The sequence below is a fragment of the Pseudonocardia kujensis genome, from assembly GCF_021283305.1.
Lineage (GTDB): Bacteria > Actinomycetota > Actinomycetes > Mycobacteriales > Pseudonocardiaceae > Pseudonocardia > Pseudonocardia kujensis.
The window spans coordinates 1-55,976 of sequence record NZ_JAJSOK010000026.1 but is presented as its reverse complement, the minus strand read 5'-3'; the positions used below and the strand labels follow the sequence as shown (position 1 = coordinate 55,976).

The window sequence follows — 55,976 nt, the reverse complement described above, 5'->3', positions numbered from 1 at the left end:
AGGGTGTCCATCAGGTCGCCGTAGACCCCGCGCGGGTCCTCCCACGCGTCAGGCGCCATCCCTGTGTCGAACAGAACGAGCCCGCGCGAGTGCTCGATGAGGAAGACCGGGCACGGAGCGGTGATCTCCTCCTTCCCACCCATCACGAGGAAGCCGGAGTCGAGGGTGATGCTCCCGCCCGCCAGGGGGATGAGGCGTTTCGCTGTCGTCATCGTCAGCATCCTTCCGAGAAGAGGTCAGTCCGTGAGTACCTGCTGGATCTCCACGACGTTGCCTGCGGGGTCGGTCAGGAAGATCTGGTCCCAGCCCTTCACGACCCACTCGCCGTAGTCGGAGAAGGGGATGCCGGCCTCGTTGAGCGCCTTGCGGACGGCGTCGAGGTCGTCGGTGCGAAAAGCGAAGTGCCCCTTCAGGACCGGGTTGACGGTGTGGCCCAGCCGGTGCGCGAGGTAGGCCTGCCGACGGCCGATGTGGATCTGCAGCTCGTCCTTTCCGCTGACGTCGAAGAATGCGGCGTTGGAGGGGTTGAACATGGCCGCGTTGGATCGGCGCTGTGCGTCCTCCTCCGACTCCCCCTCGACGGCGGTCCGACCCTGCACGTCCTCGATGATCATCGGGATCTGGTCGAGGCCGAGCACGTCCTTGTAGAAGCCGTTCAGCTCCTCCATGTCGTCCGAGACGACGTTCACGTGGTGCAGGCGCATCTTCATCCGTGGTTCTCCGTTCAGCGTTCGGCGGGGGCGTCGGCGGGTCGCCAGGCCCCCTTGGCGTAGGCGGGTGGGTAGGGGGCCTCGAACCGGGACAGCCCGAGCTCGTGCGCGGCACGTAGCGGCCAGGCCGGTTCGCGGAGGGCGGCCCGGCCGATCGAGACGACGTCCGCCCGGCCTGTGACGATCACGTCCTCGGCCTGGGCGGGATCGGTCAGCAGCCCGACCGCGCCGGTCGGTACCCCGGACTTGGCACGGATCTCCTGGGCGAAGTCCACCTGGTAGCCAGGTCCGACGGGGATCTGCTGCCGCTCGTCGAGGCCTCCCGAGCTGGCGTCGACGAGGTCCACGCCGTGGTCACGGAGCAGGGCGGCGAGCTCGACGGTCTCCGCCACGTCCCAGCCGCCGTCGATCCAGTCCGTCGCCGACAGCCGCACGACCAGGGCCTTCTCGTCGGGAAGCGCCGCCCGGGTGGCGTCGACGACCTCGACGAGGAACCGGATGCGGTTCGCGAAGGAGCCGCCGTACCCGTCGGTCCGCAGGTTGGACAGCGGCGAGAGGAACTCGTGCAGCAGATAGCCGTGCGCCCCGTGCAACTCGACGACGTCGAACCCGGCCTGGTCGGCACGGCGGGCGGACTCGGCGAAGGCCCGCACCACCGCCTCGATGTCCGCGACATCCATGGCGCGCGGCGCCGGGAACCCGTTCCACACTACCGCCGAGGGGGCGATCGTCTCCCAGGCCGGGACACGCGAGCCGAACCACCACGAGCCGTTCGACGAGCCGCCCTTGCGGCCGGCGTGCGCGAGCTGCACGCCCGCCGCCGCACCCTGCTCGTGGACGAAGCCGACGATACGGGCCCAGGCCGCGGTCTGCCGGTCGTTCCACAGCCCGGTGTCCCGCGGGCTGATCCGGCCCTCCGGGGTCACCCCGGTGGCCTCGGTCATGACCAGGCCGAACCCGCCCGCGGCACGGGTACCCAGGTGGGCGAGGTGCCAGTCGGTGGGGACCCCGTCCTCGGCGGTGACCGAGTACTGGCACATCGGCGCCAGCCAGATCCGGTTGCGGCTGGTGACCCCGCGGAGCGTGAAGGGGGTGAACAAGGCGGACACGACTGGTACCTCCGAGTGGTCAGGCGGGCACGGGCACGCGGGCGGCCAGCCCGCCGGTGACCCGGTCCGTCCAGCGGCTCACGAAGAACATGAGGACCGCGGCGGCGACGAAGAACCCGGACATGATCAGCAGGCCGGTGTGGGTGGAGCCGGTCGCGTCCTTGATCACGCCCATGACAGAGGGCCCGAGCAGGCCGCTGAGGCTCGTGAACCCTGTGATCATGCCCAGCGCGACCGCGGCCTGGTCCCCGGCGAAGACCTGTGCTTGCATCGACTGCCAGGTCGACAAGGTGCCGAAGAAGCTCGCGCCGCCGAGGCTGAGGCCGATCAGGGCGAGGACAGGAGTGCCGGTCGAGGCCGCGACGAACACTCCCACGGCTCCGACGAGCTGCAGGATCGTCAGGTGCCAGGTCCGGTCGCCGGTCCTGGTCACGCTGCGCATCACCGCCAGCATGACGAGCACGGAGAAGGCCCAGGGGATGGCCGAGACGAAGCCTGCCGCGGCGGCATCGAGGCCGAACTGCTCGCGGACGATGGTGGGGAGGAAGTAGATGGTCGTCCAGTAGCCGAGTCCCATGCAGAAGTAGGTGAGGGTGAACATCCATGCGGCGGGCCGCCGGAGCACGGCCCCGAGCTGCTCGAACCGGTGTGCGCGGGTGTTGTCAGTCTGTACGCCGGCCTCGGCGAGGTAGGCCTTCTCGTCGGCGTCGAGCCAGCCCGCGTCGGCCGGGGTGTTGGGGAAGCGGAACCAGATGTAGACGCCGAGGAGGACCGCGGGTATTCCCTCCAGCAGGAACGCCCAGCGCCAGCCCGCGAGTCCGAGCAGCCCGTGCAGGCCGAGCAGGGTGGAGGTCAGCACGGAGCCGAGCGCGAGCGCGACGGGGACGGCGAGGTTCATCATCGAGTACGTCTTCGGCAGCATCCGCGGCGGGCACCAGATCGCCATGTAGAGCAGCACTCCCGGGACGAACCCGGCCTCGGCGACCCCGAGCAGGGCGCGCAGGATGTGGAGGGAGAGCTCGTTCTGCACGGTGCCCAGGAGCATCGTGACCGCACCCCAGGAGACCATGATGCGGGCGATCCAACGGCGGGCGCCGAACTTGGCCAGCGCCATGTTCGACGGGATCTCGAAGAGGCTGTAACCGACGGCGAACAGGCCAGCCGCCAGGCCGAACGCGGCCGCGGTCAGGCCGAGGTCCAGTGACATCGGACCCGCGAGGACGCCAATGTTGATCCGGTCGACGTTGGAGATGAACAGGCCGAGCATGACTATGGGGATGAGTCGACGGCGCATCTTGCGGTAGATGCGGTCCTCGATGTCCGGCACAGCCGCTGCCAGTCCGGCGGGATTCGTCATCGAACCTGCTCCTTCGGGAGGACGGGAGTGTCTAGTTGACGTACGTGCAGACGAGCCGGCTGCCCTCGTCGTCGGCAGCCCCGCGGTCGGCTAACCCGCGGTAATGGATCAGCGGGCCGAGCATGACGATCGAGTGGGTCCGAACTACCTGTCCCCATAGAGATGCGGAGGTCAATGTCGAGCTAGCCCTGGCGAGTTCATCAGCAAATCGACTCTCTAGTCCGGGCGCGGATCGCTGAGCGCTCAACCCAGGGCACACCCTCCGTCGACGACCAGGGCGTGGCCCGTGACCCAGCGGGACTCGTCGCAGGCCAGGTAGACAATCGCGCCCGTGATGTCGCCCGAAGATCCGAAGCCCAGAGGGTGCCGGGCTCCGATGGCCTCCAGTGTGGACTGGGACATGGCTTCGTGGCGCGAGGACAGGAACGTGCCAGGGCACACTGCGTTCACTCGGATCCCGTCCTCGGCGTACTCGCGCGCCGCGACCCGGCTCAGCTGGATGACCCCGGCCTTGGCGGCGGAGTAGGGGGCGGCGTTGGGCCACACCGTCATTCCGGCCACCGAGGCGATGGCGACGATCGACGCCGGCGCCGCGCCGCGCTGTGCCCGGGCCACGGCCCGGATCGTGTGGAACGTTCCCGTCAGGTGGGCGCGCAGGGACTTCTCGAAGTCCTCGGTCGAGAGTTCGTGGATGGGTGCGTATGGAGACACGTTCCCGGCGGCGTTGACGACAACGTCGACCGATCCGTGCTCCGCGACAATCCGGGCGACGAGAGCGTCGTAGGCATCACCGTCGGTGACATCAAGCCCGTCGGCGATCACGTCGACCCCGGCGGCCCAGTCCTCACCGGCGAGCTTCTCCGCCCTGACCGGATCGAGGTCGACGAGAACCAGGCGCTCCACCCCCTCGTCGGCGAAGGAGCGCGCCACCGCGCCGCCCAGCGCGCCAGCTGCGCCTGTGACCAGCGCCGTCTTGGACCCGAGCCGAGTTCCCACGTCCCACCGCCGTCCAGTTCGTCAGTTCCGGTCTTTCCGGCGTCCTCCGCCGCGTTCATGTGTTCCGGTTCAGCTGCGCGGTCTGCACCGCGGCGGCGGAGTCGCCCTCGATGAGTTCGCGGCGGGCGGCGCGCTCAGCGCCGCGCCCCGCGGTCAGCATCACGACCACGCCCAAAGCCACAATGGCCGCCACAACCAGCAGTGCGAGGGTGAAGCTACCCGTGGCGGTCTGGATGCTCCCGGTCATGTAGGGACCCACGAAGCCGCTGATATTGGCCACCGAGTTGATCAAGGCGATCCCAGCAGCCGCACCGGCTCCGGTCATGGTGAGCGCCGGGAGCCGCCAGAACTGTGGGATCGCTGTGTAGATGCCGGAGACGCTGACACAGACGGCGACCACGAACAGGAGCCCGTTCTGAGTGAGCGCCGCGACGACCAGACCGAGCACGCCGCCGATCATGGGGATGGCCGTGGCCCAGGCCACGGTACGCCGAGCGCCGACTCGGGCCCAGATCACCATGGCGACCATGGCTGCGACGGAGGGGATCGCGGCGAGCAGCACGCTCGACACGTTGCCGTCCGCGCCGATCGTGCGGTTCAGGGTGTCGATCATGGTGGGGAGGAAGAACGCGAGGGGGTAGACGCCGAAGACGATCGTGAAAAACACGAAGCTCTGCACCCACACCCGCTTGTCCAGGAGCGTCGAGCGCGCGTGGGACTTCGCCCCGTGGGCGACGTTCGTCGCGGCCTCACGCTCGAGTGCGGCGGTAACGAACCGCTTCTCCGGCTCGGTCAGCCACTTGGCCTTCGCCGGCCGCGAGGGCAGGAGCCAGAGGACCACGAACCCGATGGCAATCGTCAGCGCCCCCTCCACGACGAAAAGCGAGCGCCATCCCGAGATATGCAGCACTCTCGGGCCCCAACTGAGCAACGCCGCGGCGATCGGCGAGCCGATGATGCCCGACAGCGGAATCGTCAACAGGTAGAGCGACATGGCCCACCGCCGCTGCCGCTCGGGGAACCACAGAGTGATGTAGAGGACGATTCCGGCCGCGAGACCGGCTTCGGCTAGGCCCAGCAGGACCCTCGCGATGTAGAGATGGCCTGCCGAATGGACCGTGCCGGTGAGTCCTGTGATGATGCCCCAGGTGATGAGGATCCGGCTGATCCAGAGCCGGGCCCCGATCCGATGGAGCATCATGTTGCTGGGGATCTCGACGAGAATGTAGCCGATGAAGAACAGGCCCGCGGCGAGGCCCACCTGGGCGGTGGTCATGCCGAGGTCCGCGCTCATAGGGGCGGCCACGTAGCCGAGGTTGGCCCGGTCGATGTAGCTGATGATGTAGGCCACGCCGATGAGCGGCAGGATACGGAAGCCCACTTTCCGCCACATTCGCCGCTGGGCCTCCTCGTCCGGTTCAGTGACCGAATCAGGATCGTTCATATCAACCCCTTTGTTGATGATGACTCTCGAACGACGGCGGAATCAGTTGAGGTAGGTGCGGATGATCTGACTGTCGTCGCATTCGAGCAGATCGAGCTCGGATGCTCGGAGATACTGGCTCTTTGCAGCCTTCAGCAGCGGCACGTGCGCCCCGCAGGCGTCCGCTTCCTGTTCCACTAGGCCGTTGTCCTTCGCCAGGATCGCGAGCCTGGTGAGGACGGCAGGGGCGACGTCGAGCTGCGCCATTCGTGGTCCCCGGTCGCTGAAGAATGGGGAGACTCCCAGGCCCCGGCTGAGCACCTCGACGGTGGAGGCAGGGTCGAGCCCGAGCCGCGCGGCCAGGGCGATCGCTTCGGCCGCCGCGGCCAGGTGCACCGAGCTGCACAGCTGGTTCACGATCTTGGTCGACTGTCCGTCACCGCACCGGCGTCCGACGGGGGTGACGGTGCCGAGCGCGGAGAGCACCTCGTCGACGTTCCGGATCGCGCTCGGGTCGCCGGCGACCAGGAAGTTCAGGGCGCCGTTCGACGCCCCGGCGATGCCTCCGGTCACGGGTGCGTCGAGCACCGCAGCTCCGGCGTCGGTCAACGCCGCCGTCGCCTCGCGGCAACTCTGGGGCCCAACGGTCGAGCAGATCACCCAGACCTCGCCGCGGACACCGCGGCGGATCCCCGCCCGCACCGTCTCGCGCAGTTGGTCCCCGGTCGCCACCATGACGAGCACGACGTCGCAGCGCGGCACTGCCGCCAGGTCCTCGACACCGTCAACCCCCAGTCCCTCGGCCTGCGCCCGGGCCTGCGGGCTGGGATCGACGCCGTGAACCGCGCAACCATGGGCGATGAGCCGGCCTGCCATGCGGGCGCCCATCGCCCCTAATCCGACGACCGCGGTAAGCCTCTGGCCCTCGCTCGCCGTTCGACCTGACAACGTAGCTCCTTCGCTACCCGGCCACCGAGAGGTGGCGTTGATGCCGCTGAGGGGGCTCAGGCGCGGAGGTCCTGCTGGATCTCGACCACGTTGCCCGCCGGATCGGTCAGGAAGATCTGGTCCCAGTCCTTGATGACCCACTCGCCGTAGTCGGAGAATGGGATGCCCGCCTCGTTCAACGCCTTGCGGCACGCGTTGAGGTCGTCCGTCCGGAAGGCGATGTGGCCATGGAGGACCGGGTTGACTGCGTGCCCCAGGCGCGCGCCGAGGTAGGCCTGGCGCCGACCGATGTGGACCTGGAGCTGGTCACGACCGCTGACGTCGAAGAACGCGGCGTTCGACTGGTCGAAGAGGGCGGCGTTGGCCCTCCGTCGGGCGTCTGCGTCGTCCTCGTCGCCGGTAGGCAGGGCCTGACCGCTAACGTCCTCGATGATCATGGGGAGCTCAGCCAGGCCGAGCACGTCACGGTAGAACGCGTGCAGTTCCTCCATGTCGTCCGAGACGACGTTCACGTGATGGAGACGCAGCTTCATCGGGTGTCCTCCCAAGGTGGCTTGATCAAAGCGATTCTCCTGAGAGATTCTCACTGGGGAATCGCGAGGAGACAAATACCGATCGAGTCGAGACCGATATCGTGCAGTGAAGAATCGTCAGGGTCGCCCCGGGCCGGAAGGCCGTCACTGCTGGTGATTGACTCGGAACTCCGACTCGTCGGCCACGTGCGGGTGCAGGTCGGGGGTCGGAAGTGCGGACCTGCTGACCTCGAGGACGCGGGCGAGCGCGGGCGCGGTGTCCTCGGTGCGCCAGGCTAGGGCTTTAAACATGTGGGTCGGCGAAGTGCCCTCGAGCGGCAAGTAGACGACGCCCGAAGCCTGCACCGAACACATCGAGCTCAGTGTGATGGTCACCCCGGCGCCCGCGGCGACGAGCGCCAGTTGCGTCGCCGTGTCCGGCGCGACCTGCGCGATCCGCGGTGAGAAGCCCGCATCCAGACACATACTGTGCAGCGTGGCGCGTAACATGGACGGGCTGATCTCGGGCAGGCTGACAAAGCCGTCCTGAACGAGGTCGCGCAAGCGGACCCGGTCCATCGTGCCCAGGCGGTGACCGACGGGGAGCGCGCACAGAACCTGCTCGATCTCAACCACGCGAAAGCTGAGCTCGGGACGGCTGATCGGCGCGCGAACGAAAGCCAGGTCTAGGTCCCCCGCAGCCAGCAGGTCGAAGGCGGTGTCCACGTACGTCTGCGACGTCATGATCAGCTCGATGCCCGGATGGGCGCTCCGGACCGCGTTCGTGAGCAGCGACAGACAGTGTTGGGTCGACGCCCCGAGGAACCCGATCCGGACGAGGCCTTCTTCTCCAGACGCGATCGAAGCCGCGGCACCGCGCATCGCGGTCATCTGGCTGAGCACCCGGCGTGCAGGCGTCAGCAGTCGGTGCCCTGCATCGGTGAGGGTGACGCTGCGCGTGCTGCGCTGGAAGAGCTGCAGCCGCAGCTCTTTCTCCAGCTGGCTGATCCGGGTGCTCAACGGTGGCTGGGCCATGTGCAGCCGAGTCGCCGCCCGCCCGAAGTGCAGTTCCTCCGCCACCGCGACGAACGCCTCTAGGTCGCGGATGTCCACCGCCGCTTCCTCCCTGGTTCACCGGTCGGTCCAGACCGGCTTCCGCTTCTCGTTGAACGCTCGGATCCCCTCCGCCCCATCGGGGGAGCTGAGGGCGGGTGCCGCGGCCGCGTCCTGGGCGTCGAAGGCGTGCCGCTCGGGCAGGCTGTCGAACCCGGCTTGAATGATCTCCTTCGTCGCCCGCACGGCGCTCGGTCCATTCGTGGCGATCTTCTCGGCCAGGGCCACCGCGACCTCGAGAGCCCCGCCGGTCGGGACAACCCGGTTGACCACGCCCCACCTCGCGAGGTCTGCAGCCGTCCACGGCTCGCCGATCAAGGCGAGCTCCATCGCCAGGTGGTACGGCATCCGCCGGGGCAGGCGCAGCAGTCCGCCGCCGATGGCGACCAGGTTGCGGGCGACCTCGGGTATGCCGAACCGGGCGCCCTCCCCCGCCACGATGAGGTCGCAGGACAGGGCCAGCTCGAATCCGCCCGCCAGGGCCCAACCCTCGACCGCGGCGATCACGGGCTTCGCAATCGTGGTGCGGTTGAACGACTCGAGCGCCGCGCGCCTGCTCGGGTACATGGGCTCGCCCGCTTGGGCGGCCTTGAGGTCCCGGCCTGAGCAGAACGTCCCCCCAGCCCCCGTGAGGACGACGACGAGGACGTCGGGGTCGACGTCGAAGGCGTCGAGCGCGGCGCGCATCGCGGTGCGGACCTCGATGTTCAACGCGTTGCGCACCTCGGGACGGTTCAGGGTGATGATCCCGACGTCGCCCCGCTTCTCGGTGAGGATAACAGGCATCTCCCGCTCCGCCTCAGAGCGCGAACGAGTAGCCGCCGTTGACCGGGACGGTCTGCCCGGTCATCCACGACGCAGCGTCCGACACCAGGAACAGGACGGTGTTCGCGGCGTCGGTCGGCTGTCCGGTCCGGCGGATGATGTAGTGCGACAACAACTTCTTCGCCGCGACCTCGTCCGTCAGCTGCTTCTCGGTGCGCGGGGTAAGGGTCGCGGCGAGCGAGACGCAGTTCGCCGTGATCGTGTAGCGTCCGAGGCTGGCCGCCAGCGAGCGGGTGAAGCCCGCCGAACCGGCCTTCGCCGCGGAGTAGCCTTCGCGGCCCTTCTCCCCGTAGCGCGCGGCGTCCGAGATCATGTTCACGATCCGCCCGTACTTGCGCTCGATCATCGACGGGACCACGAACCGCGTGGTGTTCAGAACGCCGTAGAGGTTGGTCCGCAGGTAGCCGTCCCACTCCTCGGGGCCCTGCTCCCAGAACGGCCGGGTCATCGCCTCGGTCGGGTTCGGACCCGCGTTCCCCGCGTTGTTCACGAGGATGTCGATGCCGCCGAACTCCGCGAGCGCCGCCCCGACCTGCTGCCCGACCGCCACGTGGTCACCGACGTCGCCCGCCAGGGGCAGCGCGCGCACACCGAGCGCCTCGACCTCCTTCGCCACCGCCTCCGCACGCTCGAGTCGGAAGTCGTTGACGACGACGGCACCGGCGCCGTGCTCGGCCAGGTGCAGCGCGATCTGGCGCCCGACACCCTGCCCCGCGCCAGTGATGAAGGCCGTCCGGCCTTTGAGATCCAGAAGATCCGACACGTGCTCCCCTTTCCTTGCTGGACGTATAGGAAGTATGTTGCACTGGAGCGACAACGACGACAAGGGGGTACGCCGATGAACTTCGCACTGGACGCCGAGCAGGCCGAGCTGCGCACCGCGATCCGCAAGTACCTGTCCACGGAGGTCGCTCCGCTCGTGGAGCGGCACGAACGCGCCGGAACGTTCCCCTTCGAGGTGCTCCGTGGCCTAGTCCCGTTCGGCTACCTCGGCGGGTACCTCCCCGAGGAGCAGGGCGGTCTGGGGATCAGCCGGGTGACCTGGGCGATGATGATGGAGGAGGCCGGCTATTGCTGGCCCTCGCTCCGCACGATGCTCAACATCACCAACGGTCCGATCGAGCGGCTGGCCCAGGTGGGCACGCCCGCCCAGAAGGAGCGGTACCTCGCTCCGCTGCTGCAGGGCGACGGCAAGGTGTTCAACGGGTTCACCGAGCCGGACGCCGGTTCGGACGTCTCCTCGATCACCACCAAGGCCGTCCTCGACGGGGACGAGTGGGTGCTGACCGGGCGCAAGCTCTGGATCACCGGCGGAGTCTTCGCCGACTGGGGCACCGTGCTGGCCCGCACCTACAGCCCCACCTCCGACGGCGCCATGTCCACCTTCCTGGTCGACCGCCGGGAGACACCGTTCGAGGTGTCCAAGGTGGAGACCATGGTGCTGCGCTCGTCCGGCACCGCCGAGCTGGCCTTCGACGGCGTCCGCCTGCCCAAGGAGAACCTGATCGGCACCGAGGGCTCCGCCTTCAAGGACACCCTCGCCTTCATCGGGGCCGCCCGGATCAACGTGGCGATGGGTGCCGTGGGGGCGGCGCAGCGCGCGTACGAGCTGTCGCTCGAGTACGCCAAGACCCGCCACCAGTTCGGCAAGCCCATCGGCTCCTTCCAACTCGTCCAGCAGAAGATCGTACGGATGCGCATGAAGATCGACGCCGCTCGCGCGCTCTGCTACAACGCCGCGGCGGCCCTGGACCGTGGTGAGTCCGCCCGGCTCGAGACCTCGCTGGCCAAGCTGTACGCCACCGAGGTCGCCCACGAGGTGGCGGACGACGCCGTCGCCGTGCACGGCGCCATCGGCTACGCGACCGAGTACCCGGTCGAGCGACTGTTCCGGGACACCCGTGGGCGAGCATCCCCGAGGGCACGCCCGAGGTCCAGACCCTCATCGCCGGGCGCGAGCTGCTCGGCATCTCCGCCCTCCGTTAGCGCCTAGGGAGTACCCGTGCCCGATCTCACCCGTCTACTCACCCCGACCTCGGTGGCCGTCGTCGGTGCCTCGGAGCGGCCCGGGAGCCTCGCCCGCCGCGTGGTGGAGAATCTCGCCGACCACTCCGTGCTGGCCGGCGGGCTCCACCTGGTCAACCCAACCCGCGCGGAGGTTCTCGGCAGGCCGTGCGTGTCGCGCGTCGCGGACCTGCCCCCGGTCGACGTCGCCGTCGTCGTCATCCCGGCGGCGGGGGTGGTCGGTGCGGTCGAGGAGTGCGCCGCCGCGGGCATCCCGTTCGCCGTCGTCCTCACCTCCGGCTTCGGTGAGGTGGGTGAGGAGGGTGCGAAGTGGCAGCGCGCCCTCACCCGGATCGCCGCGGAAACCGGCATCCGGATCGTCGGCCCCAACTGCCCCGGGCTCACGAACGTGCGGGACCGCGTCGGCATGACCTTCTCCCCCGCCTTCCCGGTGGACCTCGCCCCCGGCACGATCGGACTGGCCACCCAGGGCGGCGGCCTGGGGCGCAACATCCTGCAGGCCGGGGTGCGCGGGCTCGGTACCAGCGTGTGGGCGTCGTTGGGCAACGCCGCGGACCTCGACGTCCCGGACCTCGTCGCCCACTTCGCCGACGACCCGCAGATCTCGACGATCGTCACCCTCCTCGAAGGGATCCCCGACGGTCGCAGTTTCCTCGCCGCTGTCCGCAAGGCCACCGCGGCGGGCAAGCCGGTCGTGACGCTCAAGGTCGGCCGTTCCGAGTACGGACGGCGCGCCATCGAGTCGCACACCGCAGCGATGGCGGGCGAGGCCGACGTCAATTCGGCGGTGTTCGCGCAGTTCGGCGTCGTCGAGGTCGATGACATCGATGAGCTCTCCGACGTGGCCTCACTGCTCAGCCGCGCCGTTCCGCCCGCGGACGCGGGGATCGCGATCTGGGGCCTCTCCGGCGGCGCGCTCTCACTCTGCGCCGACGCCGTCGGACAGGCGGGACTGCGGCTGGCCGAGCTCACCGACGACACGAAGAAGCGCCTGGCCGAGATCCTGCCGAGCTACGCGGCGATCGAGAACCCGGTCGACACCACAGCGACGGCGCTGGCGGAGCCCGAGCTCGTCGCGGCGAGCCTGCGTGTGCTCGCCGCCGACCCCGGTGTGGACATCGTGCTCTACCCGAACCCGCTCGACTACGGCACCGACACCGTGCCTGTGGCCACGGCGATGGTGGAGGTGCAGGCCGAGACGACCGCACCGCTCGTCCCGATCTGGATGAGCGACCGGCGCGGTCCCGCCTACACGGCGATGACCGAGGGAGGCCTGGTCCCCATCCACAGCATCTCCAAGGCCGTGCAGGCCGTGGCCCGCTGGGCGTCGTACGGCGCGTGGCGCGCAGCGCCGCCCGGTCCGCTCCCCCTGCTGCTGCGCACCGACTCCGGCTCGCCCACCCCGGCTGTGCGGACCGAGGTCGAGGCCAAGGCCTGGCTCGCCGAGAGCGGAATCGCCGTGCCTGCGGGCCGGCTGACCACGACCGCCGACGAGGCCGCCGCCGCGGCGGCCGAGCTCCCCGGTCCGGCGGTGCTCAAGATCGTCAGCCCGGACGTCGCCCACAAGTCGGATGTCGGAGGCGTGCAGGTCGGCATCCATGGCGACGACGCCGTCCGGGCGGCGTACACCGCCGTCCTGGAGTCAGTCGGGCGGCTGGCCCCGCACGCCCGGGTCGACGGAGTTCTCGTCGAGGAGATGGTGGGCGACGTCGCCCTGGAGATGCTGGTCGGGGTGCACGTGGATCCGGTGTTCGGACACCTGCTCACCGTCGGCGCGGGCGGCGTGCTCGTCGAGCTGCTCGACGACGTGCAGCGCAGGCTCCTCCCCCTCGACGCCGACGGCGCCCGGGAGATGGTCCAGCAGCTGCGGGTCGCCCCACTGCTGCAGGGTCACCGTGGCGGCCCGCGGCTCGACATCAACGCGCTCGTCGACCTGCTTGTCCGGGTGTCCGACCTGGTCACCGCCCACCCCGACCTGACGCAGCTCGAACTCAACCCAGTCGTGCTCCGGCCCGCCGACGTTGAGGGACAAACGGTGCTCGCGGTCGACGCCGTGGTCGAGGTAGAGGCCCGATGAAGTCCGCTCTAGAAGGGCTGCGGGTCGTCGACCTGTCCGAGCTGCTACCCGGCCCGTTCCTCACCTCTGTGCTCGCGGACCTCGGCGCGGACGTCCTTAAGCTCGAACGGCCCGCCGGGGACACCGCCCGCAAGACCGCGCCCGGCATCTACGAGATGCTGCGTCGCGGCAAGCGCGGCGGAATGGTTGACCTCAAGACCGAGGACGGACGCCAGGCCCTGCACGAGGAGCTTGCGGCGGCGGATGTGCTGGTCGAGGGATTCCGGCCCGGGGTGCTTGACCGGCTGGGTGTGGGGCCCGCGGAGTGCTGCGCGCGGCACCCGCGGCTGGTGGTCGTGTCGATCTCCGGCTTCGGCCAGACCGGCCCGCTGCGCGACGCCCCCGGGCACGACAACGCCTACGCTGCGGCGAACGGTGCGCTCTCGCTGGCCGGCGACGGGGACCAGCCCGCCTGGAACCCCGGGCTGCCGGTCGCCGACCTATCGTCGTCGCTCTACGGTGCCGTTGCGGTGCTGGCCGCGCTCCGCGAGCGCGACCGGAGCGGCCGCGGCGGCCACCTCGACGTCTCGATCACCGCCTGCCTCGCGCACTGGCTCAACCCGCGGCTCGCCGACTTCCACGCCTACGGGCTCGACGACCGCGCCGCGCAGCGCGCCTACCTGCACGACCGCGCCGGCTACGGCACCTTCACGAGCGCGGACGGTGTACCGATCGCCGTCGCGGCGATGGAGGACCACTTCTTCACCGGGATCGTCGAGGCGCTGGACCTGGCCAACTGGCGCGACCCCCGCTGGCACGAGGCGGCAGCCCGCCGCACGGTCGCCGCGGACATCAACGCCGCCCTCCGCGCGGCGATCGGCGCGCTCGACGGCGAGGACTGCCTGGCCCGTCTCGAGAGGCACGGGGTGCCCGCCCACCGGGTCCTCGACGTCCACGAGGCCCTCGCCCTGGCCGAGCCCGAGCGGGTGGACACCTCGACCGTCCCGCACCGCTACGCCTTCCCCGTGGTCCGCCGGTGACCACCGAACACGGAGACGACATGCCCACCCCGCTCTTGCCGCTCCGCGGCATCCACTGTGAACGCTGCGGTCACGTCGCGACGCCCGTGCAGCACTTCGGCTGCGAGAGCTGCGGCGCGCACGGCGCCGACGTGGCCGACAGGCCCCTGACCGGCGAAGGCACCGTGCTGGGCGCCGTGACCGTGCACCGACCCGGCGGCGAGACCGTCCGGATCGGCTCGGTCCACCTGCAGGAGGGCCCCATGGTGCGGGCCCTGCTCGCGGCCGACGTCGTGGCCGAGGACCGGGTCCGGGCGACCGAGACCGACGCCGGGCTGCTCTTCGTGCGAGGGGACCACTGATGGCCGTGCTGCTGAGCGACCTGCGACCTGTCTACGTCGTCGGGATCGGGCTGCACCGCTTCCAGCGGGCGACCGACACCAGCTTCGTCGACCTCGGGCTGACCGCGGTCCGCGCCGCGCTCGACGACGCGGGTGTCCCCTGGCCGGAGGTCGAGACCGCCTATACCGGCTCGACCCGCCTCGGCATGGCGGTGTCCCGCCCGCTGCTGCGCCATCTCGGCGTCACCGGCATCGCGATGACCCAGGTGGAGAACGCCTCCGCCTCCGGCTCGTCGGCCTTCCGGCTGGCGGTGCGCGACGTCGCTGCCGGGTTCGCCGACGTGGCCATGGCGATCGGCGTCGACAAGGCCGCGCCGGGCCTGCGGGCCGAGACCCTGACCGGGATCTCCCCGCTCGACGAGGGCCTGACCACGCCCCCGGTGCACTTCGCGCTTCTGGCGGAGGAGTACCTCCGCTCCCGCGGCGCCGGTGCCGAGGACATGGCCCGGGTCGCGCTGAAGAACCACAACAACGCTGCCGACAACCCGTTCGCGCACCGGCAGCAGCGCCGCACGCTGGAGGAGATCCTCGCGGACCGGCCCATTGCCGGCGCCCTCACCCGCCTGGAGTGCTGCCCCGTCGGGGAGGGGGCCGCCGCCGTCGTCGTGGTGTCCGAGGAGGGCATGCGGCGGCTGGGCATCGACCCCGCGCGCGCGGTGCGAGTGCTCTCCAGCGCCCAGCAGTCGGAACAGCTCTACGGCACCCGCAGCTACGACGCGGAGCTCACCGGCGCCACCACCCAGCAGGCCCTGACCGAGGCCGGGGTCTCGGTGACCGACGTCGACATCGTCGAACTGCACGACGCCTTCGCCATCGAGGAGCTCCAATACCTCGAGACGATGGGCATCTGCGCGGAGGGCGCCGCACCGTCCTGCCTACGCGACGGCGAGTTCGCCATCGGTGGCCGCGTGGCCGTCAGCCCATCCGGAGGACTGCTTGCCATGGGGCACCCGATCGGCCCGACCGGTGTCGGGCAGATCGCGGAGATCACCCGACAGCTCCGGGGGGAGGCAGGTGTCCGCCAGCAGCCCGACGCCCGGCTCGGACTCGCACACCTGGTAGGGCTGGGCGCGGTCTGTGTCGTCCACGTCCTCGCGGCTCCGGCCTGACCCGGTGCGGCCGGATACCCTTCGACCAGGAGGTGGCAGAACCACGTGGGAGAGCAGCCGACGATGTCCACCCAGGACGAGCGCAGCGATGCCGCTCGCCGAACGCTCATCAGCGCGGCGATCGAGATCCTCGCCGACGAGGGCTACCGGCGCCTGACCTTCAACCGGATCCAGGACGTCGCCGGGCTGAGCCGGGGGTTGGTCAACTACCACTTCGGCACGAAGGCGACGCTCGTCGAGGCGGTGGTGCGCAGCATCCGCGAGCGTTACCAGGATTCCACCCGCACCGACACTCCGCAGAACGGGCACGAGGCGCTCCGTGGGCAGGCCGAGGCCTACCTCACGCGCTTCGAGGTCGACCCGCGGCCCGCCAAGGTGATGCTCGTCCTCGGCACCGACTCGATCGGCGAGCAGGGCGCCATCACGGCCGCGGTCCGCGAGGTCTACCAAGGCTTCCGTGACGACCTACGAGGGTGCATCGAGCGGGGAGTCGCGGACGGGAGCATCCGCGCGGACATCGACCCCGGTGCCCACGCCACGGTCGTCGAAGCCGTCATCCGGGGCATCGTGCTCCAATACCTCGTCGACCCGGCACACGTCGACCTACCCACGGTGACAGCAGCCGCGCTGAAGACGATCGACTCACTCGCGGCTGTTCGCGCCGACGCGTCGTGATCTGGCTCCACTCCCGTCGGCTGGCTGGCACCCCGCTACTTTCGGCGGGTGTAGCCAGCATCCGGACGACCGCCATTCGGTCACCGTTTGGTCACCGCGAACGACCGATCACGACCTCTGCGGGTGACCATCAAACAAGATCGCCAGCCCCGGAACGTCACTCTCACCTGCACGAACGCATATCGCAGACGGTGGTCGAGCACCCGCCAGGAGTTCCGCTGAGCACGGATTCTGTCAGTACTCGTCTCGCGCCCGCCGGCAATGGCCAGCCCGCCCCCGGGTCGTCTGGGTGAGCTGACCCGGGTCGTACCGGTCGAGATGGTCGACGCGGCCCTCGCCGAGAACGGCGCGGCGCAGCCTTGGGTAAGGCTGCTGCCCTCGCGGGTGGTGGTATATCTGATGCTCGCGGCCGGGTTGGTCGCTGAGATCCGGTTGTGTCAGGCGTGGACGCGGCTGTGCGCGGGGCTCCTTGGGCGGGCACGGTCCGCGCCCGCGCCGAGCGCAGTCACCGCCGCGCGAGCCTGGATCGGCGTGGCCCGCTGCGGGCGTTTGTTCGATCTGCAGCGCGGCCCGGAGACCGGCACCGCCCGGTATGCGGGCCGGGCGGGGGTGTTCTCGCGCGCCCGGCAAGAGCCGGGCCGCCAAGGCCGGGATCGGGTAACTGCCAAAGCCCTAGCCGGTAGATCTTCTCCTCGCACCGAACCCACAGGTAGAAGCAAAAAGCAGCCCTCGCGGCGAGCGGGCCGTCCGGACTTTCGCCGCCGCCGCTTGCCTCGCAGCACTCGTCTCGACCGGCGCCGATGTGCTGGCCCGGGTGAGTGGCCCCACCCGGGCCGAGTCACGGCGGTGACCCGGCCCACCGCTCCAGCACGAGCTGCTCCAGCAGCGTGGCGACCGCATACAGGGTGATCGCCACCAAGGTGACCAGGACCACGATCGCCCAGATGAGGTCGTACTGGGACAGCGTCTTCGCCATCGTGATCGCGGCTCCGAGCCCCTCGAAGGTGAACAGCCACTCATAGAGCATGGCCGCGGTGACCGCCCCGGGCACGGCGATGCGCAGGGCGGCCAGGAAGTAGGGCACCGTCGTCGGTACGGCCACCGCGGCTAGCACCGTGAACCGGGAACCACCGTAGGCCCGGATCATGTCGACCGTCTCGGGCGAGCACGAGCGCAGCCCGAGCGACACGTTCGCCAGCACCGGGAAGAACACCACGATCCCGCCGATCACGGAGGCGGTGAGCAGCCCGTTGCCGAACAGCAGCTGCACGAGCGGCGCCATCGCCAGTAAGGGAACAGTCCGGGCCAGCATGGCGATCGGGAGGAACATGAACTCGAGGGGACGGGCGAGGACGAACGCGAGGGCGAACAGCACCGACCCGCCCACTCCCACCGCGAACCCGATCGCGGCGTGTCCGAGGGTCACGCCCAGCAGGGCCACGATCGTCGCCCGGTGCGCCGAGGCCGTGCCCTGCGCGGTGTCGATGGTGAGATATCGCCACACGTCGAGCGGGGTGCGGGCGACGAAGCCGTTCGCCGCACCGGAGGCGACGACCTGCCAGATGATCGTCAGCACCACGGCCGAGGCCAGCACGGTCACCGCGGCGACACCGAGGCTGCGCAGCAGGACCGCGGCGGTCCGGGCCGTGGTCGGAGCCGCCCGGGTGGTGCGGGTGCTCGTCATGGGCGTCCCTTCCCGCCGGCGCCACCGCTCCACGGGGCGACCGCCCTCGCCAGGAGGCCGACCAGCCAGTACGCGGCGCCGGGAACCGCGCCGCAGATCAGTGCGACGGCCCACAGCTTCACCGAGGACGACGTGGCCTGGGCGGCCAGTAGGAGGATGCCGAGCCCGGAGTCGACGCCGACCAGGAAGTACTCGCCTAGCACAGCACCCAGGAACGCAGCGGGGGCGCCGATCCGCAGGGCGGCGAGCAGGGCCGGCAGGGCCGCGCGGGCCCGTACCTTGACCAGCTCGGTAAACCGGCTGCCGCCGTAGGCCCGGATGACGTCGAGCTGCGTGGCGTGGGCCGCCCGCAGGCCGAGCAGGGTCCCGATCACCGTCGGGAACGTCACGCTCAGCGCCGCGAGGAAGACCGATGTCGAGCGGCTGCCGGCCACCGACATCAACGTCACGAGCGGCGCCACCGCGGTGAGCGGTACGCACGAACACACGACCGCGATCTGGGTGACGAGCGCGTCCGTCTGCGGCAACAGCAGTACCAGCACCGCCAGCGACAGCGCGACGGCGCTCCCGATCCCATACCCGGTCAGGGCGGACAGGCCGGTCATCGCGACGGCGTTCCAGTACACGGAGTCACTCAGGTCCCGGATCAGCTGAGTGAGCACTTCCGGTGGCGACGGGACGGAGTCGGTCCCCGCCGTGAGCGTGGCCGACAGCAGCCACCAGAGCCCGACCGTCACGATCACCCCGGCGGCCGGGCCGACCCGCCCGACGGGATCCGGGATACGACGGTCGCGCCGCACCCGGTGGGAGGGCGGAGGCGTTCCGACGTCCGGTCGGGTCAGCAGCTCAGTCATCGGAGGCCGCGCGGTTCGCGCCGAACAGGATGGCCGAGAGCCGGTCGACGTAGGCGTGGAACTCAGGAGTGCGGGTCAGCTCGGGGCTGCGCGGCCGGGGAAGGTCGATCTGCACCATTTCCGCGATGCGGCCCGGTCGCGCGCTCATCACCGCGACCACGTCGGACAGGTAGACCGCCTCGGCGATGCCGTGCGTCACCATTAGCGTGGTGGTCTGGTGCTGCCCCCAGATCCGCAGCAGCTCGTCGTTCATGCGTTGGCGGGTCATGTCGTCGAGCGCCCCGAAGGGCTCGTCGAGCAGCATGACGGTCGGGCGCACAGCCAGCGCGCGGGCTATCGAGACGCGCTGGCGCATGCCGCCCGAGAGCTGGGCGGGTTTGGCGTCCTCGAAGCCCCGGAGCCCGACGAGCTCGATCAGCTCGTCGATGTGTGCGCGGTCCGGCCGCAGGCCCGCCACCTCCAGGGGCAGCCGGATGTTGCGGGCGACCGAGCGCCACGGCAGCAGCGCCGAGTCCTGGAACGCGATTCCGAGTCGGTGCTCGCCCTGCACCTCGCCGCTCGCGGCGCCGTTGATGCGGACGTCGCCGGAGGTCGGCTGTTCGAGCCCCGCGAGGATCCGCAGGATCGTGGACTTGCCGCACCCCGACGGGCCGAGCAGCGACAGGAATGCGCCCTGCTCGGTGTGCAGGTCGATCGTGTCCAGCGCCCGGACCACCTTGCGGCCGAGACGGAACTCCTTGGTCAGACCGTGGATCTCGATGCCCCGCTGGCCGGGACCGTCGGCGGCGCGGTGCGACGTCGTCGGCGAGCCGTGGGGAACCGTTCCGGGTTGGGGCCGGGGTGTGCTGTGCGGTGTGGTCTGCACGGTCATCTCTCACCTGCTCAGGTCCGGGGGATGTCGAACTGCTGGACGAGTGACGGGTTCTCGGCGTACACCTCCTTAAGCAGGCTGAGGTCGAACAGCTGCTCGGGTCGGATGTCGACACCGGCAGCTGCCAGGGCCTTGATGTTCTCGTCGACCAGTTCGTCGGTCATCGTGAACAGCCCGTTCTCGTTGACGTCCGGGCTCAGCACCAGGCCGTTCTGGGCATTCGCCTCCTCGGTCTGCTCGGCGACGTCGAGATCCTGGTCCTTGCCGTACACCTCGGCGGCATAGCGGGCCGACTGCGCCGGGTCGCGTACGGCGTCGGTCCAACCCTTGATCTCCGCGGTCAGGAATGCCTTGAGCATGTCCCGCTTGGTGGCGATGGTCTGGTCCGTGGTGATGAGTGCCTCACCGACCAGGGGCAGACCGTTGTCGGCCAGGCGCAGCACGACCGGCTGGTGTCCCTCGTGCGCGGCGAGGATCGGCTCGTTGGTGACGTAGGAGACGTGCGCGTCGTAGTCACCACGGATCAGCGGGGCGATGTCGTACTGCGTGGGGACGATCGTGACGTCCGAGGTCGACACTCCGTTGGCCCGCAGGAACGCCTCGAGGGCCTGCTGGTTGGCACCGGCCTGCACACCGATCCGCTTGCCCCGCAGGTCGGCGACCGTGCGGATCGGGGTGCGGTCCTCGAGCGAGAGCAGGCACAGCGGGTTCTTCTGGTAGGTGGCACCGATGATCTTGAGTGGAGCGCCCTGCGTGATCGAGAGGGCAGTGGCCGGTGACTGGGAGAGGCCGACGGTCGCCTGCCCGGAGACGACCGCCTCGACCGACCCCGTCTGGCCGCCGCCGGCGAGCAGCTTGACGTCCGAGAACCCGGCAGCGGAGTAGTAGCCCTTCTCCGTGGCGAAGTACTCGCCGGCGAACTCGACGTTCTTGATCCAGGACAGCTGCAGCGCGATGCTGCCGTATCCGGACGAGCCGAAGCTGCCGGAGCCCCCACTCCCGCATGCGGCGAGCAGGACGGCGCAGAGGACGGCTGCGATCGCCACAGTGAGCCCGTGGGCGCGGGACCGCCGTCGTGACGCGGGCGCGCTCGTTCTGATGGTGTCGGACATCGTGCTCCTCGGGAGCGCATCTGGAGGGGGAGGCAGTGCAGGCCCGGCGACGTCGGCGGAAGAGACTTACCGAAAAAAGTGAACTGCTCGGACAAGATTCCAGTCAGAACATTGCCGTCGCGTTTCCAACTCGTCGCATTTGGTTACGGCGCCGCGAGACGCCGGCCACCTTGACGCCGTCCGAGCGATCGGTATCGTCCGCATAAGTGAATCAGTCAGTTCAAATCGACGAGGGCCTGCTGGCTCGGACAGGACACGCGATATGAAGCCCCTGACCCTGGGCGTCTTCGAGCACCTCAATCCCAACGGGATGTCAGGGGCCACATGGCGCCATCCCGACAACGTCGCGACCCGGTATCTGGACCTCGACCACTGGACCCGGCTCGCCAGGCGAGTCGAGGCGGCCGACCTGGACTTCCTCTTCCTCGCCGACTCCTACGGAATGCCGATCGTCGACGGCGCGGTGCCCGACGCCGCGGTGCGCTCGGCCGTGCACTTCCCCTCAGCCGACCCGTTCGCCGTCGTCGGTGTGTGTGCGGCCGCGACCAGCACGCTCGGCATCGTCGTCACCTCGTCCACGGTCTTCGAGGAGCCCTACGCCAACGCACGGCGCTACGCCACCCTTGACCACCTGACCCGGGGCAGGATCGGGTGGAACGTGGTGACCAGCGCGTCCGCCGCTTCCGCCGCGGCAATGTTCGGCCGTCCGCTCACCCCGCACGACACCCGGTACGACATGGCCGAGGACTACATGGAGCTGAGCTATCGCCTGCTCGAGGGGTCCTGGGAGGACGGGGCCGTGCTCGCCGACAAGGAGGCGGGCGTGTATGCCGACCCTGCCAGGGTGCACGACGTCGACCACAAGGGGCCCTACTTCTCCGCCAGGGGCGTGTTCCCGGTGGAGGCCTCGCCCCAGCGGGTTCCCGTCCTGTTCCAGGCCGGGTCCTCGGGCCGCGGCCGTGAGTTCGCCGCCCGCCACGCCGAATGCGTCTTCCTGCAGGGCACCACCGTGCCCCGGGTCGCAGAGGCGGCTGCGGACATCCGGTCGCGCGCCGAGGCTTTCGGTCGCGACGGGGACGCGATCCGCCTGCTCGTGGGCCTGACGATCATCGTCGCGCCCACCACGGCGGAGGCGGAGACGCGGTACGCCACGTTCCGCAGCTTCTCTACCGACGAGACGGCGGCTGCCCAGTTCGCCTTCAACACCGGTATCGACCTGCTGTCACTCGACCCGGGCGCGCCGCTACCTGCCGACATCGACGCGCAGCAGGGCCAGTCGAACGTCGACCGCTTCCGGCCGACCGACGGCTCCCCCGCCCCGACGGTCCGCGCGATCCTTGACGAGCTCAAGGCCCGAGGGCTGCGGGGGCTGGTGCTGCACGGAACGCCGGACGTGGTGGCACAGCAGATGCAGGACTACGCCGAGGCGACGGGCATCGACGGCTTCCTGCTGGAGTCGTACCTGAACCCCGGAACCTACGACGAGCTGATCGACCTGCTCCTTCCCGAGCTCCGCCGTCGTGGCATCGCGCCCGGGCCGCACCGCCGGCAGACCCTGCGCGAGCGGCTCGGCGGGGCCGGCCGCCACCTCCCCGACTCCCATCCCGCTGCGGCCCACCGGGTCGGCGCTGGGCGCTAGGACGGCTGAGAGGACCTCCCCCATGTCGTTCATCGACACGCTCCCCAAGGCCGAGCTGCACGTGCACCTCGAGGGCACGCTGGAGCCGGAGCAGATGTTCCAGCTCGCCGCGCGCAACGGCGTCGGCCTGCCCTGGGATTCGGCCGAAGCCCTCCGCGCCGAGTTCACCTTCACCGGCCTGGAGCATTTCCTGCGGCTCTACACCGAGGGCTGCCGCGTTCTCTGCACCCGGCAGGACTTCTACGACCTCGCCGCCGCGTACCTGCGTCGGTCCGCCGCGGAGGGGGTGCTGCGCGCCGAGGTGTTCTTCGCCCCGCAGAACTTCCTCGACCGCGACATCCCGGTGACGGAGCAGTTCGGAGGTGTGCTCGACGCCATCGACGACGCCCGGGCGGACACCGGTATCGACGGCGCCATGCTCGTGATCGCCCAACGCCACCGCACCGAGGCAGCGGCTCTCGAGCTGCTCGAGGCCGTGCGCCCGTTCCGCGACCGGATCCTCGGCGTCGGGCTCGGCAGCGCGGAGCGGGGCAACCCGCCGTCCAAGTTCGCGCGCTTCTTCACCGCCGCGAGGGCCGAGGGCTACCGACTGACCTGTCACGCCGGCGAGGAGGGACCGCCCTCCTACATCCGCGAGGCGCTCGACGTCTGCGGAGTCGAGCGCATCGACCACGGTTACGCCGCCACCCAGGACCCGGACCTGGTCACCCGCCTGGCCGACGACGGCGTGCCGCTGACCATGTGTCCGCTGTCCAACCTGCGCCTGCAGGTCACCTCCGATCTCTCGACGTACCCGCTCGCCGATCTGATGAAGGCCGGCGTGCTCGTCACGGTCAACTCGGACGACCCGCCCTACTTCGGGGGTTATGTCAACGACAACTACGCCGCTCTCGAGCGGCATCTCGGGCTGGGCAACGCCGAGCTGGCAGCGCTGGCGCGCAACAGCTTCGCGGGGTCGTTCGGAGACCGGTCGGCCGTCGACCGGGGCCTCACCGCCGTCGACGACCACGAGCCGCCGGCCGAGGTGACCGCCGGAGCGGGATGGCGGTGACCGCCCTCGTCTACGATCGTCGCCATGGCTAGCGGTCCGGCCGAGCGGGCGCGGCTCCTGGGCCTGGTTCGCGAGTACGTCCTCGAGCACGGCATCGTCGATCTCTCCCTCAGCGAGCTGGCCCGGAGCATCGGGTCCAACAACCGGATGCTGCTGTACCACTTCGGCTCGCTGGACCGGATCCTGACCACCGTCATCGACGAGCTCCTCGACCGCAGGCACCTCCTCGGCGCGCTGTCCGACCTCATGGTTGCCGAGAAGACACCCGGAGCGCGGGTGACCGCGGCATGGCGCCACATCTCGCACCCGGACCGACTGCCCTACCTGCGGATCTTCTTCGGCCGATTCGGGATGGCCTCGGACAGCCCTCCGCGCTACCAGAAGTTCCTCGAGCAGACCCGCGGGGAGTGGACGGACGCGGTGGCCGCCGCACTCACCGACGACGACCGGATCGAGGACCCGCAGCACGTCGCCATGGCGATCGTCGCCCTCTGGCGTGGCCTACAGGTCCTGCTCATCGCGGGCGAGCCGCGCGAGGCCGTCGACCTCGCGCACACCCTGGCCGTGCGGGCACTCCTGCCGCCGACCAAGGAGTGACCGGCCCTGAGCCTTCACCGACAGGGCACATCCCACCGCGGGGGAATCGCGTCTGCACGGCCTGGCGGAGTTCCTCGCGTCCCCGGACTCCGCGTTCCTGCGGTTCACGCCGCGCGGGGCCGAACCCGATGCTGTGATCGACGTCCGCGCGGTCCTGCAGCAGGGCCCCGCCATGCTCCTGCCCGCCAGGGTCCGCACGGCCTCACCGACTATGGGAAGGTCTTCTGCCCGGACCCGCGGCGCGAGGACGTCTTCGACCTTGACGAGCTGGACCGGCAGCAGGGCTGCCTGGTCGTGATCCGGCGGCCCGGTACGTGGCGAAGGTCCCCGCGCTCGATGCCTACCGGGAGCTCCTGGACTTCCTTGCCGGTGCGCTGGTCGAGCAGTCGCCGGCGCGACCCATCGGCACCGACTCAAGAGTCGGACACCCGCTCCCCAGGCCTCGTGACGCCGGCCTCGAAACGGTGGAGCCGGTCGCGCAGGCGAGCAGCTCCTCGATGGTCCACTCGCCCAGCTCCGCCGCGACCTCTTTGCCGGTGGCGCGGCGCAGCCCGTCGAGGACCGCCGCGCCCGCGGGCGGCAGCGTGACGAGCTGGGCGCGGCCGTCCTCCGGGTCGGGCGGGGTGCTGATCCATCCCGGCGGCGCAGCGTGGTGACCCTGCAGCTCACCACCGACAGGTCGAGCGAGAGCTGCTCGGCGAGGTGGCTGATCCGCGCTGGCCACGAGAGCCGTACCGCCTCCAGCGTGGCGACGAGCATGGCGCGGTCCCCGTACTCGATGTCGGCGGCGCGACGCCGAGATGCTGTGCACAGACCTCAGGATCTCGGCGCACAGCTCGGCCCTACTGGTCATCCGGCGACCCTCTCGCACGGGCGTGTGCCGCGACCGGTCAGCGCCGAGGCGCGTCTCACGGCTCGCCCCGGGGGCCAGCACCGGGCAGAGGCGCTCCGCCTCCCGGACGTTCTCGTACGCACCCTCCGGCGGCGCGGTGGTGAGGAGCTCGACGATGCCGTCGTCCTCCCGCTGGTCGAAACCTCCGGCGCGACCAGCACGCACTGTCCTGCACCCACGCACCTCCCCTGGTCGACGACGACCTTCACGCCGTCTCCCCCCGTCCCCGGGCCGTCCCAGGTCCCCGGCAGCGAGTGCTGCCGCCCCTGGAGCTCGTGGACCGCATCAGCGCCTACGCCCTCACCGACGCCGTCTTCGCCACCGAGCGTTCGGCGATCGACGACACCCACCGGCTGCTGCGGCACGCCGCCGGCAACTTCTACGTAAACGACCGACTCACCGGCTCGATCGTCTCCCGGCAGCCCTTCGGCGGCAGCCCCGGTTCGGGCACCATTGTGGTCGTCGAACCGGGCTCGTCATCGGCTCTCCCACACCGGCAACCGGCAGCTCAACGCCACGCTGCACCGCATCGCGACGCTCAGGCCCGCTGCCACCCCGACGCCAGAGCCATGCCCGCCCGCCGCAAGGCCACTGGCGACGGCGGGATGGAAGCCCTCCGGATCCTCAAGCGCCGACTCTCCGACGTCATCTACCCAAGCATTACAGGCAGACGCCCAGAACAGTCCCGCCCGACTCGTCGCCTGACAGAGGAGCCAGAGGCAGGCTCTCCTGCGACTCGGCCTCCGACAAAAGCGCTGATGAGCGAGGCGCCCACAGATCAGGGTCCGGTCAGTCACACCGTGCTCGAGTGCCGTGACGACCTCGTGCGTTTCCCGAGCTGGCTCTCCCTGGGCTCGTCGAACACGCCGCCCGACAACGCTTGCCAAACGCGAGCACCTACACCCCAACCACGACGAGGCGGATCAACAGCCGCCGATGCAAGAACTTGCCATGCGCGAGGGACCACGCGGCACCGTCACTTGGGCTCGACGTCAGTCACCAAATCGTCTCGACGACCAGAGATCACCCAGCGTCGCGGCCGAGACGACGAGCCCATCGCTGTTCTCGGCGTTACCCAGAGCGTCGAACGCCGCCTCCGAGAGCCGATCCGGAGAGAACAGGTAGTAGAGCAGCGAATGTGAGTCCGCGACGACTCTCACCCGGCGACGGGCCCGAGTGCGGAACGACGCTCGGCCCGGTCGTCATCGAGCGCCTGTGACCACGCCTCGATCACCTCGTCCGGCACCAGACCAGCGAGCCTGCCCGCCGAACGACCACCTCGACGACTGGCTGCCTCAGCCTTCACCAGCCGCAGGTGGGCTCCGGGACGCACACCATGGCGCGCCAGCTCAGCGGCCGGAACCGTCAGGCTCCCGTCGCTGCTGACGACGACCTCGAACGAGTCCGCGGTCTGGAGCGTGGTGCTCATGATGCCTGCATGCTACCGCTCGATCGTCGCGATTGAGGCGGTGCCGAGCAGGCCGGAGACGCGCAGGACGGCGCGCTCGCAGGCGGGCGCGGTGGCGGGGAAACTGGTCAGCCCAGAACTCCTGGGCCCTCGTCGAGGTACTTGCCCGTCAGCAGGGCCGAGTTCGGCTCTCGCTGCTCGCGCTGTACGAGGGTTTTCCGTGTCCGCGGTGAGGAATTCGGGCAGTGCGCCGTCGCGGGGAAACGCGGGCGTCATCGAACCCGCCGTGCGTCGGTGAGCGGGAATGAGCAGCCTCGAACATGGGCGTATCCCAATGCGGCGGACGCGCGGATGAAGGGCCCCTGAGTGAACAACACACGAAGTGTTGTTGACTGTCACTCAAAGTAGCGCGGAATTCCGATTCGCTGACGAGAGGTGACCTTCAGCGGGATCGCCATGAGACCTCAAGCGCCCGGCGTGCGAACCCCTGCCGTCGACATCCGAAGCCGGGCGTCGACCAGTCGGTCCACGAAGCCGTCCGCGCCGCCGGGGAGGGCATCGGCGCCCTCTATCAACGTCACCCAGGCCGCGTTCTGGCTTGCGCCGGCCAGGGCGAGTGCCTCGAACTCGACGTTGATCGTCTCGTCGATCAGGGCTCGGTCCTTGAGGTCCTGTAGGTAGGCAGCGATGATCCGCAACATGTGGGCCGGGCCGGATCCGGCCGCCCGGTGCGCGTCGGCGTAGTAGGTGAACAGCTCGCGGTCGCCCAGGACGGATCCGACGATCGGCATGCTCGTGGAGTAGAACGAGTACAGCGCGCCCATCACATCGAGCAGTCCGGCGCGCAGGTCCGCGCGCTTCGCCCGGTCCAACGCGTCGTAGACCGTCCTGGCCTCGGGCAAGCCGGCCGACAGGACCGCTGCCAGCAGCCCGCCTTTCGACCCGAAATGCTTGAAGATCAGGCCCTCGCTGCAGCCCGCTGCCTCGGCGATGCGCCGGGTCCGCAGCGTCGCGACCCCTTCCTCCCTGATCAACATGCTCGTCGCTTCGAGGATCTGTTCCCGCAGGGACATCAAGTCTCCCTTCCCCCGCCCGTCCGTGGGGCCGCCTGTTGACACGGCCGTCGCACCACCGCATCATAACCGCAAGGTTCGGTGAGCACTCACTCACCGCTGGGCCTCAACGACGAGAGGGCAGTGCCAGTGGACCTGATGCGACCTCGAGCAGCCGCGACTGAGTCGGATCCGCCGCGGCGCAGGGACGGCGAGCTCATCCTGTCGGGCCGGGGCGACTATCTCGACGACGTCCGCATCCCGGGCCTGACCTATGCCGCCTTCGTCCGCAGCCCCCACCCGCATGCCCGGGTTCGTGGCTTCCGCACCGCGGCCGCGGAGGCTCATTCGGGGGTGCTGCGAGTGCTGACCGGGCGCGAAGCAGCCGAACGAATCGGCCCGATCCCCCATTTCTTCAGTCCGACCAACGTCGGCGGCAAGACCACCGATTTCGAATGCCTGGCCTCCACGGAGGTGTACTACGTCGGCCAGCCGGTGGCGGCCGTCGTCGCCACCGACCCCGGCGACGCCGAAGCGGCGGCCGAGCTGGTCGAAGTGGACTACGACGTTCTTCCGCCCGTACTCGACGCGCACCAGGCACTCCAGTCCGGCGCACCCCAGGCGTTCTCGCACTGGGACGACAATCTCGTCGTCCGGGTCGCGTTCAACGAGGGTGACGTGGCGGAGGCGTTCGAGTCCGCTCCCCATGTCCTGCGGGACCGCGTGAAGATCCAGCGGTACGGCACATCCCCGCTGGAACCACGCGGCTACATCGCCCAGTGGAATCCGGACGGACGCCTTGTCGTGCGGGCCTCCACCCAGATGCCCCACCCGCTGCGCTCCGCACTGGCCGCCATGTTCGACCTGCCCGAAACCGCGGTCCGGGTCATCGCGCCGCGCCTCGGCGGCGCGTTCGGTCACAAGTTCCACGGCTATCCCGAAGAGGGCGCGCTCTGCCTGCTGAGCCGGCTGGTGCGGGCACCCGTGAAATGGCTGGAACGACGCGAGGACGCCATGCTGGTCGGCGCCCGCGAGATGGAACACGACCTGGCCATCGCCTTCGACGACGAGGGCGTGATTCTGGGCCTTCGTGACTCGATCGTCTGCGACGTCGGGGCACTCGGAACCAGCGCGGGCTGGGGAATGGCGTTCGTAGCCGCGATGACGTTCCCCGGCCCGTACCGGGTTCCGGCGTACGACGTCGAGAGCCTCGTGGTCGTCACGAACAAGGCCCCGTGGAACGGCGCGCGCGGCTTCGGGAAGGAGTCGGCGTGCCTGGCGCTGGAACGAGCGGTCGACCTGGTAGCGGCCGAGCTGTCGCTCGATGCGGCCGAGGTCCGCAGGCGCAACTTCATCCCCAGCACCGCTTTCCCGTACTGGACTGCCTCGAAACGGCTGGATTCCGGGGACTACCAGGCGGTCCTCGACAAGGCGCTCGCCCTCGGCGACTACCCGGAGCTCGTCGAACGTCGGCGACAGGCGCGGGCTGCCGGTCGGCTCGCCGGGGTCGGGATCGCCTTCGAACTGACCCCGGAAGGCGGCGACTTCCCTGGCGGACTCGCGCGCGGCTTCGACACGTCGACCGTGCGAATGGACCCGGCCGGTTCGGTGACGGTGCTGACCGGGGTCACGAGCCCGGGAACCGGAAACGAAACGGCCATCGGTCAACTCGTGGCAGCCGAGCTGGGCGTGTCCTTCGACCGGGTCCGCGTCGTACAGGGCGACACCGACACCACGCCCTACGGATTCGGCAATGGCAGCAGCCGCTCCCTGAATCTTGGTGGCGGCGCGGCGGTTCTCGCTGCCAGGGAGGTTCGCGCCAAACTCGTTGCGGCCGCGGCGGTGGCCCTGGAATGCGATCCGGGATGCATCGCGCTGGACAAGGACACCGTGTTCCGCGAGGGCGGGGCCCAGATGCCGATCAGCGACCTGGCCCGCTTCGTCTACACCACTTCCATCGCGCACCCCGCGGTGCCGTACCAGCATCTCGAGGCGACGTGCAGCTACGCGCCCGAGCAGAATCTGTTGCACCAGCCGGATTCCGCCGGCCGGACCTCGTCCTATCCCACGTTCTCGAACTCGGCACACGTCTGCGCGGTCGAGGTGGACGAGCACACCGGACAGGTCACGCTCGCGTCGTACGCGGCGGTCGACGACTGCGGCGTCATCGTGAACCCGATCCTCGTGCGCGGACAGTTGCTCGGCGCGATCGCGATGGGCATCGGAGGCGCGCTGTGGGAGGAAGCCCGTTTCGACGACCGTGGCCATCCGGTGGCGACGTCGTTCAAGAACTACCTCGTGCCACGCAGCGTCGACCTTCCCGCGATTCGCGTCGGCCACCACACGACGCCGTCGCCGTTCACGTTGCTCGGTACGAAGGGCGCGGGCGAAGGAGGCGTCGCCGGCGCGGTCGCGGCCGTGTGCAACGCCGTGAACGACGCGATCGCACCTCTGGGCGCCCGCGTCAGCAAGATGCCGCTCAGCGCGCCGAACGTCCTGCGGGCCATCCGCGAGGTGACCAAGTGATCCGCGACCGCCTTCGCTACCACGCACCGGCCGACGTCGAGACCGCATGCCGGATCCTGGGCGACAGCCCGTCCGCCGCCGTCATCGGTGGCGGCACGATCGCGGTGCCGCGGCTCGGGCGCGGCGAACTGCGAGCGGACGACATCGTTCACCTGAGCCGCGCCGGTCTGGCCGAAGTAGTGTTGAGCGAGGGCGAACTCCGTATCGGCTCGATGGTGACGTACGCCGGACTCCTTGCGACGCCGGGCATCGAGCAGCTCAACCCACTGCTGTGCACGGTCGCGCGGGGTATCACCGGCGGCGACCAGATTCGCAACCAAGGCACGCTCGGCGGGTCCATCTGCCATGCCAACCCCGCCTCGGACGTGCCGACCGCACTCGTCGCACTTCGGGCACGGCTGGTTCTTCATAGCATCGAAGGCGAACGCGAGGTGCCCGCCGGTGAATTCCTGCGCGGCGGTTTCCAGGCCGATATCCGGCCCGGAGAAATCCTGACCCACATTCTTGTGCGCCCCGTCGACCGGTCCGGCTACCACAAGTTCAAGCTCAGCGAAAGCAGCTGGCCGATCGTGACCGCCGCGGCAACCCTGACCCACGACCGGCAGTGTCATGTCGTTCTCGGCGGAGTGGAGCCGGTTCCCGTTCGGATCGACCTCTCGCAGATCGTCGGAACGGAATCCACCATCAGGGAACTCGTCGCGGCGACCGTCAGGCCGACCTGGTCCGACGCACTGGCGCCCGCCGAGTACCGGCATCTGATCAGCGGTGAGATTGCCGCTCGGGCCGTGGCACAGCTTGGAGGCGTGTGACATGTCGAAACTCGACTCGCAGGACGTTCCCGGCCGTCGGATCACGGTGACCGTGAACGGCGTCGAACGCAGAGCCTGGTGCGCCGACCGGACGCTTCTGGCCCACTTTGTCCGCGAGCAGCTGGCATTACCCGGCACGCACGTGGGTTGCATGAACGGCGACTGCGGAGCATGCACCGTTATCGTCGATGGCGCGATCGTGAAGTCCTGTCTGCAATTGGCGGCTGCCGCCGACGGGGCGGAGATCACCACGGTCGAAGGACTTGGCGAGCCTGGGAATCTGCATCCGGTCCAGGAGGCGTTCTGGGCGGAAGACGGCTTCCAGTGCGGGTTCTGCCTGCCGGGCCACCTTCTCGTCGCGCTGAAACTCGCCGAGCAGCAGGGAGATCCATCGGAGGAAGAGATTCGCGCTGCGCTCGCGGGAAATCTCTGCCGATGCACCGGATATCAGTCGATCGTCGCCGCTGTGCAGCGTGCGATCCGGCAAACAGAAGGGACGTAGATTGCTCTCGCGGCAACAGGTCAGTCAGATAACAGAGGCACGGCTGCAGGAAGTGGCGGAAGACGTCTTTGCCTACGTACAGCCGGACGGCGGCTGGTTCGTCAACAATTGCGGAGTTGTCGTCGACAGGAATTCCGCGGACTGCCTGGTCATCGATTCGAGCTCGACAGAGAACCGCACCAGGAACCTGATCAACGCGATTAGGGCCGAAACCGGACATACCGCGTCAGTTCTGGTCAACACGCATCATCACGGCGACCACACGCACGGGAATTACCTGTTCGACAGCGCCGTTCATATCGCCCACACGCTGTGCCGTGAGGAGCTGCGGCATCTCTCGCTCCCCGCGCCAGGCGCGTTCTCCGACAACGTGGAGTGGGGCGACATCCACATCTGCCCGCCCACCGTGACATTCGACAGTTCGCTGACCGTGCATATAGGTGGGCTGGCCTGCCACCTCGAGCACCTGGGCACTCCCGCGCACACGACCAACGATGTGGTGATCTGGCTGCAGGAACGGTCAGTGCTGTTCGTCGGAGACCTGTTGTTCCACGGCGGAACACCGTTCGTGGTCCACGGATCCATCGAAGGCTCCCTGACGGCGCTGCGTAAGTTGCGACGCTACGAGGCCGCGATCATCGTGCCCGGGCACGGCCCGGTGGCGGACTCGAGCCTCATCGACTTCGTGGAGTCCTACCTGCTTTTCGTGCAGGAGCTCGCCGCTGACTGCTTCGCGCGTGGCCTGTCACCGCTCGATGCCGCACGACAGGCGGAGCTGGGCGAATTCGCGCAACTGCTGGACAAAGAACGTTTGGTGGGAAATCTCCACCGGGCATATGCCGAACTCGAAGGACGGCCGCTCGGCTGGCGCCTGGACGACAGCAGGATTCTGGCCGACATGGCCGCTTTCAACGGCGGCCGACCGCTCACCTGCTGGGCGTGAACATCGAGCAATGCACATTTCGAACAAAGGAGGCCGTTGTGCGGTGGGTCAGCTACGTTTCGCCGACCGACAAGAGGGAACGAATCGGCGTGGTCGCCGGTCAGCACGTTCACGGGCTGGCGGCGCCCGGCAGCCTGCGCGACCTCATCGCGCAGGGGCAGGAGGCCACCGTCGCCGCCGCTGAGCGCGCGGTCAGCGCCCCGGCGGAGGTGCTGGACATCGCGGCGACCGAACTGCTCGCCCCCATTTCCGTTCCACCATCCACTCGCGACTTCATGTCGTTCGAGGCACATGTCGCGGCTTCGGCGCTGGCGGTCGGCGGCCGGGTGGACGAGGGCTGGTACGAGAACCCGGTCTTCTACTTCTCGAATCCCGCGGCCACCGTGGGACCGGAGGCGGACATCGCCGTCGCGCCCGGTTCGAACGAGATCGACTACGAGCTCGAGGTCGCCGCCGTGATCGGTCTCGCCGGCAGCGACATCTCCGTCGAGGACGCGGCAAAGCACATCGCCGGGTACACGTTGCTGTGCGACTGGAGTGCGCGTGACCTGCAGCTTCGGGAGATGCGGCAGTCACTCGGCCCGGCGAAGGGCAAGGACTTCGCCACCTCCCTCGGGCCGGTACTGGTGACGCCCGACGAGATCGCCCACCTGCGTACCGGAAAGGGCTACGCCATCACCATGACCGCCGAGGTCAACGGCAAGCCGTATAGCTCGGGGTCCTGGGCGGACATCCACTGGTCGTTCGAGCAGATGGTGGCCTACGCATCGCGTGGCACGCGGCTCGTGCCGGGCGACGTCATCGGCAGCGGGACCGTTGGCACCGGCTGCATCTTCGAGCTCGCACGCGTGCACGGGCAGGACCGCTTTCCCTACCTCCGGCCCGGCGACGAGGTGGTGATTCGAGCCGATCACCTCGGTGAGATCAGCGCTCGGATTGTCCCGGGAGCCGAGCCCCTGCCGCTGACTCGGCTCTAGCTCCCGGCCGACGTCGGCGCCCGGCGGCCCTTCAGCGGCCGACCGGTCGCCGCGTAGGCCTGGTCGATCAGGCTGTCCAGGTCGGTCGCGTCGTCGCTCGTCACCCACCGGGCGAACGCGGTGCGGAACAGTGCGAGCGCGACCTCGACCTGCGCGGCCGCGGTGAGCTCGTCGACTCCCCGGTCGGTCAGCACGCGCGCGAGGGCCTCGGCCCAGGACTGCCCCTTGAGCAGCTCACGCTCGGCGAGTTCACGGTGTGCCCTGATCAGCGCCGCTCGCTGTGCGAGCCGCGCTCGCCGCGGCGTCATGTCGGCGGCGAGAGCGGATAAGGCGTCCCGGAGCGCCTGGTCGAGCGGCTCGGGAGGGTGCGGCAGAGCGTCGACCAGAAGACCCACGAGCCGGTCGCCGTCGCCGAAGAGCACCTCTCGCTTGTCGCCGAAATGGCGGTAGAACGTCCGCTCGCTCACCCCCGCGCGTTCGGCGATCGCGACGGCGGTGGTCTCGGTGTAGCCGTCGCGTGTGAACAGTTCCAAGGCGGCCTGTTGAAGCCGCTCCCGGCAACGCTCCCGCCGGTTGACCATTGCGCCACCCTACCTGGTGAGCCAGCTAATGGCAGATCCTGACATTTCCTGGTAGCGTGAATGTCAGATCCTGACAGTCGGAGGACGATGATGCTGGCCCCCAACGACACGATCGCTGAACTGCGGTCGTCCTACCGCAGTGGAGACGTCACGGCCGGCGAGGTCATCGAACGCCACCTCGCCCGGATCGAGACGTTCGACGCTGTCGTCAACAGCATCGTCACGATCAATCCGCACGCGGCCGACGATGCGGCGCGTCTCGACGACCACCACCGGCGGACCGGGACACTCCGCGGTCCCCTGCACGGGCTTCCGGTGGTGATCAAGGACAACATCGACGTCGCGGGCCTCGCGACCGCCTTCGGTTCGGTGGCCTTCGCGGAGCACCTCGCCACCCGCGACGCCGTCCTGGTCACCCGGCTCAAGGACGCCGGAGCGGTCGTGCTCGGCAAGACCACCATGCCGGACTTCGCGGCGTCCTGGCACGGGCATTCCTCGCGGTCCGGCATCACGCGCAATCCCTACGACACCGCACGGGACCCGGGTGGTTCCAGCAGCGGAAGCGCCGCCGCAGTCGCGGCCGAGTTCGCGGTGGCCGGGATCGGCACCGACACCGGTGGCTCGATCCGGATCCCGGCCGCGTTGTGCGGGCTGGTAGGCCTGCGCCCCAGCGTCGGGCTCGTCAGCCGCACCGGCACTGCCGCGCTCGTTCGCCAACAGGACTCTCCCGGCCCCATGGCTCGATGCGTCGCCGACGTCGCGGCGTTGCTGGACGTGCTCGCCGGCTGGGATCACCGGGATCCCGACACCGCGCTGCCCTCGGCGACCCGCAGGGACGGGACATTCACCGACCGCATCACTGCCGGCGCCTTGCGGGGAGCTCGCATCGGCGTCGTCCGGGAGCTGGGCGCGGTCGATCCCGCGGTGGCAGGCGAGATCGACCGGGCGCTCGCCGCGATGCGGTCGCGTGGCGCGGTTCTGGTCGAGGTCGAGCTGCCGGGGCTTTCCGGGATGCTCCTAGAGACGTCCATGTATTTCCTGCAGTCACGCCGGGACCTCAACGAGTACCTGGCCCACGCCGGCGCACCCACCCAGGATGTCGGCGAGGTCGTTGCCCGTGGTGACTTCTTCGCACACCTCGCGTTGTTGCCGCTAGTCGCCGCCGGTCCCCGGGACCCCTGTTTCGACCCGGCGTACGCCCGCGCCCTGGAATGCCGAACTCACCTGCGCAACGCCGTCGCAGGCCTATTCGCGGAGTACGGATTGGCGGCCTTGGCGTATCCCACGGTGCGAATCGGCGCTCCGCTCTGGGCCGACGTCGACGCCGGAACCTTCGAGGACGGCCCCGCCGGCCGGGACCGGTCACCGACAAGCTTCCCGACGAATACCCTGATCGCGGCACAGTGTGCGTTCCCCGCGCTGACGCTGCCGGTCGGGCAGACCGGCGACGGACTGCCCGTCGGTCTCGAACTGCTCGGCCTGCCCCACCACGACGGAGACCTGCTCGCCCTGGCACACGACCTGGAGCTGGCTTGTCCTGCGCGTCCCGTACCGACCGACTACCAACAGGTGGTGAACCCGTGATCGACCACAATGTCCCGCTCATCGACGTGCACGCCCACTTCTCGCCACCGGCCAGCTCCGAGGTCCGCCGGGCCAGGTGGGAAATGATGCGTCGCGAGATGTTCTTCGCCGAGGCGCCGTATGAGTGGAGCGTGCCGGAGACGCTCGCCGTCATGGACGAGACCCGCACCGCGATGCAGTTGCTGAGCAACATTCCCGCCGACCTCGAGGAACTGCGCGCCTCCAACGACTACGGCGCCGAGATCGTGGCCGCTCATCCGTCGCGGTTCGGATTGCTGGCCGCGCTGCCCACCGACGATCCGGACGCGGCCGTCGCCGAGGTCCGTCGGGCCGGTGAGGTCGATGGGTGGGCCGTGCACGCCGAGTACAACGGGGTGTCCCTGCAGGACCCCGTTCTCGACCCGCTGTGGGAGGAGCTCAACCGGCGCCACGCGGTCGTTTTCGTGCATCCCAACGCCTACGTCCCCGCGGTCGCGGCGATGCCGAGGCCGCTGTTCGAGGTGGCCTTCGACACCGGAAGGACGGTCGTGGCGATGGTCTACACCGGCGTGTTCCAGCGATTCCCGGACATCACCTTCGTGTTCGCGCACGCCGGCGGCACCTTCCCCGTCCTCGCCGGGCGGCTGAGTCTGCTCGGCGCGGAATCGTGGGTGCCCAATCCCCTTGGCCTGAGCCGTGAGGACATCGCGACGACCCTGCGGCGGCTGTGGGTGGATACCGCGGCGTCGGCCAGCACCCAGCAACTGGCTGCCGCCGCCGAGACCGTCGGCGAGGACCACATCGTCTACGGCTCGGACTGGGGCGTCCCCTGCACCGGACGTGAATCGCTGACCCGCAACATCCACGCACTCCGGGACAGTCACGGCCTTTCGGAGGCGGCCCGCGCCGCGGTCAGGAACCGTGCTCGCGTGCTGTTCCCCGACGCGGCGAAACGCGCTGCGCAATGGCCGGCGGTTTCGGCCAGCGGCCGCTGAAATCCCATGGCACGGTGAGATCCTCCGGCCTCGCTTCCGTCCTGACCACAACGAAAAGTTAGGAGTCCTTCCATGACCCATCCGACGGAAACTCCGTCGCGTGCCCTCGTGCTTGGTGGGGGCGGCGTGACAGGCATCGCGTGGGAGGTCGGTGTGCTGGCGGGGCTCGCCGCTGCGGGTGTCGACTGGAGCAAGGCCACCTCGGTGATCGGCACCTCGGCGGGCTCGTTCGTCGGCGCCGCGGTCGCCAGCGGCTATGACCTGGAGCGGCTCTTCGCCGCTCAGCTTGTCGCGGACGAGAACGAGGTGGATGCCAAGGCGTCCGAGGCCACGCTGCAAGCCTGGTGGGCGGCGCTCGAGGAGGGCGGCGAAGATCCGCGCAAGGTCGGCGCGGCGATGGGCCGGATCTCCAAGGCCAACCCCGAACCCGTGCCCGCGGCCGTACGCCGCCGGGTCGTGGCTTCCCGCCTGGTCACCACCGACTGGCCCGCAGTACTGAAGGTCACCGCCATCGACGCCGGCACCGGCGAGCTGCATCTGTTCGACCGGCACTCCGGCGTCGCACTGTCCGACGCCGTCGCCGCCAGCGGCGCGGTTCCCGGGGTCTGGCCGCTCGAACACTTCCAGGGCCGGTCCTGGGTGGACGGCGGAATGGTCTCAACCACCAACGCACGCCTGGCCGCCGGGCACGACGCGATCGTCATCCTGGCGCCGATGCCCGCCGGCTACGGGCGCATTCCCGGCGCGGCCGCGGATGCCGAGGCGCTCGCCGAGAACGCCGACGTGCAGCTCATCACACCCGACGAGCACAGCGTCGAGGCCATCGGCCCCAACCCCTACGACCCCCAGCGCCGCACGACAGCCGCACACGCCGGCCGGGCGCAGGGCGAGGCCGTCGCGGACCAGGTTTCGAAGCTCTGGTGATTCTCATCACCGCTCTGCCGGGCTTTCATGTCCTCGACGCACATCAGGTCGACGCTGACGATTGGTCGCGGGCCATCGCCTCCGCCTCGGCATCGACGTCACAGGTGAGGGCGGCGAGCGCCCCCAGGGTGCTCCGGACGCGGAGCCGGGCCGGGTCGTAGAGGTCGGCGTGCTCGCGGAGCGCAGCCCACTCCTGCTCGGCGAGCTCGTGATAGCGGGTGAGCCCGGGCTCGCCGAGGAGGTCGGCATAGCGCGTCACCGCGTCGTCGAAAATGGCGAGATCGCCGCCGGCCGACTTGCGGGCATGGAGCCGCTGGGCAAGCTCGCGAGGATCGGGACGGATCGCCTCGCAGGCCGCCAGATGGAGATCGGCGAGGCGGTCGGAGACTTCGCCGAGCAGGCCGTCCGAATCGTTGACATACTCGTCGGCCCGCTCGGCACAGTCCCCGGCGTACTCGGTGAGCTCGACGGTCCGCCCGGCCCACGCCAACAAGGCCTCCACCCGGTCGACGACGGCGTCGCCAGCGCTTCGCTCATGCCCGTCGCCGGTAGCGCGGCACCCGCACCCGTAGCTGCAGCGGGTGCCCGACCACCGGGAACATCGCTGACCCTGCGCTCGACGCTGTCGCGGTACACCCCGACCAGTCCGCACCCCGGGCAGGCGTCGGGCCCGTCGGTGAGCAGGTCGCCCCAGAGCACGGTGGTCCCGCCGTCGAGGGCGGCGTCGGTGATCCGCACCCCGAGCTCGACGGTACGGACGATCGTGCCGGCCACGATCTGGGCGGGCGGGCACGTAGGCTGCGACATCGGGTCCCCGAGGTGTTCGACGATGTTCGGCGTAGGAACCTTCATCATCAACTTCTCGGGGCCCGCCTCAGCGCAGCGACACGAGCCGACCCCCGCGGCTACTCACACCCTCACCTGCACTCCGTTTCCGGAAGAGCACTTCGCTGCTGAGTTCAGTCCGAGTGGAGTTGTCACGGTCAACGACCGGAGAGAAGCTTTGGTAGTGACTGCTCTTTGGGGGCAAGTAGGATCACGCTCCGGGACTGCCCACGACAACAAGGGGGAACGGGGCATGGACCTCTTCGACAACTCGCAGCTCTCGCGGCTCCTCGCTCGCTACTTATTCGTTGAGCGAGACGCACCGGGTCGCTCGTGCTGGTGGCGAGGACGCGAGATCAGGATGCGCCTTCGCGTTCCACACCCTACCTTCGATCGGCGATTCACACGACAAGGCTAGCCGGCCAACCTTGCTCAGCTGCCACTATGACCCGCGAAGTATCGGAGGAGCATCTGCTCCGCTTCAGTGACGATGGCGCTGTCCCCCTGCTGATCGTGGAGGAATGCGAACTGCATGAGTCGCTCGAGTGCATGGAGCGCGGCTCGACACTGCAGCGTCGTCAGGTCTTCGAAAAGCGGCGAGTGCTTCTTGAACTCAATCCACACCAACTCGGCCATGTCATCGATAAAGAGCTCATCCAGAGCCCTGACACGCTGGGTGAGGTTCTGTCGCACCCACAGCTCCCGAATGAGAGGCGTTCGATGCTCGGCGACATAAAGGTCAATCAGTACGTCACAGATCTCGGCCCATTGATCACCAGGCCGATGTGCGAGAGCGTGCCGGAGACTTTCCAACGAATTCTCCAGTGTCTCGCAGGACAGCTCGTCGAGTACTCGTTCGGGTGATTCGAAGAAGGCATAGAATGAGCCCCGACTGACCCCGGACTGCTCCAGCAGCAAGGTCGGTGACCCAGCCACGGCTTCGTAACCGATCTCCTCCACCAACTCCCTCGCCGTGTCGAGGACCCGCGCGATCATTGCCTTCGACCGTTCCTGCAGCGGCAACTTGCGCAAGCCGCTGCCGAGGTGGCCGCGCCTTCGAACCCCACCTCCCCCGTCAATGGAGTGCGTCGCCACTGGGGTCCTCATCCTGAACCGACCTCAACACCATGTCGACAAGCGCCTACCTCGCAAAGCGGTCCTTACCACGCACCGTGGCATAGCCTACGCGACTGCAGTCGCGACCCGACACTTAATCTTGGTCACGTTCGGCTCGTCGCCGAAGCAGTGAACCTTTGCCAACCTGGTGAACGACCAGGTCAGGGCGTGTGCGGCGTGACGTGACCTCGAATGGGTGAAGCTCCTGGTAGACGGGCGATCGCCTAGATTAATCCGCCCCACCAGGCTTCAAGGTGCTGTCCTACCCGTCCGGGATGACCGTGTCCAGCCGCGCCCTCGGCGTGCTGTCGGATGCGCTGCGAGCGCAGCGCAGCCGGCGCGGGACTCGGTGGCGCAAGCTGCCCACCGGCCGTCAGGCCCTGTTGGTCGTGGCGTACCTGCGCAAGGGCGAGACCTATGCCGACCAGGCCTGCGGATTCGAAATCGGCACCTCGACGGTAAACCGCTACATCCGCGAGGCCCTCGAGTTGCTGGCGGCGATGGCACCGACGCTGGAACAGGCGATCGAGGTCGCGTCCTGGAAGGCGTTCGTGATCCTCGACGGCACCCTGCTGCGCATCGACCGGGTCGGCATGGCGTCGGGCTACGACCGCGCCTTCTACTTTAGGAAGCACAAGGCCCACGGGCAGAACGTGCAGGTCATCGCCGACCCGATCGGCCGCCTGGTGTGGATCTCCCTACCCCTTCCCGGCGCCCGCCATGACATGGGGCGCCGCCCGCGAACACGGCATCATCGACGCCCTCACCGCCCATGACACCGCGGCGGCCGCCGACACCGCCTACCAGGGCGCCGGTCCCACGGTCGCGGTCCCGCAGCGGCGCCGACGCAAGGACCCCGACACCGGCCGCTACCGCAAGCTGTCGCAGAACCAGAAGGGACTGCCCAGACTTCGGGTGACTCCTGGCCTGTGAGGACGTGTTCCTCGCTGGAAGGATCGACATCGTGCCCAAGCCGTTCCCGAAGGAGTTCCGACGCGACGTGATCGCCGTCGCCCGCCAGGGCGACCAGTCCATCGCGGCTGTCGCGCGGAGCTTCGGGATCTCCGAGTCGTGCCTGTCGCGCTGGTTGAAGATCGCCGACCGCGAGGACGGCATCACCGTCGACGAGCTGTGGGAGCTGGTCGAGCCGTTGCTCCCGAAGCCGCGCAAGGCGAGGCGAGGGACGGACCGGGCGCCCGCAATCGCCGCCTCGGCGACGCGATCCACCAGTGGGCGCTGACGGGCGGTGCGGTGGGCGCTATGCCGGCAGCATGCGCTTTCCCGATGGTGGCGGGCTGACCGCCGAGGAGCGCGTCCGGCGGGAACAGGTGCGGCTGGCGGCGACCGAGTGGATCGAGGAGGGGGCCAGCGACCGGGAGGTGGCGACCCGGGTCCGGGTGACCCGGATGTCGGCCAACCGGTGGCGCCGCGTGCTGGCCGCCGGGGGCCGGGTGGCGCTGGCGTCAAGGGCCCGGGCGGGGCGCGCTGCCGGCTCAGCCTCGCCCAGCTGGACCAGCTGCAGGATCTGCTGGGCTGGCCGAGCGGCGTGGGGCCGGGCCGATCAGTGCTGGACGCTGGCCCGCATCGCCGAGGTCGTGCATCAGCGGTTCGATGTGGACTACACCTTGGCCGGGCTGATTCTGCTGCTGCACCGGATCGGCTGGCGTGTGCAGGTGCCGGTCTGGCGTGTGCGACCAAACGCGGCGTCGCACAGATCACTGCCTGGGGGAGGAGACCTGGCCGGCGATAAATGAACCGCGGCGGACCCCGGGCGCCTGGCTGGTGTTCGGAGACGAGTCCGGCCAGGGCTCGAGGCCGCCGAAGGGACGCACCTGGGGCCGCTGCGGTCGCGCTCCGGGGGTGCGGGTGACCCTGCAGAACAGCCCGCGGCTGTCGCTGGCCGCGTTGGTGGCCAGCAAGCCCGGGCGCCGACCCCGACTGATCCACCGGACCCACCGGCCCGGCCTGCTCGACGGCTTCTCACCATTATCGGCCTCGACTTCAGCCTTTTAGCCTCCGCCCCTAATGATCTCTAGTGCTGTGTCGGCCCGCTAGCAATGGGGAAGACCTGTTGTGCGTTGCGGCTCAGGATCTGCTCAAGCGTGTCCTTGCGCAATCCGCGACGCTCGAGCCAGGGCACGAGCGTGCGCGCGATGTAGGTGTATCCGTGTCCGCCGTGGGTCTGCATGCTGGTCTGAAGCCCACGTCCTGGGACAGCAGGATCCGATCTGCGAGTCCGTTGCTGACCATCGCTTGGATCGCGTCGATGCGCACCTCGACGGAGGGATAGGTGAAGTCGACCTCGGGCTCGTAGCCGTCCTGCCCGAAGAGGTCGAGCTGGATGTAGCAGCCAAGCGCGACGGCGATGTCGAGGAACTTCGGGTCGCGGGTGAAGCCGTCGCGGTGGCCCATGATGACGCGGTCCATGTCGGCGCCGAGATCCTCGACCCGCTGTGCGATCTCAAGGAGGGTCTCCGCAGTCGGAACGTAGTAGGGGTTGTGGATCGACAAAGCCGCGCCCGTGATCTGCTGGGCGCGGACGCTGGCTGCGAGTGCGCGTTCCTCAACCGGCTTGATAGGCCAGGACACTCCGACCTCACCAATGACGCCCGCCCGGATGTCGGTACCGTCGATACCGACGGTGATGTCGGTGACGATCTGCTCGACCATCTGGTCCTCGGTCATCGCTTTGACTTCGTCGGACTGCGCAGCATCGAGGTAATAGCTCGAGCCGGCGACGATGTTGAGGCCGGTCGCTTCGGAGACCCGCATCAACCCGGCAGCGTTGCGACCGATGCCGATACTGGTGAGTTCGACGAGGGTGCCGATCCCGTAGGCCTCCGGAGTCGAGAGCTCCGCGATCGCCTCCGCCTCGTTGGTCATGTGGAGGTTGCCACGATTGGCGCAGGGGAACTCGAGCCAGTGCCAGAGGTCCCCGATTTCGGATTGGCCGTCGGGTCGTCGCCGTCGGGCAGCGGGTTGTCGCCCGGATCCCAGTAACAGTCCATCTCGATGAAGACATGCTCGTGGGGGAGCGTGATGCCCATTGTGGACGGGTCGACCTCTCCCCGCACGGTCCTCAACATCGCGGTCATTTCCACACACCTTTCCCAAGAGACGACGACAGTCCCGACTACAGTCGAATTAATAGGTGAGCGTAAGTCACATCTTCTCGGCTTGTCCATGGCGGCGAGGCGCCCTTCTCCGCGTTCTTCGAGTCGCTGGACAGCGTGCTCGACGAATTGGCGAATCGGGCGCGCGATCAGTCGGGGGCCCGGCGTACGCCATCTCGAAGAGGCGCAGCCGGCCCGCGTTCCGCAGCGGGTGGGCTGTTCTGGACACGCGCCGAGGTTTCCCAGGTCAGCGCGTCGGGAAGGTCTAGCTAGAGCAGGCATGAGGCCACCGCGAGTGAGACTCGTCCACGAAGACCTCGCGTCCGAAGGTGCTGCACAGTTTCGGTCGCGAAGACCAGCTCGACCGTGAGGTGATCGGCCGACTGGTGGCGCCGCTGTCGCGGTTGCTCGACCCGGCCACCGCCCTGCGGACCCCGGGACAGCGGCGCCGCCGAGCCGGCCGGGTTGACGTTCACCTCCTCGCGCCCGGTCGGGGGCACCGTGGTCCTCGACGCACGGTGGCGCCGCCTCGGGTCGACACCGTGATGGCGCGGCTGCTCGAAGGCCGCACGCGCGACCCGCGCACAGAGCGGGTGCTATTCGCCTGGCCGTGAACCGGGCCCCGGCACCAGGTTCGAAGCTGGCCGCGGCGGGCTGGGCGAGCCGCCGCGCGCACATTGATGGGCTGCCCGAGACCTCCGACGACGCCTGCTACCGGGTGGGCGATGGACTGCCTTCTGGAGATTGCTCCCGGGCTGGAACGGGAGGTGTTCTGGCAGGTCGCCACCCTGCTCGATCACGAGGCCGACCGTCCCGGCAGGGCCGCTACCGACATGTCCGGGACAACCTGCAGGTCAAGGAAGTTCGCCTAGCCTGCTGCGCCTGCACTCCTCCGGTAGTGACGCGCCCGTCGCTGACGGTCAACGTCGCCGAGGACAGTCGTACGTTCTGGACGAGCTCCTCGCCTCGTGCTGCGTGGGGATGCTTCAGAAGGCCGTGTAGATCTTGAACACTTCGTCGTGAATGTCCCAGGTCCCGGACCAGCCCTTCGGAAAGACCGCGCTGTCGCCAGCCTTGATCTCGTAGGAGGCGCCGCCGTCCTCGGTGACCGTCATCCGGCCGGCGAACATCGTGATCGACTCGTGGGTCTCGAAGACCCAGCGGGACGGGCCGGGGGCGCACTTCCAGAGGCCGACCTCGAGATCGTTGTCGCCGGTCCACAGCTTCTTGCCCGCCGTAGCCATGGGTTCGCCGGTCCCCTCGGGCAGCGGACCCCAGTCTTCCAGCTCGATGGACTGGACGTCGGAGACGAGGACGGTGGGAGTGATCGCAGAGTGGGTCATCGTGGGTGGTCCCTTCTCGGGTGGGGTGTGGTGTGCCGCCGGGCTCGGGCGGATGTCATCGATGAAGTCGCAGAGGCAAGGTGTGGTAGTGCCGCGAAGCGTCGGTGTACTTGGTGACCGGCGGCGCGGTGAGCTCGATCCGCGAGTACCGTGCTGCGATCCTCTCGAAAGTGACTCGGATCTCGGCTTCCGCGAGCAGGCGCCCCTGGCAACCGTGGCTGCCGAGACTGAACGTCAGGTTCCGTGTCTTCTCCGCTGGGCGCCTGAAGTCGAACTCGTGCGGATTGTCGAAGACGTCTGGATCACGGTTCGCGGCGCCGAGCATGAGGCGGAGCCTGCTGCCCGCGGGCACGTGGACCCCCCGGATCACGAGATCCTCGGTCGTCATCCGGGTGACGACCGGCTCGGGTGCGTCGAAGCGGACGAGCTCGCTGACGATGGCCTCGTGTGCGGACGGATCGGCCCGGAACGCCTCGAAGAGCTCCGGGCGCCGGCTGAACAGGTGCAGTCCCGAGGAGATGAGGTAGCTGGCGTCCATGTGGCCGACGACGTAGAAGAAGAGCGTGGTTGCGAAGGTCTCGGCCTCGCTCATCTCGCCTGCGTCCTGTGCGTCCAGGAGGGCGTCGAGGAGCCCGTCGCCCGGGTTCGCCCGCTTGAACGAGATCAGGTCCGCTGTGCGACGACGCAGGTCTGCGAGGCCCTCCTCGGCGGCCTCGAAGTCGTGCGGCTCGGGGCGTGCGCTGAGGATCGGCATCGCCTGTCGCATGGACCGGCGCACCTCGTCGAAGTCGTCGCCGGGAACCTGGAGGACGTGGCAGATCGTGCGGTGCGTGATCTCCACGGCGAGATCGGAGCCGTCGACCGCTCCGTCGTCCCCGATACCATCGAGGAGCCGGTCGGCAATCTCTGCCGTGGTCCTCACCCACTCCCGTACCTGCTTGGGCGTGAACCATCTGCTCGTCTGTCGACGGAGCCGGGTGTGATGAGGCTCGTCGTGCCCGAGGGCCATGTCCAGCAGGACGCGCCAGGCGCCCGCCGTCTCCCACTCGGGGGCGATGCGCACCGACGGCAGCCTGCCGTAGTGCATGAGGTCCTCGTATTTGGTGAGGACAAAGCCGTTGTCGACCTCGTCCCTGAGCACGGGCGCCTCGGCCAGGGCACGAGCGTAGAAGGGGTAGGGATCACGTCTGAACTCGGGATCCGTCCACGGGAGGTACTCGGTGGCCTCCGGGCAGGCCGCCTCCTCCACTTGTTCGCGGGTACTCATGGTCGAACTCCTTCGCAGTCATACGGTGCCGCGGTGGCGACCGTGGTGTCCTGGGCTTCAGGCCGCACTGGCGGCGGAGGAGGGGGCCGACCCCGTTTCCGACCGACCGAGGCGTGCGTAGAGCTCCGGTCTGCTCGACCGGAAGTAGAGCGCGAGCGCGACGCCGGTGACGACGGACAGGGCGAGCACCACGAGCAGAACGATGTTCTGGCCCGGCGTGCCACCCACCACGAGGTCGAAGTGCAGAACGGCGAGCACCACGGTGGTCCCGAGCGCCACGGCCGCGATGCCGGGGGCGGCGAAGCATTTGAGTCGGCTCTCGCCTGCGGGGACACCCGTGCGGGCGAACCACAGGATGACCGAGAGGCTCACGACGGCCATCAGCGCGAGAATGCCGATGGTGGCCAGGCCGAACAGCTGCGCGTCGAGGCCGACGCCTTCTGGGTTGGTCAGAACGAGGGGTAGCAGAACCAGGGCGATGATCACTGCTACCACCGTCGAGGCGCGCGAGGGGGAATGATGGCGCGCATGCACCGCTGCGACGTAGGGCGGCAGCGCACTGTCGCAGCCGAGGTTGTAGACGTAGCGGGCGACGACGTTGTGGACCGAGATCGCCGCGGCAAGCTCGGAGGTGATGATGAACATGAACGTCAGCTGGGTGAAGAACGGCGCGGCGAAGTGGCCGATCGCGACCGGGAACATCGACTTCGGGTCGTTCGTCGCTGCGTCCACCGCTCCAGAGCCGTACGCCGTGGTGAGGAGGTAACAGGAGACCGTGTAGAGGATTCCGACGAACAACACTGCACCGTAGGTGGCGCGCGGGATGGTCCGCCCCGGCTCACGCACCTCGTCGCGGAACAGCGCGGTGGCCTCGAACCCCAGGAACACCATGATCGCGAAGAGCATCGCGACGCCGACGTCGCCGCCTGCCAGGGAGGCCGGGTTGAACGGAGCGGTCGGGAAGCCCTCTGGGCCGCCACCATGGAGCACGACGGACACGTTGAAGATCATCGCGATGGCGACCTCCACCACCATGGCGACGCTGAGTACCTTCGCGGACACCTCGATGTGGAAGTAGCACAGGACGCTGACCAGCGCCCACGCCACGGCCGCCCACAGCCACCACGGCGTCTCGGGCCCGCCCACGCTGGAGATGAGCTCGGTCGTGGTGAGGCCGATGAACACGAAGCAGCCGCCCAACATGAGCAGGTAGGCGACAACCCCGAGGAACCCCGCCCCTAGGCCAGTCACCTTGCCGGCGCCGGCGCTGATGAACGCGTAGAAGGAGCCCGGCTTCGGGATGTGCTTTGTCATCGTCACGTACCCGACCGCGAAGAGCAGCAGCAGGACCGTCGTCGTGATGAATGCGAAGGTGGCGCCTTCCCCGCCGTAGGAGATGGTGAAGGGAATGAAGCCGGCGACCACGGCCAGCGGGGCGGAGAAGGCCAGGACGGTCAGCACCAGCGAAGTGGCGCCCATGTTGCCCGAAAGCCTGTTGTCACCGGTCTCACCGCCTACGACGACGGCGGTCGTCGAGCTGGCGCCAGGTGTGCTGTCACTCATTGCTCTTGTCTCCTATCGAGGTGAGCGTGCCGTCGTCAACGTCGGGCTGGGGCGAGGGGACGTAACCGCCTCGGACGGTTTTTACGCAGGCGCCGTCAGTGCGAGGACGTCGTTGACCCACGTGACTGCAAGCTCGGAGGCGTCGAGCCCGGAGTCGGCGTCGTGGTGGCCGGTCTCTCCGATCTGTGTCGCACCGAGGTCGGTGAGGGCCGAGACGAGCGTGGCGACGCCGAGGTTGTAGGTGTCGTAGGTGCTGTCCCCCAGCCCGAAGGCCGCGAAGCGCAGCCCGGCGAGATCGGGCTTGTCCTCCCTGAGTGCCTGGAAGAAGGGAACCGCGGTCTCGGGAAGGTCGCCCTCGCCGTAGGTCGACACGACGAGAATGATCACATCTTGGCTGCGAAGATCGTCGACGGAATAGTCCTCCATGCTCACCACCGGGGCGTCGATTCCGCCCTGCCCCATCGCCGCGGAGAGGTCGTCGGCCACCATCTCGGCGTTGCCGGACTCGGTCCCGAAGAGGATGGTGATCCTGTCCATGTGTGGTCCTCCTGTGGTCGACACGTGCGCGCCCACTCTTTGTGATTAGTGCTCGTTGCCGTGGCGCGCGCCGGCAACGGCCAACATCTGTCCGAGGTCGGTGATCTTCTGTCGGCAGCGGTCGGCCCGTGCCGACCGACGCTCGAAGGCATCGATGCGCTGCCAGTCGTCGAAGGTGACCGTCCGGTGGAGGATCGACGCTTCGACGGCCCGGAATCCCGGTCTGCCTGTCGTGATCCGTTCGGCCTCGACGTCGGCGATGATGGTCCGCGCGAGCCTTTGGGCGTCCTTGCGGTTTTCGGGGATCGTGCCGCGGGCGCCACGGCTGAGCCACCCCACCCGGTAGACATGGTCACCGTCCCAATGCTCACGGGGAGATGCCTCGTCGAGCGTGCTGCCGTGGGTGAAGCCGATTGCGGTGATGATGGTGTCAGCGGCGAGCTCGAGTGGCTTCGCCTGGTCGAGTCGCGCACGGCGCGCGGTGAGCACCGTCCGTCCTTCCCGCGCGAGGAGGGCTTCGGGCACGAGCCCGAAGTGGAAGGTGATCTGCGTGCGCCGCACGCCGGGTGGGCAGGGCCGGTGGGAGGGCGCTGCTGCGGCAGACTTCCTCAGCAGGTCCGCGACCGGGCCGTCATCGCAATCGTCGAGCCCGGTGACGGCGATGTCGACCGTGGGCAGTGCGACGAGTTCGCGCAGCATGGCCAGGTCACACTTGGCCTCCGACGCTGTGGATCTGGCCACCGTATCGATGGACCTCGGCGGTGTAGGGCGCAACTGGCGTAACCGGTCGTCGTCGATGTCCGATCCGGCGAAAGCCGTGGCGTCCTTGGACAACAGCCGCATCACGTCGACGGCGACATTGCCCATGCCGACGATCACTACTCGCGATCCGATTGGCCGAGAGCGCCCGGCCGCAATGTGCGGAAGCACCGGGCTAGGGAACCCGTTGAGTGTTCGCAGCAGGGCACCCGCCCCGACGACGTACGCCCCGGGATCACAGGGCACACCCAGCTCGCGATCATCCGGAAGTCCGGTTGCCAGGACGACGATGTCGAAACTCGCTGCGACCTGTGCGAAGTCGAGGTGCCGCCCGATGGTGATGTTCCCGGCGAACCGGACACCACGACGGGCGAACAGCCGGTCGAACTGCCGGGTCACCGCTTTGGCCCCCTGATGGTCTGCGGCGACGCCGTAGCGGACAAGCCCGTAGGGGGCCGGCAGCGACTCGAAGACGGTGATCTCCGAGTCCGGCCACGCTTTCGCCAGGAACTGCGCGATGTAGCAGCCGGAGGGCCCGCTACCCACGACCGCAACGGTCGGGCGCGCAACCGGACGAGCCTGGCGGGACGTGCACGGTCCGCCTGCAGCCGGTGTCGCCGTGATGACCGGAGCCGAGGCGCTTGCATCTGACCTTGCGGAGGTGGGTGTCCCGATCATGCCGTCACCTTCGGGAGAGCTGAAGCTGGTTAACCGTCTCGAAACAAGATTTCAGACGCGACTCTGGTCGCGTTTGGAGGAGAGTAGTGGAGTGACCGGCGCATGTCCATATCGAAGAGGAAGCGCGAGGGAAGCGGAGCGGCGCTGCGGAGCGGTCCGCGGCGGTCGAGCCGGTAGGCTCGCCCGACGAGAGCGTCCCCGTGGGCGGCATGCGACGCGGCGACATGCGGAGGCAGTACAGGTCGGAGCGGGGGAGTATCGGTGCCACGGTCGGCTCCTCGAACTGCACGGCCCGCGTGGTACGAGCGTCTCGACGGGGGCTTGCGCAAGCAGCCAGTGCAGGAACGCTCCCGCGCCATGGTCGAGCACGTGCTCCGGGTTGCCGCCGAGCTGGTCGAAGAGATCGGGTACGAGGCCGTCGTGGGCTCCCCCACCCTGCTGCTCGACAAGACGGGCGTCAGCCGAGGCTCGTTCTACGCCTTCTTCGAAACGCCGGAGCGGGTCCTCGACGAGATGTGCTACCGCCAGATGCAGGGCTCTACCGCCGACCTCGACCGGGCCCTACGGGAACGACCGGGCCGTGACTGGACGGAGATCGTCGAGGTCCTGGTCGTCCACTACACCCGCGAGCACCAGACCCCGTTGATCAGGGAGTTGTGGGTGCGGCAGAACCTCACCGAGCGGGTTAGGGCGCTCGACGAACTCTGGATCGAGGACATGGCGGGCCGCCTTCTTCAACAGTTCCGCAGGCACGCCCCGCTGTTCTCCGAGTTGGCCGAGATCCACTGCAGCGTGGCCCTCCACGCCATCGAACGGCTCTTCCAGTTCGCGTTCACCGACGACGAGAACGGTGATCCGGTCGTCGTCGACGAGGCCAGGTTCATGCTCACCCGCTACTTCGCAGGCCACGCCTGAGCAGCGGCGTCGGGTCCCGTCTGCTCAGCATCTCTCTTCGGCGGGGTGCCGGTCGATCCGAGGAGATGGCGCTCCTTCAGTGTGGAGAGCAACTTCTGCACGCTCCACATACTCCGTTCGACGTGTGCGCGCATGGCGCGCTCCGCCTCGTCTGCTCGGCGAGCCTCCACCGCCGCGAGCACGTCCTGGTGCTCGGCGATCGTGGCTTCGTGAAACGTGCCGCTCTCGGGCAGCAACGCCAGCGCGGGATGGCAGCACTGGCGCGATTCCTCGATACCCCTGATGAGGAAGGGGTTGGCGGTGATGTGCGCGAGGGTGAGGTGGAAGACCGCATCGCTTCTCATGAAGGAGGCGTCGTCCGTCGCACCTTGGAGCAGCTCATGGGCGCTCTGCAGCTCGTCCAGCTCGGATGCGGTGCGTCGCTCGCTCGCCAGCCGGGCCACCGCGGGCTCCACCAGGACTCTGTACTCCATGGCCAGCCGAATCTCGTCGCGGTTGTCGACGGCCTCCGAGATGACGTCCTGGAACCGCGACTCGTCGTCGCTCGCGCCTCGGACGAAGGCGCCACCGGTGCGTCCGCGACGCCGCTCGATCAGTCCCTCGGCCTGCAGCTGGCGAAGCGCCAGTTGCACGGGCGTGCGGCCGACTCCGAGTAGCTCGGCGAACTCCCGCTCGGAGGGCAACGCTGATCCTGGTGGCAGCAAACCCAGCCGGATCTCTCGGCGGACCAGGTCGGCCACGTATTTGTTGACATCGACCTGCGGCGGCGGCAGGGGAACCGAACCGGCCGACACCCCACCCACACTCAGTCGGCTCATCGGCCAGCCCCCAAACGCTCGGACGAGGACAGAACTGCCTCGCGGTGGAGCCGCCACAAGACTAGCCCAGGACCCAGCGGCCCGATCTCGGGTCCGTGCGGCTCGCTCCAGACGGTCAGTCTCGCCATCCGGGCGTCTTCCGCGAACTGATCACCAACACTGAGTCATCCGTAGCGCTCCCGCTCCCAGTCGCTGACGCTGTTCTGCCAGGCCCGCAGTTCCCACTCCCGCGATCGCACGTAGTGATCGCAGAACCTCGGGCCGAGGACGCCGTCCAGCCCGGGACCGCGCCTGCGGAACTCCGATACCGCGCCCTCGAGACTGGTCGGGAGAGCGCCGTCGTGGCGGTCCACCTGACCGCGTTCCGGGACGTGCTCGGCGGTCAGCCCCAGGTGCAGCGACGCCGCGATGGCTGCCAGGGTGAGATACGGGTTGCAGTCCGCGCCCGGGCGACGCAGTTCGAACCGGCTCGCGGATGACCCGCGCAGCAGAGCGCGCAGCGCGAACGACCGGTCGTCGACCCCGCACGAGGCGGACAGTGGGGCGAAGTACCCCGGGACGAGGCGTTTGTAGGAGTTGATCGTGGGGTTGTAGATGAGGCTCAGTGCCGGCAGATTGGCCAGGACGCCCCAGGCGGCGCGCCGGTAGAGCTCGTCGTCCGGGGTCGCCCTCCCGAGCACGTTCTCGCCGGCACCGTCCCACATCGAGAAGTGCACGTGTGCGCTGGAGCCCTCCTCGTGGGCGGTCGGCTTGGCCATGAAGCTGGCTCGCATGCCATGAGCCCGCGCCGCCTCACTCGCCGCCAGCCGCAACAGAGCGGCCGTATCCGCCGCCCACACGCCGTCCTGAGGGCCGACGTTGACCTCGAGGAGCCCGGGCGCCCCCTCCGAGTGCACCACGTTCAGACCCAGCTGAAGACAGTCCGCATAGCGCCGCAGGGTCTCGACGAAGTCGGCAACCTCCGACAGGGTCGAGGGGCTGTAGCTGAGCCCGGTGGCTGCTGGCTCCCAGCTGTCCGCCCGGAACAGCCGGAACTCGAACTCGAAGGCGGCCATCACACGGATCCCGACTTCCTCCAGCGTGCCGAGCGCCCGCTGCAGCACCTGGCGGGGAGCGACTTCACACGGACCGCCGTCGGTCTCGTACAGGTCCCCGAGGACGAGTTGGCAGCGCGGGAACCACGGCACCGGCCGCATCGTGGACATGTCCGCCCTGAGCAGCAGATCCTTGGCGCCGCCCTCGAGCCCCATGTCCGGCAGGGTGGTGATCGGCTCGTCCCGGGGATCCACCGCGAGCAGCAGATCCGTCGTCGGCAGGCCCTCGGCACGGGCCGCTGCACTGTCGACGACCGTGCGGTCGACCATCTTGCCGCGGAGGTTGCCCTGCAAATCCGGAAAGAGCACCAGAAACGACCGCGCCTCGGCGGAGACCTCTGAAGCCGCAGACGTACTGGATGCCTTCATTGCCGGTATGGCCTCCGTGCCGATCGAAGCTGCTGACACAGCTACTCCTTCGAGGTTCAGTGCGGCACCTGGCCGCAGACGCGTTCAGTCTCCGCACGGAATGGAGCACTAGGGAAGCCAATGACTAACAGAAGAGCGGATGCGACCGCAAGGAGGGGGGCCGTCTGCGTGCAGCTTGGCGTGCGCGCGCTGCGGAGGGGTCTTGACGGCCGTCGCATGCTGAGCTATAAAAGGATCGCTTCACGCTCCAAATGTGCGACCTCGGCGGCTCTCCCCCAACGGGAGGAGTCGCCCGAGGCGGCAGCGGCGTAGTGCCAACCCGGGGAATCGGGGCCCCGCCAGCCCTGGCCCTGAACGGCCCCGCGGATCGGCGCCGTGCGGCCAGCAAGGGCATGCCCCACCGCACTCCAGCGTCTCGGTCCTCATCCGAAGGGAAGACACCATGACTTCAGTCCAGGCCCCACACGCGCTGGAGAGCAGCGCGCTGGACCACCTGTGGTTGCACAGCAACGACCTGGAGTGGAACGAACTCATCCGCGGTGGGCTTCGGGTCTTCGTCGAAGGCCGCGGCTCGACCTTGATCGATGTGCACGGCAGGGAGTACCTCGACGGTCTGGCCGGCCTGTTCGTCGTCGCGGCCGGCCATGGCCGCGCCGAGATCGGCGAGGCCATGGCCCGGCAGGCGGGCACACTGGCCTACACCGCCGCGTCCAACGCCGCCAATCCCGCTGCCATCACCCTCGCCGAGAAGATCGGTTCGCTGACTCCGGGCGACCTCGACCGGGTCTTCCTCTGCTCGGGCGGCTCGGAGGCCGTCGAGAGCGCAATGAAGATCGCCAAGCAGGTCCAGACCCTGCGCGGCTTCGGAAAGCGCTACAAGATCATCGCTCGGAGGGGGTCCTACCACGGGACCACGTTCGGCGCCGCGAGCCTGACCGGCAGCGCCAGTGAGAAGTACTTCGGGCCGTTCATGCCCGGGGTGAGCAAGGTTCCCAACCCCAACCACTACCGCAACGACTTCGGCCTCGAGGGGGAGGCCGGCGACATCATGTGCGCCCGTTACGTCGAGCAAGAGATTCTCGCCCAGGGCCCCGAGCACGTCGCCGCCGTGATCGGCGAACCGATCTCGGTCGCCAACGGCACCCATCTCCCCAGCCCGATCTACTGGCAGATGCTGCGTGAGATCTGCGACCGTTACGGCGTCCTACTGATCATGGACGAGGTCATCACCGGCTGGGGCCGAACCGGAAAGATGTTCGCCGCCGAGCACTACGGCGTGGTCCCGGACATCATGACGATGGCGAAGGGGCTGTCCAGCGGATACGCCCCCATCGCCGCCGTCGCCGTCCGCTCGTCGATCTTCGACGACTTCCGCCCCGAGGGCAACGCGCTCGCCCATCTGATCACTTTCGGTGGCCATGCCGTGGCAGCGGCGGGCGCGCTGAAGAACATCGAGATCCTCGAGCGGGAGAACCTCGTCGAGCGATCGGCCGAGCTCGGGACGTATCTGTTCGAGCTGGCGCAGCAGCTGCGCAGTCATCCCACTGTCGGGGACGTCCGCGGCGGCAAGGGCCTGCTCTGCGCGATCGATCTCGTCAAGGACAAGTCCACCCGCGAGGCGTGGGGCACCTCTCATCCCTTCATCAAGAAGCTCGCCCTGCGTACTCAGGAGGAAGGCCTGGTCACCCGGGTCTGGGACGTCCTGCACCTGGCCCCGCCGTTCGTGCTCACCCACGCCGAGGCCGAGCGCGCCATCGAGATCGTCGACCGCTGCCTCACCGAGGCCGAGGCCGAGTTCGCCGCCGAGATCCAGTGACTCCCCTGTCGCGTCGCGCTCAGTCACGTACCCGCACCTCGAGAACTGGGAGTGGGCAGTGGCCACACCACTGATCGGTGTCTGTGCAGCGTTCGAGAAGGCTCGCTGGGGTTACTGGCAGCAAGAGGCCGCGATCGTACCGGCGAGCTATTTTGCCAAGATCCACAAGGCTGGCGGTGTGACGCTGGGGCTCATCCCCGACGCCCGCGCAAGCAGTCATCCAGAACTGCTTGTGGACCGCCTCGACGGGTTGCTGCTCATCGGCGGGGTCGACATCGAGCCGGCGGCCTACGGCGCCGAGAAGACCAGCCGCACAGAGCAGACCGAACCCCGCAGGGACAGCTTCGAACTGGCGCTGGCCCGCGCGGCGCTGCAGCGTGACCTCCCCATCCTGGGCATCTGCCGCGGCATGCAGCTGCTCAACGTCGCCACCGGCGGAACCTTGCATCAGCACCTGCTCGATACCGGTTTCAGCGAACACCGACCCAGTCCCGGGCGGCTCGACAGCAAGACCTTCCACGAGGTCGAGGTCGGCGACGGCACCCTGGCCGCCGGGCTGGCGGGAAGCGGTGTCCAGGTCGTCAACTCTCATCACCACCAGGGGGTGGATGTGCTCGGTGACGGGGCGGTGGTCACCGCCTGGTCCGTGCCGGATCGACTTCCCGAGGCCCTCGAATGGCCTTCCTGCCGCTACGTCCTCGGCGTGCAGTGGCACCCCGAGGCCGTCGAGCTCGATCACGCCCTCACCGACTTCGTCTCGGCCGCCGCAGACCGCATCAGGAGCAAGCCGCGCCGCCCGAGCCTGAAGGGGAAAGCACTGCTATGACGACACTTGATCTGATCGAGCCGGCGACCGAAAAGGTGCTCAACACTGTCGCCGTCACCGAGCCGACCGAGCTGGACGACATCGTCTCTCGTGCAGCCCTCGCCCAGCAGCGCTGGGCAGCGCAGCGACCCGAGGACCGCGCGCACGTCCTCGCCGCCGTCGCGCGCGAGATCGAGGAGAACCTCGAAGACCTCGCCCGCATCGAGGCGCGCAACGTCGGGATGCCGATCAACGATGCGCGCGGAGCGGTCGCCGGGGCCGCATCCACTTTCCGCTACTACTCGGCGGCCCCGGAGCGACTCCTCGGACAGACGATCCCGGTCGCGGGTGGCGTCGACATGACGTTCCGCGAACCGATCGGCGTCGTCGGTTTGATCACTCCCTGGAACTTTCCGCTGACCATCGCTTCCTGGAAGGTGGCCCCGGCACTGGCCGCGGGAAACGCTGTGCTGCTCAAGCCGGCCGAGCTGACTCCGCTGTCCACGCTGAGACTGGCCGAACTCGCCCGCCGAGCCGGTCTCCCGGAGGACCTCTTCCATGTCCTGGTCGGGTCCGGGACGACGATCGGGCGCCGGATGGTCGAGCATCCCGGTATCGGAAAGATCGCCTTCACCGGCTCGACCGCTGTCGGCAAGGACATCGCACGACGCGCCGCCGAGAACATCACCCGAGTCACCCTCGAGTTGGGTGGCAAGTCCGCCTCGATCGTGTTCGCCGACGCCGATCTCGACGCCGCAGCACAGGGGCTGGCCGGCGGTGTGTTCGGCAACTCGGGCCAGGACTGCTGCGCGCGCTCGCGGGTGTTCGTCCAGCGAGCGGCCCTGGAGCCGTTCCTGGAGAAACTCCATGCCGTCGTCGACGACATCGTCGTCGGGGATCCCCTGGCCGAGGACACGCAGATGGGGCCGCTCGTCTCGGCCAATCAGGCCGCTCGTGTCCAGGACTACGTGCAGGACGCACCCGTACTGTTCCAGGGTTCGGCTCCAGCGGGCCCGGGGTTCTGGTTCCCGCCGACCGTGCTGTACCCGCTCGACGACGACCACCGGGCGGCCCGCGAGGAGATCTTCGGACCGGTCGTGGCCGTGCTGCCGTTCGACACCGAGGACGAGGCCGTAGCGCGTGCCAACGGCACCGTCTACGGCCTCGCGGGTTCGATCTGGACGGCGAACGCGGCACGGTCGCTTCGCGTCGCACGTCAGGTCGCGGCAGGTGCGCTGGCGATCAACTCATACACCTCCGTGCGCATCACCACGCCATTCGGGGGCTTCAAGCAGTCGGGTCTCGGCCGCGAGCTCGGCCCCGACGCGCTCGACGCCTACACCGAGGTCAAGAACGTCTTCTTCAACACCGTGGGGCCGTAGGCGTCGAAGGCGCTGGGCCCCTGGGCAGCGATCGCAGTGTCTGGTTTCCGCACGGCCAACTGCTCGACATCATCCAAGCGACAGGAGCCTTGATGCCACCCCCACAACGAGGCGCCGACAACCCGAACACCGCCGAGGCCAGCATCAAGACCCCGACTCCGGACCTGCCGTCACGAGCTGGCGAGCTGGGTACGGCCCGCGTCAAGCGCGGCATGGCCGAGATGCTCAAGGGCGGCGTGATCATGGACGTCGTCACGCCGGAGCAGGCGAAGATCGCCGAGGACGCCGGTGCCGTCGCGGTCATGGCCCTCGAGCGGG

General features: G+C 68.9%; 56 protein-coding genes and 5 pseudogenes (1 of these 61 running past the window's edge). 29 read left to right on the top strand and 32 right to left on the bottom strand.

Features of this window, described 5'->3' with window-relative positions:
• From LWC35_RS19475 to LWC35_RS19420, 11 genes are all read right to left on the bottom strand, one after another.
• Positions 1-212, bottom strand: partial view of an N-acyl homoserine lactonase family protein gene (locus tag LWC35_RS19475; RefSeq protein WP_232871577.1) — the start only. 562 nt of this gene lie to the left of the window's left edge; the window shows 212 of its 774 coding nt (coding positions 1-212); its start codon is at positions 210-212; the stop codon falls past the left edge of the window.
• A gap of 24 nt (positions 213-236) precedes the next feature.
• Positions 237-710, bottom strand: coding sequence for a VOC family protein (locus tag LWC35_RS19470; RefSeq protein WP_232871576.1), 474 nt, complete (start codon positions 708-710; stop codon positions 237-239).
• Positions 711-724: 14 nt separating this feature from the next.
• Entirely contained in the window at positions 725-1,819 is a 1,095-nt protein-coding gene (locus tag LWC35_RS19465; protein ID WP_232871575.1) for an NADH:flavin oxidoreductase/NADH oxidase, read from the bottom strand.
• A gap of 19 nt (positions 1,820-1,838) precedes the next feature.
• On the bottom strand, positions 1,839-3,176 hold the full coding sequence (locus tag LWC35_RS19460) for an MFS transporter (protein ID WP_232871574.1): 1,338 nt from the start codon (positions 3,174-3,176) through the stop codon (positions 1,839-1,841).
• A gap of 243 nt (positions 3,177-3,419) precedes the next feature.
• On the bottom strand, positions 3,420-4,172 hold the full coding sequence (locus LWC35_RS19455) for an SDR family NAD(P)-dependent oxidoreductase (protein WP_232871573.1): 753 nt from the start codon (positions 4,170-4,172) through the stop codon (positions 3,420-3,422).
• 55 nt (positions 4,173-4,227) lie between these two features.
• Positions 4,228-5,616 (bottom strand): MFS transporter, encoded by a 1,389-nt coding sequence (locus LWC35_RS19450; protein ID WP_232871572.1) that lies wholly within the window; start codon positions 5,614-5,616, stop codon positions 4,228-4,230.
• Positions 5,617-5,658: 42 nt separating this feature from the next.
• The gene (locus LWC35_RS19445; RefSeq protein WP_308194598.1) at positions 5,659-6,684 is read right to left on the bottom strand and encodes an NAD(P)-dependent oxidoreductase; all 1,026 of its coding nucleotides are present in this window, start codon (positions 6,682-6,684) and stop codon (positions 5,659-5,661) included.
• Complete coding sequence (locus LWC35_RS19440) at positions 6,600-7,076, bottom strand: VOC family protein (RefSeq protein ID WP_232871570.1); 477 nt, start codon at positions 7,074-7,076, stop codon at positions 6,600-6,602. Before LWC35_RS19440 ends, LWC35_RS19445 begins: the two co-directional genes overlap by 85 nt.
• 144 nt (positions 7,077-7,220) lie before the next feature.
• Complete coding sequence (locus tag LWC35_RS19435; RefSeq protein ID WP_308194597.1) at positions 7,221-8,168, bottom strand: LysR substrate-binding domain-containing protein; 948 nt, start codon at positions 8,166-8,168, stop codon at positions 7,221-7,223.
• Positions 8,169-8,186: 18 nt separating this feature from the next.
• Complete coding sequence (locus LWC35_RS19425; protein ID WP_232871569.1) at positions 8,187-8,954, bottom strand: crotonase/enoyl-CoA hydratase family protein; 768 nt, start codon at positions 8,952-8,954, stop codon at positions 8,187-8,189.
• Between the two features lie 13 nt (positions 8,955-8,967).
• Positions 8,968-9,756 (bottom strand): SDR family NAD(P)-dependent oxidoreductase, encoded by a 789-nt coding sequence (locus tag LWC35_RS19420; RefSeq protein ID WP_232871568.1) that lies wholly within the window; start codon positions 9,754-9,756, stop codon positions 8,968-8,970.
• A 75-nt stretch (positions 9,757-9,831) separates the two neighbouring features.
• Here LWC35_RS19420 and LWC35_RS19415 point away from each other — a divergent pair, with 75 nt between their 5' ends.
• The 7 genes from LWC35_RS19415 (at position 9,832) to LWC35_RS19385 (ending at position 17,187) form a co-directional block, all read left to right on the top strand.
• A complete protein-coding gene (locus tag LWC35_RS19415; protein WP_232871567.1) occupies positions 9,832-10,986 on the top strand; it encodes an acyl-CoA dehydrogenase family protein in 1,155 nt (384 codons plus the stop codon).
• Positions 10,987-10,995: 9 nt separating this feature from the next.
• On the top strand, positions 10,996-13,095 hold the full coding sequence (locus tag LWC35_RS19410) for an acetate--CoA ligase family protein (protein ID WP_232871566.1): 2,100 nt from the start codon (positions 10,996-10,998) through the stop codon (positions 13,093-13,095).
• Positions 13,092-14,114 carry a CaiB/BaiF CoA transferase family protein gene (locus LWC35_RS19405; RefSeq protein WP_232871565.1) on the top strand — a complete coding sequence of 341 codons (1,023 nt, stop codon included), beginning with the start codon at positions 13,092-13,094 and terminating at the stop codon, positions 14,112-14,114. Before LWC35_RS19410 ends, LWC35_RS19405 begins: the two co-directional genes overlap by 4 nt.
• A gap of 20 nt (positions 14,115-14,134) precedes the next feature.
• On the top strand, positions 14,135-14,455 hold the full coding sequence (locus LWC35_RS19400; protein WP_232871564.1) for a PhlB family protein: 321 nt from the start codon (positions 14,135-14,137) through the stop codon (positions 14,453-14,455).
• Complete coding sequence (locus LWC35_RS19395; protein ID WP_232871563.1) at positions 14,455-15,603, top strand: thiolase family protein; 1,149 nt, start codon at positions 14,455-14,457, stop codon at positions 15,601-15,603. The genes LWC35_RS19400 and LWC35_RS19395 overlap by 1 nt, the downstream gene beginning before the upstream one ends.
• Before the next feature lie 63 nt (positions 15,604-15,666).
• Complete coding sequence (locus tag LWC35_RS19390; protein WP_232871562.1) at positions 15,667-16,278, top strand: TetR/AcrR family transcriptional regulator; 612 nt, start codon at positions 15,667-15,669, stop codon at positions 16,276-16,278.
• Between the two features lie 261 nt (positions 16,279-16,539).
• Entirely contained in the window at positions 16,540-17,187 is a 648-nt protein-coding gene (locus tag LWC35_RS19385; protein ID WP_269804445.1) for a transposase domain-containing protein, read from the top strand.
• Here the strand turns inward: LWC35_RS19385 and LWC35_RS19380 are convergent.
• The 4 genes from LWC35_RS19380 to LWC35_RS19365 are packed head-to-tail and all read right to left on the bottom strand — an operon-like array spanning position 17,117 to position 20,799.
• Positions 17,117-17,962, bottom strand: a complete 846-nt coding sequence (locus LWC35_RS19380; protein WP_232871561.1) for an ABC transporter permease — start codon at positions 17,960-17,962, stop codon at positions 17,117-17,119. The two genes, LWC35_RS19385 and LWC35_RS19380, sit on opposite strands and share 71 nt — an antisense overlap.
• Positions 17,959-18,816, bottom strand: a complete 858-nt coding sequence (locus LWC35_RS19375) for an ABC transporter permease (RefSeq protein WP_232871560.1) — start codon at positions 18,814-18,816, stop codon at positions 17,959-17,961. The genes LWC35_RS19380 and LWC35_RS19375 overlap by 4 nt, the downstream gene beginning before the upstream one ends.
• The gene (locus tag LWC35_RS19370) at positions 18,809-19,687 is read right to left on the bottom strand and encodes an ABC transporter ATP-binding protein (RefSeq protein ID WP_232871559.1); all 879 of its coding nucleotides are present in this window, start codon (positions 19,685-19,687) and stop codon (positions 18,809-18,811) included. Before LWC35_RS19370 ends, LWC35_RS19375 begins: the two co-directional genes overlap by 8 nt.
• Before the next feature lie 11 nt (positions 19,688-19,698).
• A complete protein-coding gene (locus tag LWC35_RS19365; RefSeq protein WP_232871558.1) occupies positions 19,699-20,799 on the bottom strand; it encodes an ABC transporter substrate-binding protein in 1,101 nt (366 codons plus the stop codon).
• A gap of 262 nt (positions 20,800-21,061) precedes the next feature.
• Between LWC35_RS19365 and LWC35_RS19360 the strand changes: the two genes are divergently transcribed.
• The 4 genes and pseudogenes from LWC35_RS19360 to LWC35_RS19340 form a co-directional block, all read left to right on the top strand.
• On the top strand, positions 21,062-22,438 hold the full coding sequence (locus tag LWC35_RS19360; protein ID WP_232871557.1) for an NtaA/DmoA family FMN-dependent monooxygenase: 1,377 nt from the start codon (positions 21,062-21,064) through the stop codon (positions 22,436-22,438).
• Positions 22,439-22,460: 22 nt separating this feature from the next.
• Positions 22,461-23,489, top strand: coding sequence for an adenosine deaminase (locus tag LWC35_RS19355; protein ID WP_232871556.1), 1,029 nt, complete (start codon positions 22,461-22,463; stop codon positions 23,487-23,489).
• 24 nt (positions 23,490-23,513) lie between these two features.
• Complete coding sequence (locus LWC35_RS19350) at positions 23,514-24,086, top strand: TetR/AcrR family transcriptional regulator (RefSeq protein ID WP_232871555.1); 573 nt, start codon at positions 23,514-23,516, stop codon at positions 24,084-24,086.
• Between the two features lie 1,158 nt (positions 24,087-25,244).
• Positions 25,245-25,430 (top strand): annotated as a pseudogene (locus LWC35_RS19340) (L-glutamate gamma-semialdehyde dehydrogenase); the annotation flags it as partial.
• Between the two features lie 540 nt (positions 25,431-25,970).
• Here the strand turns inward: LWC35_RS19340 and LWC35_RS19335 are convergent.
• The 3 genes from LWC35_RS19335 to LWC35_RS19325 all read right to left on the bottom strand — a co-directional run bounded on the left by LWC35_RS19335 (position 25,971) and on the right by LWC35_RS19325 (position 27,459).
• The gene (locus LWC35_RS19335; protein ID WP_232871623.1) at positions 25,971-26,138 is read right to left on the bottom strand and encodes a PIN domain-containing protein; all 168 of its coding nucleotides are present in this window, start codon (positions 26,136-26,138) and stop codon (positions 25,971-25,973) included.
• Positions 26,135-26,407, bottom strand: a complete 273-nt coding sequence (locus LWC35_RS19330) for a hypothetical protein (protein WP_232871554.1) — start codon at positions 26,405-26,407, stop codon at positions 26,135-26,137. Before LWC35_RS19330 ends, LWC35_RS19335 begins: the two co-directional genes overlap by 4 nt.
• A gap of 443 nt (positions 26,408-26,850) precedes the next feature.
• Complete coding sequence (locus LWC35_RS19325; protein WP_232871553.1) at positions 26,851-27,459, bottom strand: TetR/AcrR family transcriptional regulator; 609 nt, start codon at positions 27,457-27,459, stop codon at positions 26,851-26,853.
• A gap of 123 nt (positions 27,460-27,582) precedes the next feature.
• Between LWC35_RS19325 and LWC35_RS19320 the strand changes: the two genes are divergently transcribed.
• From LWC35_RS19320 to LWC35_RS19300, 5 genes are read left to right on the top strand one after another with little or no spacing between them, the layout of a single operon-like run.
• Positions 27,583-29,964: a xanthine dehydrogenase family protein molybdopterin-binding subunit gene (locus tag LWC35_RS19320; protein WP_232871552.1), complete on the top strand. Its 2,382-nt coding sequence runs from the start codon at positions 27,583-27,585 to the stop codon at positions 29,962-29,964.
• Positions 29,961-30,773 (top strand): FAD binding domain-containing protein, encoded by an 813-nt coding sequence (locus tag LWC35_RS19315; RefSeq protein ID WP_232871551.1) that lies wholly within the window; start codon positions 29,961-29,963, stop codon positions 30,771-30,773. The genes LWC35_RS19320 and LWC35_RS19315 overlap by 4 nt, the downstream gene beginning before the upstream one ends.
• Position 30,774: 1 nt before the next feature.
• Positions 30,775-31,275, top strand: coding sequence for a (2Fe-2S)-binding protein (locus LWC35_RS19310; RefSeq protein ID WP_232871550.1), 501 nt, complete (start codon positions 30,775-30,777; stop codon positions 31,273-31,275).
• Positions 31,276-31,327: 52 nt separating this feature from the next.
• Positions 31,328-32,218: an MBL fold metallo-hydrolase gene (locus tag LWC35_RS19305; RefSeq protein WP_232871549.1), complete on the top strand. Its 891-nt coding sequence runs from the start codon at positions 31,328-31,330 to the stop codon at positions 32,216-32,218.
• Positions 32,215-33,195: a fumarylacetoacetate hydrolase family protein gene (locus LWC35_RS19300; protein ID WP_232871548.1), complete on the top strand. Its 981-nt coding sequence runs from the start codon at positions 32,215-32,217 to the stop codon at positions 33,193-33,195. The genes LWC35_RS19305 and LWC35_RS19300 overlap by 4 nt, the downstream gene beginning before the upstream one ends.
• Here LWC35_RS19300 and LWC35_RS19295 read toward each other — a convergent pair.
• Both LWC35_RS19295 and LWC35_RS40355 read right to left on the bottom strand, forming a co-directional pair.
• Entirely contained in the window at positions 33,192-33,728 is a 537-nt protein-coding gene (locus tag LWC35_RS19295; protein ID WP_232871547.1) for a TetR/AcrR family transcriptional regulator, read from the bottom strand. The two genes, LWC35_RS19300 and LWC35_RS19295, sit on opposite strands and share 4 nt — an antisense overlap.
• A gap of 111 nt (positions 33,729-33,839) precedes the next feature.
• A complete protein-coding gene (locus LWC35_RS40355; RefSeq protein ID WP_232871622.1) occupies positions 33,840-34,049 on the bottom strand; it encodes a hypothetical protein in 210 nt (69 codons plus the stop codon).
• Here LWC35_RS40355 and LWC35_RS19285 point away from each other — a divergent pair.
• The 3 genes from LWC35_RS19285 (at position 33,963) to LWC35_RS19275 (ending at position 37,258) form a co-directional block, all read left to right on the top strand.
• Complete coding sequence (locus LWC35_RS19285) at positions 33,963-35,360, top strand: amidase (RefSeq protein WP_232871617.1); 1,398 nt, start codon at positions 33,963-33,965, stop codon at positions 35,358-35,360. The two genes, LWC35_RS40355 and LWC35_RS19285, sit on opposite strands and share 87 nt — an antisense overlap.
• Positions 35,357-36,334, top strand: coding sequence for an amidohydrolase family protein (locus LWC35_RS19280; protein ID WP_232871546.1), 978 nt, complete (start codon positions 35,357-35,359; stop codon positions 36,332-36,334). Before LWC35_RS19285 ends, LWC35_RS19280 begins: the two co-directional genes overlap by 4 nt.
• 72 nt (positions 36,335-36,406) lie before the next feature.
• Positions 36,407-37,258: a patatin-like phospholipase family protein gene (locus LWC35_RS19275; protein ID WP_232871545.1), complete on the top strand. Its 852-nt coding sequence runs from the start codon at positions 36,407-36,409 to the stop codon at positions 37,256-37,258.
• Positions 37,259-37,301: 43 nt separating this feature from the next.
• On the opposite strand, the gene LWC35_RS19270 is transcribed toward LWC35_RS19275, so the two are convergent.
• Positions 37,302-37,748 carry a hypothetical protein gene (locus LWC35_RS19270; protein WP_232871544.1) on the bottom strand — a complete coding sequence of 149 codons (447 nt, stop codon included), beginning with the start codon at positions 37,746-37,748 and terminating at the stop codon, positions 37,302-37,304.
• Positions 37,749-38,515: 767 nt separating this feature from the next.
• Positions 38,516-39,178, bottom strand: a complete 663-nt coding sequence (locus tag LWC35_RS19265) for a TetR/AcrR family transcriptional regulator (protein WP_232871543.1) — start codon at positions 39,176-39,178, stop codon at positions 38,516-38,518.
• A gap of 296 nt (positions 39,179-39,474) precedes the next feature.
• Between LWC35_RS19265 and LWC35_RS19260 the strand changes: the two genes are divergently transcribed.
• From LWC35_RS19260 to LWC35_RS19250, 4 genes and pseudogenes are all read left to right on the top strand, one after another.
• Complete coding sequence (locus LWC35_RS19260; protein WP_372463069.1) at positions 39,475-39,975, top strand: transposase family protein; 501 nt, start codon at positions 39,475-39,477, stop codon at positions 39,973-39,975.
• The gene (locus LWC35_RS41000) at positions 39,920-40,132 is read left to right on the top strand and encodes a hypothetical protein (protein WP_372463068.1); all 213 of its coding nucleotides are present in this window, start codon (positions 39,920-39,922) and stop codon (positions 40,130-40,132) included. The genes LWC35_RS19260 and LWC35_RS41000 overlap by 56 nt, the downstream gene beginning before the upstream one ends.
• A gap of 31 nt (positions 40,133-40,163) precedes the next feature.
• Positions 40,164-40,313: pseudogene (locus LWC35_RS41265) on the top strand (transposase); the annotation flags it as partial.
• A gap of 157 nt (positions 40,314-40,470) precedes the next feature.
• A complete protein-coding gene (locus tag LWC35_RS19250) occupies positions 40,471-40,953 on the top strand; it encodes a winged helix-turn-helix domain-containing protein (RefSeq protein WP_232871542.1) in 483 nt (160 codons plus the stop codon).
• Between the two features lie 278 nt (positions 40,954-41,231).
• On the opposite strand, the gene LWC35_RS41260 is transcribed toward LWC35_RS19250, so the two are convergent.
• From LWC35_RS41260 to LWC35_RS19240, 3 genes and pseudogenes are all read right to left on the bottom strand, one after another.
• Complete coding sequence (locus LWC35_RS41260) at positions 41,232-41,387, bottom strand: phosphotriesterase family protein (protein WP_504939188.1); 156 nt, start codon at positions 41,385-41,387, stop codon at positions 41,232-41,234.
• Positions 41,388-41,410: 23 nt separating this feature from the next.
• A pseudogene (locus LWC35_RS19245) lies at positions 41,411-42,082 on the bottom strand (phosphotriesterase family protein); the annotation flags it as partial.
• Positions 42,079-42,294 (bottom strand): phosphotriesterase family protein, encoded by a 216-nt coding sequence (locus LWC35_RS19240; protein ID WP_232871540.1) that lies wholly within the window; start codon positions 42,292-42,294, stop codon positions 42,079-42,081. The pseudogene LWC35_RS19245 and the gene LWC35_RS19240, both read right to left, overlap by 4 nt.
• Before the next feature lie 317 nt (positions 42,295-42,611).
• Here LWC35_RS19240 and LWC35_RS41235 point away from each other — a divergent pair.
• Positions 42,612-43,121 (top strand): annotated as a pseudogene (locus tag LWC35_RS41235) (IS1634 family transposase); the annotation flags it as partial.
• A 177-nt stretch (positions 43,122-43,298) separates the two neighbouring features.
• On the opposite strand, the gene LWC35_RS19230 reads toward LWC35_RS41235, so the two are convergent.
• From LWC35_RS19230 to LWC35_RS19210, 5 genes are all read right to left on the bottom strand, one after another.
• The gene (locus LWC35_RS19230) at positions 43,299-43,655 is read right to left on the bottom strand and encodes a cupin domain-containing protein (protein ID WP_232871538.1); all 357 of its coding nucleotides are present in this window, start codon (positions 43,653-43,655) and stop codon (positions 43,299-43,301) included.
• 55 nt (positions 43,656-43,710) lie between these two features.
• Positions 43,711-44,922: a cytochrome P450 gene (locus LWC35_RS19225; RefSeq protein WP_232871537.1), complete on the bottom strand. Its 1,212-nt coding sequence runs from the start codon at positions 44,920-44,922 to the stop codon at positions 43,711-43,713.
• Between the two features lie 57 nt (positions 44,923-44,979).
• Positions 44,980-46,401 (bottom strand): APC family permease, encoded by a 1,422-nt coding sequence (locus tag LWC35_RS19220; RefSeq protein WP_269804442.1) that lies wholly within the window; start codon positions 46,399-46,401, stop codon positions 44,980-44,982.
• A 165-nt stretch (positions 46,402-46,566) separates the two neighbouring features.
• Positions 46,567-47,022 carry a flavodoxin domain-containing protein gene (locus LWC35_RS19215; RefSeq protein ID WP_232871535.1) on the bottom strand — a complete coding sequence of 152 codons (456 nt, stop codon included), beginning with the start codon at positions 47,020-47,022 and terminating at the stop codon, positions 46,567-46,569.
• A 45-nt stretch (positions 47,023-47,067) separates the two neighbouring features.
• Positions 47,068-48,327, bottom strand: coding sequence for a ferredoxin--NADP reductase domain-containing protein (locus LWC35_RS19210; RefSeq protein ID WP_232871534.1), 1,260 nt, complete (start codon positions 48,325-48,327; stop codon positions 47,068-47,070).
• A 489-nt stretch (positions 48,328-48,816) separates the two neighbouring features.
• On the opposite strand from LWC35_RS19210, the gene LWC35_RS19205 reads away from it, so the two are divergent.
• Entirely contained in the window at positions 48,817-49,374 is a 558-nt protein-coding gene (locus tag LWC35_RS19205) for a TetR/AcrR family transcriptional regulator (RefSeq protein ID WP_232871533.1), read from the top strand.
• Here LWC35_RS19205 and LWC35_RS19200 read toward each other — a convergent pair.
• Both LWC35_RS19200 and LWC35_RS19195 read right to left on the bottom strand, forming a co-directional pair.
• On the bottom strand, positions 49,353-50,192 hold the full coding sequence (locus LWC35_RS19200; RefSeq protein WP_232871532.1) for a FadR/GntR family transcriptional regulator: 840 nt from the start codon (positions 50,190-50,192) through the stop codon (positions 49,353-49,355). The genes LWC35_RS19205 and LWC35_RS19200 overlap by 22 nt on opposite strands.
• Positions 50,193-50,356: 164 nt before the next feature.
• Positions 50,357-51,595, bottom strand: a complete 1,239-nt coding sequence (locus tag LWC35_RS19195) for a glutamine synthetase family protein (RefSeq protein WP_232871531.1) — start codon at positions 51,593-51,595, stop codon at positions 50,357-50,359.
• 502 nt (positions 51,596-52,097) lie between these two features.
• On the opposite strand from LWC35_RS19195, the gene LWC35_RS19190 reads away from it, so the two are divergent.
• The 4 genes and pseudogenes from LWC35_RS19190 to LWC35_RS19175 form a co-directional block, all read left to right on the top strand.
• Positions 52,098-53,471, top strand: a complete 1,374-nt coding sequence (locus LWC35_RS19190) for an aminotransferase family protein (RefSeq protein ID WP_232871530.1) — start codon at positions 52,098-52,100, stop codon at positions 53,469-53,471.
• Positions 53,472-53,529: 58 nt separating this feature from the next.
• On the top strand, positions 53,530-54,297 hold the full coding sequence (locus LWC35_RS19185; RefSeq protein ID WP_232871529.1) for a gamma-glutamyl-gamma-aminobutyrate hydrolase family protein: 768 nt from the start codon (positions 53,530-53,532) through the stop codon (positions 54,295-54,297).
• Positions 54,294-55,658, top strand: coding sequence for an aldehyde dehydrogenase family protein (locus LWC35_RS19180; protein ID WP_232871616.1), 1,365 nt, complete (start codon positions 54,294-54,296; stop codon positions 55,656-55,658). The genes LWC35_RS19185 and LWC35_RS19180 overlap by 4 nt, the downstream gene beginning before the upstream one ends.
• A 92-nt stretch (positions 55,659-55,750) precedes the next feature.
• Positions 55,751-55,976 (top strand): annotated as a pseudogene (locus LWC35_RS19175) (hypothetical protein); the annotation flags it as partial.

Bases quoted from the DNA above. Each gene is read 5' to 3' on its own strand.
- LWC35_RS19470 (WP_232871576.1), bottom strand. From the start codon at position 710: ATGAAGATGCGCCTGCACCACGTGAACGTCGTCTCGGACGACATGGAG.
- LWC35_RS19460 (WP_232871574.1), bottom strand. From the start codon at position 3,176: ATGACGAATCCCGCCGGACTGGCAGCGGCTGTGCCGGACATCGAGGAC.
- LWC35_RS19450 (WP_232871572.1), bottom strand. From the start codon at position 5,616: ATGAACGATCCTGATTCGGTCACTGAACCGGACGAGGAGGCCCAGCGG.
- LWC35_RS19440 (WP_232871570.1), bottom strand. From the start codon at position 7,076: ATGAAGCTGCGTCTCCATCACGTGAACGTCGTCTCGGACGACATGGAG.
- LWC35_RS19425 (WP_232871569.1), bottom strand. From the start codon at position 8,954: ATGCCTGTTATCCTCACCGAGAAGCGGGGCGACGTCGGGATCATCACC.
- LWC35_RS19415 (WP_232871567.1), top strand. From the start codon at position 9,832: ATGAACTTCGCACTGGACGCCGAGCAGGCCGAGCTGCGCACCGCGATC.
- LWC35_RS19405 (WP_232871565.1), top strand. From the start codon at position 13,092: ATGAAGTCCGCTCTAGAAGGGCTGCGGGTCGTCGACCTGTCCGAGCTG.
- LWC35_RS19400 (WP_232871564.1), top strand. From the start codon at position 14,135: ATGCCCACCCCGCTCTTGCCGCTCCGCGGCATCCACTGTGAACGCTGC.
- LWC35_RS19395 (WP_232871563.1), top strand. From the start codon at position 14,455: ATGGCCGTGCTGCTGAGCGACCTGCGACCTGTCTACGTCGTCGGGATC.
- LWC35_RS19390 (WP_232871562.1), top strand. From the start codon at position 15,667: ATGTCCACCCAGGACGAGCGCAGCGATGCCGCTCGCCGAACGCTCATC.
- LWC35_RS19385 (WP_269804445.1), top strand. From the start codon at position 16,540: ATGGCCAGCCCGCCCCCGGGTCGTCTGGGTGAGCTGACCCGGGTCGTA.
- LWC35_RS19380 (WP_232871561.1), bottom strand. From the start codon at position 17,962: ATGACGAGCACCCGCACCACCCGGGCGGCTCCGACCACGGCCCGGACC.
- LWC35_RS19375 (WP_232871560.1), bottom strand. From the start codon at position 18,816: ATGACTGAGCTGCTGACCCGACCGGACGTCGGAACGCCTCCGCCCTCC.
- LWC35_RS19370 (WP_232871559.1), bottom strand. From the start codon at position 19,687: ATGACCGTGCAGACCACACCGCACAGCACACCCCGGCCCCAACCCGGA.
- LWC35_RS19365 (WP_232871558.1), bottom strand. From the start codon at position 20,799: ATGTCCGACACCATCAGAACGAGCGCGCCCGCGTCACGACGGCGGTCC.
- LWC35_RS19360 (WP_232871557.1), top strand. From the start codon at position 21,062: ATGAAGCCCCTGACCCTGGGCGTCTTCGAGCACCTCAATCCCAACGGG.
- LWC35_RS19355 (WP_232871556.1), top strand. From the start codon at position 22,461: ATGTCGTTCATCGACACGCTCCCCAAGGCCGAGCTGCACGTGCACCTC.
- LWC35_RS19350 (WP_232871555.1), top strand. From the start codon at position 23,514: ATGGCTAGCGGTCCGGCCGAGCGGGCGCGGCTCCTGGGCCTGGTTCGC.
- LWC35_RS19330 (WP_232871554.1), bottom strand. From the start codon at position 26,407: ATGAGCACCACGCTCCAGACCGCGGACTCGTTCGAGGTCGTCGTCAGC.
- LWC35_RS19325 (WP_232871553.1), bottom strand. From the start codon at position 27,459: ATGTCCCTGCGGGAACAGATCCTCGAAGCGACGAGCATGTTGATCAGG.
- LWC35_RS19310 (WP_232871550.1), top strand. From the start codon at position 30,775: ATGTCGAAACTCGACTCGCAGGACGTTCCCGGCCGTCGGATCACGGTG.
- LWC35_RS19275 (WP_232871545.1), top strand. From the start codon at position 36,407: ATGACCCATCCGACGGAAACTCCGTCGCGTGCCCTCGTGCTTGGTGGG.
- LWC35_RS19260 (WP_372463069.1), top strand. From the start codon at position 39,475: ATGACCGTGTCCAGCCGCGCCCTCGGCGTGCTGTCGGATGCGCTGCGA.
- LWC35_RS41000 (WP_372463068.1), top strand. From the start codon at position 39,920: ATGACATGGGGCGCCGCCCGCGAACACGGCATCATCGACGCCCTCACC.
- LWC35_RS19250 (WP_232871542.1), top strand. From the start codon at position 40,471: ATGCGCTTTCCCGATGGTGGCGGGCTGACCGCCGAGGAGCGCGTCCGG.
- LWC35_RS41260 (WP_504939188.1), bottom strand. From the start codon at position 41,387: ATGCAGACCCACGGCGGACACGGATACACCTACATCGCGCGCACGCTC.
- LWC35_RS19240 (WP_232871540.1), bottom strand. From the start codon at position 42,294: ATGACCGCGATGTTGAGGACCGTGCGGGGAGAGGTCGACCCGTCCACA.
- LWC35_RS19230 (WP_232871538.1), bottom strand. From the start codon at position 43,655: ATGACCCACTCTGCGATCACTCCCACCGTCCTCGTCTCCGACGTCCAG.
- LWC35_RS19225 (WP_232871537.1), bottom strand. From the start codon at position 44,922: ATGAGTACCCGCGAACAAGTGGAGGAGGCGGCCTGCCCGGAGGCCACC.
- LWC35_RS19220 (WP_269804442.1), bottom strand. From the start codon at position 46,401: ATGGGCGCCACTTCGCTGGTGCTGACCGTCCTGGCCTTCTCCGCCCCG.
- LWC35_RS19215 (WP_232871535.1), bottom strand. From the start codon at position 47,022: ATGGACAGGATCACCATCCTCTTCGGGACCGAGTCCGGCAACGCCGAG.
- LWC35_RS19205 (WP_232871533.1), top strand. From the start codon at position 48,817: ATGGTCGAGCACGTGCTCCGGGTTGCCGCCGAGCTGGTCGAAGAGATC.
- LWC35_RS19200 (WP_232871532.1), bottom strand. From the start codon at position 50,192: ATGAGCCGACTGAGTGTGGGTGGGGTGTCGGCCGGTTCGGTTCCCCTG.
- LWC35_RS19190 (WP_232871530.1), top strand. From the start codon at position 52,098: ATGACTTCAGTCCAGGCCCCACACGCGCTGGAGAGCAGCGCGCTGGAC.
- LWC35_RS19180 (WP_232871616.1), top strand. From the start codon at position 54,294: ATGACGACACTTGATCTGATCGAGCCGGCGACCGAAAAGGTGCTCAAC.